Below are 56644 nucleotides of genomic sequence, written 5' to 3'. Positions count from 1 at the left end.
CAGCGCGCGTTCGCGCCAGATCGTCGCGCGCTGCGCACGCGCCATCGCGAGCTGGCTACCGGCCACTGCCAGCATCACGGTGGCGAGCAGCGCGATGGCCAGCGTCGCCTCGATCAACGACGTCCCGCGCATGGCATTGCGCATGGCGGTCACGCAGCGTCGCAACGGCCGGCGACCATCCGCGCGCGACCGCCTGCCGCAATCCGCACGCAACGCGATGCGCGCGCGTCGTCGGCGCCCGATACGCTGCGCCGCGGACGCACCTCGAAACGCCGGATTCCGCCGACCGCCTGACCGACCGGCGGCGCAAACGCGAGCTCATGCGCGGCGCCCGCGACGGCCACTTCGGCATCGCGCGGGTAGCGTCGCAGCACACGCGACTGCCCGTCGACATGCCCACTGACGATCCAGTCGCACGACCACTCGGCCAGATCGCATCGCTCTTCGGCACGCAGACAGGCGCCGTCGCGCCCGGCACGGCACAGCGTGACGCGCGCGCCGAGACGCGTTGCCTCGGCACGCGCAAACGACAGCGCACCGAGCAGCGCGCGCGAGCGGGCATCCACGCGTTCGCGCATGCGCCACTGGTCGAACGCGGGCACCGCATAGAGCGCGAGCCCCGCTGCCAGCGACATGGCGACCATCAGCTCGACGAGCGTGAATCCGCCCGGCCGTTGCACCAAATTCTTCAGGGGTTGAGCGCCCGGTTTCATCGCAATCGTCCTCCGCAACAGTGATGCGACGACTGTAGCGGCGCGTGCGGATGCGCGCCATTGGCCGAACGGCCGACTGGCGACATGCGATCGCAACCGACACAATCGGCGCGAATCGAACCAATGGAGCAGACGATGAACGAACGTAGCGCGTCAGCGCTTACGCGGGGTCTTGGCGGGAGAGGCGCGACGGAACTCTTCGATCACGTCGGCAAATTCGGAAACGTCCTCGAACTGGCGATACACCGATGCGAAGCGCACATACGCGATCGTATCGAGGCCGCGCAACTCGTTCATCACGAGTTCGCCCAGCTTCTCGCTACGCACTTCGCGCTCGCCAGTCGCGAGCAGTTGATACTCGATGCGGGCAACCGCCGCGTCGATCGCGTCGGCGGCAACCGGCCGCTTGCGCAGCGCGAGTTGCATGCTGGCGACGATCTTGCGACGGTCGAATTCCGTGCGGCTGCCGTCCTTCTTCACGACGAACGGCAGGGACAACTCGACCCGCTCGTACGTCGTGAAACGCTTGTCGCAAGCCGAACAGCGACGGCGCCGCCGAATCGCGGCGCCATCTTCGGACACGCGCGAGTCCACCACCTGCGTGTCGTCATGCCGGCAGAACGGGCAGCGCATCGGCGATCAGCGATAGACCGGGAAACGCTTGGTCAGCTCGGCGACCTGCGCGCGCACGCGCTCGATCGTCGCTGCGTCTTCCGGGTTCTCCAGCACGTCGGCGATCAGGTTGCCGACCTGCTCGGCTTCCGCCGGCCCGAAACCGCGCGTCGTCATTGCCGGCGAACCCAGCCGCACGCCGCTCGTCACGAACGGCTTTTCCGGGTCGTTCGGGATCGCGTTCTTGTTCACGGTGATGTGCGCCGCGCCGAGCGCCGCTTCCGCTGCCTTGCCCGTGATGTTCTTCGCGCGCAGGTCGACCAGCATCACGTGGCTTTCCGTGCGGCCCGACACGATCCGCAGCCCGCGCTTCACCAGCGTTTCGGCCAGCACGCGTGCATTCTCGACGACCTTCTGCTGATATTCCTTGAACTCCGGCGACAGTGCTTCCTTGAACGCCACGGCCTTCGCCGCGATCACGTGCATCAGCGGGCCGCCCTGGATCCCCGGGAAGATCGCCGAGTTGATCGGCTTCTCGTACTCGGCCTTCATCAGGATCACGCCGCCGCGCGGGCCGCGCAGGCTCTTGTGCGTCGTCGTCGTCACGAAGTCCGCGTGCGGCACCGGGTTCGGATACACGCCCGCCGCGATCAGACCGGCGTAGTGCGCCATGTCGACCATCAGGTACGCGCCCACCGACTTCGCGATCTTCGCCAGACGCTCGAAGTCGATCTTCAGCGCAAACGCCGACGCGCCCGCGACGATCAGCTTCGGCTTGTGTTCCTGCGCGAGCTGCTCGGCCGCTTCGTAGTCGATGTCTTCGTTTTCGTTCAGGCCGTAGCTCACCACGTTGAACCACTTGCCCGACATGTTCACCGGCGAGCCGTGCGTCAGGTGGCCGCCATGCGCGAGGCTCATGCCCATGATCGTGTCGCCCGGCTTGAGCATCGCGAAGAACACGCCCTGGTTCGCCTGCGAGCCCGAGTTCGGCTGCACGTTCGCGGCTTCCGCGCCGAACAGTTGCTTCACACGGTCGATCGCCAGCTGCTCGACCACGTCGACGTACTCGCAGCCGCCGTAGTAGCGCTTGCCCGGATACCCTTCCGCGTACTTGTTCGTGAGCTGCGAGCCCTGTGCGGCCATCACGGCCGGGCTCGTGTAGTTTTCCGACGCGATCAGCTCGATGTGATCTTCCTGGCGGCGGTTTTCGTGCTCGATCGCTGCAAAGATTTCGGGATCGACGTTCGCAATGGTGCTTTGGGCTCTGTCAAACATACGGTTTCCGTTAAGTGTGTACAGGTTGACCGGAGCGGCCGAGTACGGTGCGCTGCTGGCGAGACCAGCTCGACGTGGCGGAAGAATCCGTATGACGCGAGGCAGGACAGCCACCGGCGATGCACGCGACGGCGCACAACGGCTGCCCAGGCGAACGGCAAAAACGGCGCCCCGCGCTTCACGGTGGGATGCTCCACCTTGAACCCGAAGGGTTCTATCGCCAGTCACGCAGGGGTGATGAGCGCATTAGTGTATTGGATGCGTCATGAATAGGCAACCGCCCGGCAGCGGCCTCCAAACAATAAGGGCCGGACTCTACGCGCCCGTGCCGAAACGCTTCGCCGTCTTGCCGCGGTGCGGCATTCTCAGTAGGCTTGCGGGATTCCACCCGCTATTCCGTTACCGACCAGGAGCAGCAATGATCGTGTTCGTCACAGGTGCGTCCGCCGGCTTCGGCGCCGCCATCGCCCGCGCCTTCGTCAAGGGCGGCCATCGCGTCGTCGCCACCGCACGCCGCAAGGATCGCCTCGACGCGCTCGCGGCCGAACTCGGCGACGCGCTGCTGCCGCTCGAGCTCGACGTGCGCGACCGCGCAGCAGTCGAGGCCGTGCCGGCCGCCCTCCCCGCCGAATTCGCCGCGCTCGACGTGCTCGTCAACAACGCCGGCCTCGCGCTCGGCGTCGAGCCGGCCCAGAACGCGAGCCTCGACGAGTGGCAGACCATGATCGACACGAACTGCTCGGGCCTCGTGACCGTCACGCACGCATTGCTGCCCGGCATGATCGCGCGCGGTCGCGGCCATATCTTCAATCTGGGCTCGGTGGCCGGCACGTATCCGTATCCGGGCGGGAACGTATACGGCGCGACCAAGGCTTTCGTCAGACAATTCAGCCTGAACCTGCGTACCGACCTGATCGGCACGCCGTTGCGCGTCACCGACATCGAGCCGGGCCTGTGCGGCGGCACGGAATTCTCGAACGTCCGCTTCCGTGGCGACGATGCAAAGGCGGCGAACGTCTACCAGAACGTCCAGCCGCTCACGGCCGAGGACATCGCCGACACGATCTACTGGATCGCCACGCGTCCCGCGCACGTCAATATCAATACGATCGAAATGATGCCGGTCGCGCAAGCCCCGGCCGGCCTCACGATCCATCGCGGCTGACACGTCGCCCGCAGCCGCAGGCCCGGCTCCGGCCGGCCCGCGGTGTGCTACGACGCACTACATTCCGTTACGAATCGGTTACGAATCCGGTCTTTGCCTTCCGGTAGAATGCGCGCCATGACTCAGCCTACCCGCTCCCCGGAAGCGCCGTCCGGCTTTACCTGGCCGGTGCGCGTGTACTACGAGGATACCGATGCAGGCGGCATCGTCTTCTATGCCAACTACCTGAAGTTCTTCGAGCGCGCCCGCACCGAGTGGCTTCGCGCGTGCGGCGTCGACCAGCGTCGGCTCGCCGACGATACCGATGCGATCTTCATCGTACGCAGCACGTCGCTCGACTACCGCGCGCCGGCGCGACTCGACGACACGCTGACGATCACGAGCCGGCCCGGACGCATCGGTCGCGCATCGGTGGAATTCACGCAGGAAGCCTGGTGCGGCGACACGCTGCTCGTGGCCGGGCAGATCCGCCTCGGCTGCGTCGACCGTCACGGTATCCGGCCGGCGGCCATCCCGCCGGCCGTGCTCGACGCGCTGCAACGCGGGCCCGTCATCGAGGCCGGGCAGACTGGTTTGTCAACGAAGCTCGCATGAGCGCCGTTTAGACACAGCCTATGAACTTGCCGTTCTGATTCGATACTAAGCAAGGTTCGGCGTCAGGCATGGCCGGCGCGCCGCGCCGCACGCACACCGGACGCCCTTGCCGGGCACTCCCGAAGGGACGTTACTCAAACCTCTATGAATACTGTTCAAGACCTGTCGATCATTTCCCTCGTCCTCAACGCGAGCGTGCTGGCCCAGGCCGTGATGGGGCTGCTGCTGCTGCTGTCGCTGATGTCGTGGACCTTCATCTTTCGCAAGTGGTTCGCGATCCGCCGCGCGCGCGCACAGACGGAACGCTTCGAGAAGGATTTCTGGTCGGGCGGCGACCTGCAGGCGCTGTATCAAAGCGCGGCCAACAACCGCCATACGATCGGTGCGCTCGAGCGGATCTTCGAATCCGGGATGCGCGAATTCCTGAAGGCGAAGGAAAAGCGCCTCAGCGATCCGGGCCTCGTGCTCGACGGTGCGCGCCGCGCGATGCGTGCGTCGTTCCAGCGTGAAATGGACGTGCTCGAAGCCAATCTCGCGTTCCTCGCGTCGGTCGGCTCGGTCAGCCCGTACATCGGCCTGTTCGGCACGGTCTGGGGGATCATGAACTCGTTCCGCGGCCTCGCGAACGTGCAGCAGGCCACGCTCGCGAACGTCGCGCCGGGCATCGCCGAAGCGCTCGTCGCCACCGCGATCGGCCTGTTCGCCGCGATTCCGGCGGTGGTCGCGTACAACCGCTACGCGCACGACATCGATCGCCTCGCGATCCGCTTCGAGACCTTCATCGAAGAGTTCTCGAACATCCTGCAGCGTCAGGCCCAGTAAGGAGCGCGCCATGGCAGGAAGCCCCATTCGATCCAGCATGCGCGGCGGCCGCTCGCGCCGCGCGATGGCCGACATCAACGTCGTGCCGTACATCGACGTGATGCTGGTGCTGCTCGTGATCTTCATGGTCACCGCACCGCTCGTCGCGCCGTCGATCATCAACCTGCCGACCGTCGGCAATGCCGCGCCGCAGGAGCAGACGCCGCCCGTCGTCGTCAACATCAAGGCCGACCGCACGATGAGCGTCAAGTACAAGGGCGACTCGGGCGCGACCCAGGAAGACACGATGACGAAGGCCGAACTCGACAGCTTCATCTCGGCCCGGCAGGCCGATCATCCTGACCAGCCGGTCGTGATCGCAGCCGACAAGACCGTGCAGTACGATGCCGTCATGACCGTGATGTCCGATCTGAAGGCGCGCGGCGTCAAGCGCGTCGGCCTCCTCGTCAAATCGCAATGAACCGGCAGCAATCCACGCGCAGGTCCGCCTACCCGCTCCAGCCTCCCCGGGAGCGCGGGACGTGGCGCGCGTTCGCGCTCGCCGCGCTGATGCACGTGCTGCTCGCGCTGTTCCTCTATCACGGCGTGCAGTGGCAGAACAGCACGCCGGCCGGCGCCGAGGCCGAGCTGTGGACCGAGGTGCCCGACGTCCCCGCGCCGCGGCCCGTCGTCACCCCCACGCCGCCCGCGAAGGTCGCGCCGCCCCCGCCGCCGGTGCGCGACGAGCAGGCCGACATCGCGCTGCAGCAGAAGAAGCGACAGCAGGAAGCGGCCGCGCGCGAAGCGCAGCTCGAACAGCAGCGCCGCGCGCAGCAACTGAAGGCCCAGGAGCAAGAGGAAGCCCGGCGCGCGCAGCTCGCCGCGCAACAGGCCGCCGCGCTCGCCGCCCAGAAAGCCGCGGAGCGCGACAAACAGAAGCAGGCCGACAAGCTCAAGCAACAGCAGCTCGCCGAGCAGCAGAAGCTCGAACAGCAGAAACTCCAGCAGCAAAAGCAGGCGCAGCTCGAAGCGCAGCAGGCGGCGAAGGCGAAGGCCGACGCAGCCGCGAAGGCCAAGGCGGAAGCCCAGGCCAAGGCGAAGGCCGAAGCCGCGGCGCGCGCGAAGGCCAATGCGGCGGCGAACGCGAAGCTCGACCGCGAGCGCAGCGCACGACTCGCGCAGTTGCAGGGGCTGTCCGGCGCCGGCGAAGGCGGCGGCGAAGGCCTCGCGAAAAGCGGCACCGGCACGGGCTCCGGCGGCAATGCCGCGACGCCCGGCTATGCCGACAAGGTGCGCCGTCGCGTCAAGCCGAACATCGTTTGGGGCGGCGAGCGGGCAGGCCTGACCACCGTCGTGAAGATTCGGTGCACGCCGTCCGGTGACGTATTGAGCGCATCGGTCTCCCGCTCGAGCGGGAATTCGGGGTGGGACCAAGCCGTGGTCAATGCGATCCACGCATCGGTCCCGTTGCCGCCCGATTCTAACGGCCGGACCCCGTCCGACATTACGATTACCTTCAAGGCGGCGGAGTGAAACGAAATGCGCTTACACTCCGAGCGTCGCTGTAGGACGGGAACGAATCGGGTATTTTTACTGTCTCTGCGGTTGCGCAGCGATCCAAGCCATACGGGAAGCAAGAAGCATGAGTTTGATGACAAAGCTAGGTTTCAGGGCACTCGTGGCCTCGTGTCTGATTACGGCGGGCAGCGCCGCTAACGCCCAGGTCAACGTGCTGATCACCGGCGTCGGGTCGACCCAGTTCCCCATTGCCACCGCGAATTTCACGAACGAGGCGAACCTGCCGCAGCAGGTCACGTCGATCGTGCGCGCCGACCTCGCCCGCAGCGGCAAATTCACCAACATCGACGCGGGCAGCACGCCCGTGCCCGAGACCGCATCGGTCGATCTCGGCGCATGGAAGGCCAAGGGCGCGAATGCGTTCGTCGCCGGCAGCGTGAACCGCGACGCCAACGGCCAGTACAAGGTCAACTTCATCCTGTACGACACCGTGAAGCAGCAAAGCCTCGGCGGCCTGTCGCTGACGGCCACCGACACCACGCTGCGCACGGCCGGCCACAAGATCGCCGACTACATCTACCAGAAGCTGCTCGGCGTGCGTGGCGTGTTCGCCACGCGCCTGTCGTACGTGATCAAGACCGGCAACCGCTACCAGCTGCAGATTTCGGATTCGGACGGCCAGAACGCGCGCATCGCGCTGTCGAGCACCGAACCGATCATCTCGCCGGCCTGGTCGCCGAGCGGCACGAAGGTCGCGTACGTGTCGTTCGAGCGCAAGAAGCCGATCGTCTACATCCACGACCTGCCGACCGGCCGCCGCTACATGGTCTCGGACCAGAAGGGCAACAACAGCGCACCGGCGTGGTCGCCGGACAGCAACACGCTCGCCGTGGCGCTGTCGCTGACGGGCAATACGCAAATCTATACGGTCAACGCGAACGGCGGCGGCCTGCGCCGTCTCACGCAGAGCAGCTCGATCGACACCGAACCGTTCTACTCGCCGGACGGCCGCTGGATCTACTTCACGAGCGACCGCGGCGGCGCGCCGCAAATCTACCGGATGCCCGCACAGGGTGAGAGCGCCGGCGCCGCGCAGCGCGTGACCTTCACCGGCAGCTACAACACGAGCCCGCGCGTGAGCCCGGACGGCAAGCTGCTCGCTTACATCTCCCGCACGGGTGGGGGCTTCAAGCTGTACGTTCAGGATCTGCAGACTGGCGCGGCGAACGCCATCACGAATACCAATCGCGACGAATCGCCGAGCTTCGCGGCAAACGGCCAGTACCTTCTGTACGCTACCCAGTCGGGTGGCCGCAACGTGCTGGCTGCAGTGCCCTCCGACGGCAGCGCGCCGCCGCAGATCCTGTCCGTCCAGGGCGGCTCCGTTCGCGAGCCGTCGTGGGGGCCCTTCATGCAATGACCACAAGGAGAGTAACCATGATGTCGAATAAAGCTCGTCTGGCCCTGGCCGTGATGATGATCAGCGCGCTCGCAGCGTGCAAGTCGGGCGTGAAGCTCGACGACAAGGCGAACAACGCGGGCGCAATCGGCACGCAGCCGAGCGCCGACAACGTCGCGCAAGTGAACGTCGATCCGCTGAACGACCCGAACAGCCCGCTCGCGAAGCGCAGCATCTACTTCGACTTCGACAGCTATTCGGTGAAGGACGAGTACCAGCCGCTGATGCAGCAGCACGCGCAGTACCTGAAGAGCCATCCGCAGCGTCACGTGCTGATCCAGGGCAACACCGACGAACGCGGCACGAGCGAGTACAACCTCGCGCTGGGCCAGAAGCGTGCGGAAGCCGTCCGCCGTGCGATGGCCCTGCTCGGCGTGAACGACTCGCAAATGGAAGCCGTGAGCCTCGGCAAGGAAAAGCCGCAGGCAACGGGTCACGACGAAGCATCGTGGGCGCAGAACCGTCGCGCCGATCTCGTCTACCAACAGTAAGTAACGGAAGAATCGCCGTATGACGCACCGTTCAACCTGGCTGCGCGTTGCCGCAGCATTCTGCGTCGCGGGCGCGGCGTGGTCCGCCGCGCCCGCGCACGCCGGCATGTTCGACGACAACGAAGCGCGCCGTGCCGTGCTCGATCTGCGCAGCAAGAGCGACAACCTGTCGAGCCAGTTGTCGGCCGCCCAGCGTACGATCCTCGATCAATCCGGCCGTATCGACCAGCTGAACCAGCAGGTCGCGACGCTGCGCGGCGAGAACGAGGATCTGACGAACCGGCTGACGACGCTCGAGCGGCAGCAGAAGGAGTACTACCAGGATCTCGACACGCGGCTCAAGAAGTTCGAGCCGCAGCAGGCGACGATCGATGGTGTCGAAGGCACGGTGCAGCCGGGTGAAACGGATGCGCTCAGCGCGGCGCAGCAGCAGTTCCGCAACGGCAACTTCAAGGCGGCGGCGGCTTCGTTCCGCGCGTTCATCGCGAAGTATCCGCAGAGCCCCTATCAGCCGACCGCGCAGTACTGGTACGGCAACGCGCAATACGCGCTGCGCGACTACCGCGGGTCGACCGCGACGTGGCAAGGGATCGTCAGCAAGTTCCCGCAACACCCGCGCGCGGCCGACGCCCTCGTGGCGATCGGCACGAACCAGCTCGAACAAGGCCAGAAGGCGGCCGCGAAGAAGACGTTCGAGCAGGTCGTGTCGCAGTACGCCGGGTCGAACGCAGCGCAGACGGCGCAGGGCAAGCTCGAAACCATCAAATAATTATCGTGACGGGTTGTTGACAGTCCTGCAACCCGTCGCTATAATCTTTTGCTCTTTAGGTCGTCGCCCAGGTTGTTGAAGCAACGAACCGACAGGTTTCAAGAACGTGGGGTGGTAACTCAGTTGGTTAGAGTATCTGACTTTTAATCAGAGAGTCGAGGGTTCGAGTCCCTCCCACCCTACCAACTATCTTCGATAGTGTAGAAAAGCCTCCCTCGCGGAGGCTTTTTTGCGTCTGTCGCTTTGTCGTTCGGGCTTGAATGCTCGGCGATGCTCGTCACGCACTCGGCCGCGCACGCCTGGGTCCCGCCGATCACCGCGCACTCACGTCCCGCAGTACCGCACCATACCCCGCATAGAGATTGCCGTCGGGCAGCAACCGCAACTGCGCGAGTTGCCGATGCACGACCGGCAGGTTATGGAACGGCATCCGCGTGAACAAATGATGTTCGATATGGAAATGAATGCCGTGCGGGCCGAACAGGAACGTCTGCCATGAACGCCGGACGATCGTGCGCGCGTTGCGGCTCTGATCGGCGCCAGCCGGCAGCCCCGCATGCTCGAAGATCGCGCGCACCTGCCCGGCGAACGGCAACAAGGTGATGGACGGCACGATCCACAACGCGACGTACAGCAGCGGATGTCCGACCAGCGCGAGCGCGCCGAACAGCGCGCCGTTGCCGGCCAACATCGACGCGATCTCCCACGCCGCATACGCACGCGATTTTTCCGCCTTCGGCAACGCGTGTGCGAACGCGCCGCGCGCGAGCTTCACGACGCTCGTCACGTAGCCGATCCCGCACGCGTACGCGAGCAGGCGGACGATCAACCGCCCGCGCGTCACCGGATAGTCGTGCACGCCGAACAGCAGCGCGACGGGGTCGTCCGCTTGCATCGGCGCGCGATGGTGCTTCAGATGGCCGGCCCGATACGTGCGCAGCGACAGCCATAGCGGACCGGCCGCGAGCAGTTGCCCGAGTACGTCATTGACGCGCCGGTTCCGTGCAAGCGACCCGTGCGCCCCTTCGTGCATCATGACCGCGAGCGCGAGCTGACTGCGCGCGATCACGATCGCCGCGCAGGCGTAGGCCAGCGGATGCGCAAACGCGACCGCGGCGGCAAACGCGGCGGCGATCATCAGCCAGTCACCCGCGAGCGCCATGCCGACACGCGCCGCGCTCACGCGAAACAGCCCCGGATCGGGCACGAACCGGGCGAGCCCGACGTTCGATCCGGCGTGGTGAACGTGCGTCTGCGTCATGCGAGCCTCCTGCGCAGCGAACGCCGCCCGACCCACAGCGCACTGACCGCCGCGAGCACGAACCCAGCCAGCACGTCGGCGACCGTATGCTGCTTGAGCGTCAGCGTCGACGCGCAGATCAGCAGCCCGATCGCCGCAGCGACGATCCGGCGCCGGTCCACCAGCATCCGGCACGCGAGACACGTCACCGCGACATGCAGGCTCGGGAAGCCGTTGGCCGCAAGATCGAGCTGCCACATGCGCGCAAGACGCCGACGCACGAACGCATTGCCGATCTCCGCGATGTCGGGCCGCGGCACGGCTTCCGGAAACATCAGGAAACAGGCCACGCCGAGCACGAACACGATCAGCACGGCCTCCCTGAACGCGGCGAACGCGGACGGCCGCGCGTACGCGGCGAGCGCAATCACGAACGGAAAGAACGCGACATAGACGAACCACGACCATGCGATGAACGGAATCCGCGCGTCGATCGTCGTGGTCAGCACGTAGCGCGGCGTGACGCTGCGCTCCAGCAGAAAGAAGATCGCGAGGCCCGCGATCAAGCCGAATGTCGCGGCCAGCATCTGCCGAACATCGGGCCGGCGATCGTCCTGAAACATTCGCGCTTTCATCGCGGCGTCGGTGCCTCGCATCGGGTGGTCGCGTCGGCCGCTCGAGCATGCGGACACAGCGCGAGGAGGTGCGACGTCCACGCGTCGACACGCGCACGCGCATGCTCGCGGCCCGCTCGCATCCCCGCCGGCGTACCGGGATCGCGCATCAGTTCGATCGACGCCTGCCCGACCTCGCGCCGGAATGCCGCCGCATCGCCCCGCCATGTGACCACGCGGTGCGCGAGCTGCAGCCGTGCCGCGCGCGCGGCGTTGCTTGCCTGTTCGGGCTGATCGGTCTGCACGAGCAGGATCGGGCGGCGATACACGCGCGCGATCGACAGCGCGGCCATGCCGGGCGCCGACACGATCAGCGACGCCTGCGCGGCGCGCGTCGGCCAGTCGGCATCGACGCCGGTCCAGCCGTCGTGTCCGGCGTAGCCCTCGCCCACGCGGTGGGCGGCGAGCCCCGCGTCGCGCATGCCGGCCGACAGCGCATCGGCGAGCGCGGCGTCGCGAAAGTGCGGGTTCAGATAAACGGCCGCGGCAACGCATTCGTGCGCCGGCCGTTCGGCGACGATCGGCACCGGCGTCGGCAGCCGGCGATGCCGGTGCAACTGCGCATCGTCGGCGAAGTCGTACGCGAAATCGTGCTCGATACGGGCCCGCGCCGCGTCGATCTGCCAGTCGACGATCCGCGCGAAAGCGCGCGCCAGCATGCGCGGCAGCCGCGCATCGAAATTCGCGGTCAACGCACGGCGCAGGCTGCCGCCATACACGTGGACGACGCGACGCCGCCAGCCCGGCACCGCCCCCATGAACAGCAACGCCGGATGAAACGAGTCGTTGACCACGAGATCCGCATCGCGAACGATCGCACGCAGCCGCACGATGTCGCGCAGCATGCGGGTCGGCCTGAACACGTAGTGCGCGACATTGCGATCGGTCGCGTCGCGCAGCATGTTCTGCCGCTCGTCGAACTGCACCGCGTAGTGCCGCGACAATACGTGCGCGTCGATGCCGAACGCGGCGAGAAACGCCTGGCCGGCGTCGGACGTCGTCAGCACGTCGACGTGCGCGCCGGCCGCGCGCAACGCATGCACGAGCAGTTGCGCGCGCATCAGATGGCCGCGCGCGTCGGCGGTCGCGAGATAGACGATGCGCGGCATCATGCGCGCGGACGAAGCGACTGGAGCCAGCCGGCCGCGACCATCGCCAGCGCGCCCGTCACGCCGAACCCGGCTTCGATCGCGCGGATCTCGTCCAGCAACGCGGCGAGCGACGCGGCCTCGGACGGCTCGACGAGACGGCGCAGCGTATCGGCGCAAAGCCGGACGTGGCGCGTCTCGTCGGCGAGCACGCGCGACAGCAACGGATACAGCGGATGCGCTTCGCCGATCGTCGCGCAGTGGCGCATGAGCACGCGCGTCGCCATCTGTTCCGCGCACAGGCCGGTCGCATACGCCGGCACGAGTACGCCTTGCGCGAAATGCGGTGCGTAGCGCTGCGCGAGACGACGCCATCGCATGATCTTGCGCCGGCTCAGCCAGTCGGGTTCGCGCGGGCCGGTCGACACGTCGACGCCGCGCCGGCGCAACGCATCGGCAAATGCGGCCGCGTGACGGCGCTCGTCCGCGAGATGCTGCCCGATGCGCGGCGCGAGCCAGTCCGGCGGCTGTCCGGCCCAGTCCTCGTGCAACGCGCACTCGGTCGCTTCTTCACCGATCAGGTACATGCGCAGCATCCAGCGCTCGCCATGCGTGCTGCGATGCAGTTGCCGGATCGCCGCACGCTTGATGCGATCGACGAGATACGCACGTATCCGCGCCGTACCGCGTGGCACGGGCGCATCGAGACAATCGAAGCGTTCGCCGTGTGTCGCCTGCGATGAAGTGGGCAGTGCCCGTGTCGTGATCATGCCGGCTCGCCCCGTGCCGATGAAGATTGCGTCGCGGCAGCCGCGGCGGCCGCCGGATCGCGACGCCAGCCGAGGATCAGGCCGACGAAGCTTTCCTGCATGAATGCATGCGCCGAGGCGGCCGCGCGCGCGAACGCTTCCTCCCGGCCATTCACGCGCAGATAGCCGGTGCCGTCGCGCGCGCCGAACTCGATCCGGTCGTTCTTCCGAAAGCCGCGTTCGCGCACGTCCTTCACGAGTGCGCTGCCGTCGAGGCCGAACAGGAACAGCTCGCGCTGCGCGACCCACACCGGAATGTGATTGCTCAGCGCATCGAAGCGGATCGACCACGTGCCGGACGCAAGGGCGCGATCGACGTCGGCATCGCGCGGCGCGTTCGACGTGAAGCTCGCACGCGCGACCGTCTTCGTCAGGCCGCCCACACCGAGCGCGATCGTGATGTCGTCCGCTAACGGCTGCTTCGGATCGGTCGCACTCACCTTCACGAGATGGCGCGCCAGCCGCGAGGCGAGCGACGGATGCGCGAACAGCGCAAGCGTTTCGTCCGGCGTAAGCACGTCGCGCTCGCGATCGTCCTCCTTCACGCGCACACGATATGGATCGATCCGCACATCGGTGAACTTGCCGTGCACGGGAGCGTGGACGTACACGTCGCGGTCCCATTTCCGGCCGTCGCGACGCAGCAGAACGTGCACGCTCAACGGCACGCGCCGCCCGTCGGCGTCGATGCCCGTGCCCTGCAGCAGCACGTCGCCGAGCACGTCCTTCGTGCGGCGGTTCGCATCGCTCGAGAAGACGATCGCATGCGCATCGGTATCGATGCTCGCGTGTGCGTCGGGCGCATCGAGCGCGACGCGATTGCAGTTCGACGCGGCCGCATTCGCGAACGGGCAGCCGCTTTGCGACGTGAAGTGATAAACCCCGCGCCCCGCATGATCGACCGGTGCGGCATCGGCGCCCACGCTGGCGGCAAACAGGGCGAGACAGGCAACGCGGGTGGCGAGTGAGGGCATGGTCGTCGTCGGAAGGGATCAGGATATCGAAGTGTCGTTGGCCGCGCCACGAGGCGCGGCGCCGTTTCAATGACGGTGATAGGACAGCACGTCGAGATCGCGCCGGGCCGATGCGCGTCCCGTGATCCCGAAACCGCGCGCGAGCGCGCCGAGCGTATCGACGGCCGACGCGGCGATCGTGACGCCGACGGCCGCGAGATAGCGACCGGCGCCCAATGGCGGCAACTGCTGGCGATCGAGCGCGCGCAGGCTGTAGCCGAGCCGCATCGCCATCACGCAGAACGGGCCGAGCGGGCCGCTGCGGCCAAGCCACTGCCATCGACGCGGCAGGTACGCGTTCACCAAATACGGCGTCAGCCCGACGCTGTCCTCGCCGCGCATCCAGCGCAACTTCAGCGATTCGCGATGCGTGTCCGGCAGCCGATGCTCGGTGTGCGCGGCCGGCGCGAATTCGACGGCCACGCCGGCCGCCTGCATCCGCAGCCCCATCACCTGGCAATGCGCGCGATAGACGCCGTCGAGCGGCTCGTAGCGGAACCGCGCGAACACGTCGCGCCGGAACGCGACGTTGTTCGCGTAGAAGTTGCGCGTCGCGCCGTCGCGCAGCGGGCTCGGGAAATACATGAAATCGATCGACGTCAGCGCGATGCCAAGCACGTTGGGCGCGTAGCTGGTCCGCCCCGCCACCGCGACGGGCGCGTCGCCCGCGTCGCGTGCGAACGGCGCGAGCAGGTGCTCGAGCCAGTCGTCTGCCGGCCGGCAATCGGCATCGCCGAATACGACGATGTCGCAGCGATCGGCATCGACGCGATCGAAGCCGTCGTTCTTCGCATCGTAGTAGCCGGTGCTTGCGCCGATCTCGACGAAGTCGATCGGGCGGCCGGCCAGCGCGGCGATTTCCGCGCACGCGTCGGCGGGCAGGCCGTCGTGCGTGATGATCCATTGCGCAAGGGCAGCCGGCGGCACGGTCTGCTTCGACAGCGCCGCCACGAGGCGTTTCAGGCTGTCGATGGCCTGCGCAAGGCCCGCGCCGCCGCGCAGGTTGTTGGTCTCCAGCACAAGCGCGGCCCGCGCGGCCACGGAACGGGCGGCCGCGCGCGTCCCCGCTGCGGTGTCGGTAAGGTTCGGCATCCGGAGTATCTCCATCGTCATGCGCGACGGCATGGACAAAACGAAAGGACGGCGGGCCCGCGGCACGCCGGCGAATGCGGGTGCCGCGGACATCGTCGCGCAGTGGGCGGCCTCGGCGGGCGCCCGCTGCGCGTGCCGTCACTCCTGGATCGACGGCGCGGAATCGGCGTCGGTATAGCGCGGCTTCGCGTTCTGCAAGTCGCGCGTGTTCTTCTGCACGGCCACCGAGCCGAACAGCGCGAGCACGAACGACATCGCGTAAAAGCCCTTTTCGCTCAATTGCAGCGTCGCGTTGAAGAGGCCGACGATCAGCAGCGCGATCGACAGCAGCAGCGCGATCCAGCTGAGGCCGTAGTAGATGCCGGTGACGGGGATGCCTTCCGCGCGGTCGCGCACGCTCTTCTGCAGCGAGATCGCCGCATAGAGGCCGAACACCAGCACGGTGAAGTAGTAACCCTTCTCGTTGAGCTGCATGCCGGCGTTCCAGAGCCCGATCAGGAAGGCCGCGAAACCGGCGATCAGCGCGGCCCACGACGCGGCCACGAACGCGAACGACGGTTGCTGGATGGTGGTCTGGTTCATTGCGTTGCCCTCTCTTTCTTGTTGTTCGAAATCGTTTTCGTTGAACGGCGTTTTGCGCATGGTAGCAGCTTTGACGCGCGTCACGACGGGCGAGCCGCGCATCCGCCGCGAGCGCGAGCCGCGGTTGACGCACTGCATCATGAGACGATTGCGCTGAAAATCGACACCCTGACGTATCCACACCCTCATCGAGAGCGATCAGAATAGCGTTGCATCGCCCGAGATCGCGGCGCCCGCCGCCCTCCTCACTCTTCTCGACAAGGACGCATCATGCTGAACTGGAACGAATACCGGAAGGAACTCTCGACGCGGATCGGCGACATCGCCAAGCTGTCGCCCGATACGCTGGCCGGCTACAACGCGCTGTCCGGCGCGGGCGCCAAGACCGGCCATCTCGACGCGAAAACGCGCGAGCTGATCGCGCTCGCGGTGGCCGTCACGACGCGCTGCGACGGCTGTATCGCCGTGCATACGGCCGAAGCGGCCAAGCATGGCGCGACCAAGGAGGAAGTGGCGGAAGCGCTCGGCGTCGCGATCGCGTTGAATGCGGGCGCGGCGCTCGTCTATTCGGCGCGCGTGATGGACGCGCTCGGCGACTGAGCCCCCGCGGTGCGGCACGACCGTCGTGCCGCACCGCATCGTCGCGTGGTGCTGCGTGGCGCCCGGCCGCTTGGCCGGGCGGTTGCACATCGCGCCCACGAGCCCGACATGTGTGACGAATGTCGGCGACTCGCGCGGACGCGTGAGCGTCGCGGAGTCGGCTACCATGCGCGAACGATACATCGTGAAGGAGCGCTCCATGTGCCGCTGGCTCGCTTATACGGGTAATCCGATCCATCTGGAAACCGTGCTGTTCCGCGCGAAGCATTCGCTGATCGACCAGAGCCTGCATGCTGAGCTGGGCGCGACGACCACCAACGGTGACGGCTTCGGCATCGGCTGGTACGGGCACCCCGACGAACTTCCGTTCCGCTATCGCTCCGTGCATCCCGCATGGAACGACCGCAACCTGCGCGAGGCCGCGCGTGCGATCCGCTCGCCGATGTTCGTCGCGCACATTCGCGCGGCGACCGACACGCCCGTGCAGGAAACCAACTGCCATCCGTTCCGCCACGGCCGCTGGCTGTTCGCGCACAACGGGCTGATCCGCGACTTCCACAAGCTGCGCCGCGACCTGACGATGAAGGTCGATCCTGCGCTGTTCCCGACGCTCGAAGGCTCGACCGACTCCGAACTGATGTTTCGCCTCGCGCTGACGTACGGTCTCGAGCAGGCGCCACTGCCGGCGCTCGAACGGATGGTCGGCGTGGTGGAGGAAACCGCCGCGCGGCATCGCGTCGCCGATCCGCTCAACATGACGATCTGCGCGACCGACGGCGAACGGATCGTCGCGGCGCGCTATTCGAGCGAACGGCAATCGCGCTCGCTGTTCCACAGCACGTCGTTCAAGCATCTGCACGAACTGTATCCGCATAACCCGCGCATCGCCGAAGCCGGCGACGATGCGTTCATGGTCGTGTCGGAGCCGCTCGTCGACCTGCGCGGCGCGTGGGAGGAAGTGCCGGAGGGAATGGCGATCGTCGCGCACGGCGCCGATGTGCAGCAGCGGCCATTCGGACCGCGGCACAGATGACGTGCCGCCTTCCTGACGCAATCCAGCGTATTCAGGTGGCGAATACTTCAGCGCGACAAGGCAATCGCGGCGATCCGGCTTTCAAGGAGGCCGGCGCTCGGCGCTGCCGACGCAATCGGAAGGGATGCCAAGCGTCGCCCGGCAAATAAGGTTGGAAAACATGCCCCCGGATAATTTCCCAATTCGATAATGAGTGACAGAGACGCATCGCAAAAGCAGCGCTGTACCGACTATCGCGATTTTTAGCCGAATAAAAGATTAATTCCCTTGTGACTTCATGCCGCCCCGGAACCCCCGGGCGATAAATCGACTCACGGTCAAGAACCCTGTCGACGACACACATTTATTTCGAATTATTACGCCGGACCGGCAATCATTACCGGACAGATGAGGGTCGCACACCGTCGCGCCGCCTGAAGGCGAACGCTTATTCCCGATCAAAATATTCAGGTTACAAATTTTTAAAGGCCCCGTTACAATTCGGCGACGAATGAATTCGCATCAATAAAGTACGACGCAGCTGCCGGCACATCGAATCCGAGATGACGCAAGATCTCCCAAATTCCCGCCCTGTCATGTCGACGGGCGATCAATCCGTGCTTTCCAGCATGAAGCAGGACCATGCCTTCGTGGTATGGCTCACTGGTGTGTCCGGTGCCGGTAAATCGACGCTCTCGAATCTTCTGAAGGAACAGCTCGATGCGCGCGGCCTTCGGACTTTTCTGCTGGACGGCGATCAACTTCGCGAAGGATTGAATCAGGATCTGGGGTTCAGCGACGCAGACCGCCACGAGAACATTCGCCGGACGGCCGAGGTCGCGCGCCTGATGGTAGCTGCCGGGCTCGTCGTCATCGTTGCGCTGATCTCGCCGTTTCGGGAGGCACGCGCCAAAGCGCGCGCACGTTTCCCGCAGGGCATGTTTTTCGAAGTCTTCGTCGACGTTGCGCTGGATGTGGCGGAAGCGCGCGACCCCAAAGGGCTCTACGCACGGGCAAGGCAAGGGACGCTTCGGCAGTTCACCGGCATCGAATCGACCTATGAAAAACCGGTATCGCCCGACGTGCATGTGCGCACGGGCGAAGCAGGTCCGCGGGAATGCGTGCACGCGATCATGCAGAAATTGCCGTTGAACAGCTGATGCACGTCGTCGAACGTCGCCGGCCGCCCGTCGTGAACCTCCATCACCGCGAGCACCGGGCCATCGTCGGCCACCGCGACGCGATCTGACCGAAAACCCGTCGCCCCCCTTCCCGCGCGGCGCGACGCACCGGCTGACGAACCCCGGCAAGATTCCGCCCGAACTGATCGAAGTCCAGTGGGGCACATACCCCGGCGAGCACGACGTCGTCCGCGTCGAGGACACCTACGGCCGCGCAGCGCGGTGAGCGACGCTATACCCGGCGCGCCACGACAGGCCGGACTTCAAACGGGCAGCACGCACCCACGTCGTGCCGGCTTTTCATTACGTCAACCAATGTCAGCCCGGTTGCCCGCCGCTCACAGGTCAGGTTATAAAAGCGCCTCCCATTCCGGTGCATGCGCCGCCCTTTTACCCTTGACTTCGGAGAACGCGTGATCGATCTCGCCACCGCCCAGCAATTCCTGATGACCCGCGGCCTCGACTTCGGCCTCAACCTCCTCGCCGCCATCGTGTTGTGGTTCGTCGGCCGCTGGGCGATCCGCATCGGTACCCGCCTGCTCGGCAAGGTCGTTCGCCGCAGCGGCAAGGTCGACCCGACGCTCACCGACTACCTGACGTCCGTCGTCGGCGTGCTGCTGACGATCCTGCTGATCCTCGCGATCCTGCAGATCTTCGGCGTACAGACGACCTCGTTCGCCGCACTGCTCGCCGGCCTCGGCCTCGCGATCGGCACCGCCTGGGGTGGTCTGCTCGCGCATTTCGCCGCCGGCGTGTTCATGCAGGTGCTGCGCCCGTTCAAGATCGGCGACGTGATCAGCGCGGGCGGCGTCACGGGCACCGTGAAGGAGCTCGGCCTGTTCGGCACGACGATCATCACCGCCGACAACATCGTGACGATCGTCGGCAACAACAAGATCTTCTCGGACAACATCGCGAACTACAGCGCGACGCCGCATCGCCGCGTCGACCTGACCGCGAAGATCGCGCATAGCGTGGACGCGGCCGATGCGATCAACCGTCTGAAGACGCAGATCCAGCTGGTGCCGAACGTGCTGAAAGTGCCGGCGCCGGACGTCGGCGTGCTGCAGTTCACGCCGGAAGGCCCGCTGCTGTTCGTGCGGCCGTCGACTCAGCCGGAGCACTACTGGCAGGTGTACTGCGACACCAATCGCGTGATCCTCGATACGTTCCGCGAAGCCGGCTATCCGACGCCCGAAACCCCGGTCTCTCAACGCAACGCGTGACGGAAGCGGCGGCCGAACCGCACGGACAAAAAAAGCGTGGCACTCTTGCCACGCTTTTTTATTGCGTCGAAACCCGTCGCGCCGCGTCAGCGCCCGCCCGCCTTCGGCGCCCCGTCCGAGCGCCGCCCGCGCACGAGCTTCCACACCGCGCCGAGCGCGACCGGCACGATCGCCGCGCCGATCCCGACCAGCACGATCACGTTCAGGTACTGGCGGATGAACGGGATGTTGCCGAAGAAATAGCCGAGCAGCACGAGCAGCAGCACCCACACCAGCGCGCCGATCACGTTGAACAACTGGAAGCGCGCGACGCTCATCGACGACGCCCCCGCGACGAACGGCGCGAACGTGCGCACGACCGGAATGAAGCGCGCGAGCACGATCGTCTTGCCGCCGTGCTTGTCGTAGAACGTGTGGGTCTTCTGCAGCGCGGCGCGATCGAGGAACCGCTCGAGCACCGGGATATGCGTATTGAACACCTTCGGGCCGACCCAGCGGCCGATCAGATAGTTCACGGTGTTGCCGGCAATCGCCGCGACGAGCAGCAGCACGATCAGCAGGCCGACGTTCATTTCGCCCGTCGCCGCGAACGCGCCGCCGATGAACAGCAGCGAATCGCCGGGCAGGAACGGGAATACGACGAGGCCCGTCTCGCAGAACACGATCAGGAACAGCACGAGATAGACCCATGCACCGTACTGCCGGATGAAATCGCCGAGGAAAGCGTCGATATGCAGGACAAGGTTGACGAAATGAAGCAGCGTATCCAAATGCGATTCCTCGAAGGCGATGGGGCCGGAACGGCCGGAACAGGCCAGACATGGCCGAGGCGGCCGCCAGCCAAGGCGGCGCGTGCAACGGGGTGATGATACCGAAACTACCTTAAGGCTCCGTGAAAAAACGTAACGGCCGGCCGCCCCGGCACGCGTTCGCGGCCTCGCTATAATTCGGCCATGTCCGATATCACCGAAACGGCCGCGGGCGCCGCACCCGCCCCCGCCGCGCGCCCGCTGCGCGCGATCCAGCCCCTGCCCGACCAGCTGATCAGCCAGATCGCCGCCGGCGAGGTCGTCGAACGCCCGGCGTCGGTCGTCAAGGAGCTGCTCGAGAACGCAATGGACGCCGGCGCGACGACGCTGCGCATCGTGCTGGAAGAAGGCGGCGTCAAGCGCATCTCGATCACCGACGACGGCTGCGGGATTCCGCCGGACGAACTGGCGCTCGCGCTGATGCGCCACGCGACCAGCAAGATCCGCTCGCTCGAGGAGCTCGAGGCGGTCGCGACGCTGGGTTTTCGCGGCGAAGCGCTCGCGTCGATCGCGTCGGTCGCCGAGATGTCGATCACGAGCCGGACGGCCGATGCCGCGCATGCGATGAAGATCGATGCGCAGACGGGCGTGCTGTCGCCCGCCGCCGGCTCGATCGGCACGACGATCGAGGTGCGCGAGCTGTACTTCAACACGCCCGCGCGGCGCAAATTCCTGAAGAGCGAGCAGACCGAATTCGGCCACTGCCTGGAAATGATCCGCCGCGCGGCGCTCGCGCGGCCGGATGTCGCGATCTCGGTGCTGCACAACGGCAAGGCCGTCGAGCACTGGAATGCGACCGAGCCCGCGCAGCGCGTCGCGAAGATTCTCGGCGACGGCTTCGCGACCGCGCACCTGCCGCTCGACGAGCAGGCCGGCCCGCTCGCCGTGTACGGCTGCGCCGGCTTGCCGACCGCGAGCCGCGGGCGCGCCGACCAGCAGTACTTCTTCGTGAACGGCCGCTTCGTGCGCGACAAGCTGCTGACGCACGCGGTGCGTGCGGCCTACGAGGACGTGCTGCACGGCGACCGCTACCCGTCGTACGTGCTGTTCCTCGACCTGCCGCCCGAAGCCGTCGACGTGAACGTGCATCCGTCGAAGATCGAAGTGCGGTTCCGCGATTCGCGCTCGATCCATCAGTACGTGTTCCACGCGGTGCAGCGGGCGCTCGCGCGCCATGCGGGCGCGTCGCCGGAAACCACGGCGGGCGGCCATGCCGCGCATCTCGAACCCGCGCCGCGCGGGCCGGCGTCGTTCCTCGATACGCCGCTCGGCCAAAGCCCGGGCCACGCGACAGGCGGCAGCGGCGGAGTCGCCGGTAGCGGCTTCTCGTCGCCGTCTTCGTCATCGTCATCCGGCAACACGTGGATGCGCCAGGCGCGGATGACGCAAGGCACGCTGCCCGTCGCGCAGCCGCTCGCGCTCTATGACGCGCTGTTCGGCCGCAAGGACAGCGGCGCGGGCACGCCCGCCGGCACGACGCTCATCGCCCGCGATGCGGCCGACGCGGCCGACGTGCCGGTCGCGCCGCTGTCGGGTGTCGCCGCGTCGCCGCTCGCCGCCGGCGCGCACGACGAGCAGCCGCTCGGCTTCGCGCTCGGCCAGATCCACGGGATCTACGTGTTGGCACAGAACGCATACGGCCTCGTGATCGTCGACATGCACGCGGCGCACGAGCGGATCCTGTACGAGCAGTTCAAGAACGCGCTCGCCGACCGCACGGTCGCCGTGCAGTCGCTGCTGCTGCCGATCTCGATGACGGCCACGCCGGTCGAGATCGGCACGGTCGAGGAAGAGCGCGACACGCTCGAATCGCTCGGCTTCGACCTCGCGGTGCTGTCGCCGACGACGCTCGCCATCCGCGCGGTGCCGGCGCTGCTGAAGGATGCCGACCTGCAGTCGCTCGCGCGCGCCGTGCTCGCCGACCTGCATGCATTCGGCGGCTCGCGCGTGCTCACCGAGCGCCAGCACGAACTGCTCGGCACGCTCGCGTGCCATCACGCGGTGCGCGCGAACCGGCGCCTGACGCTCGACGAGATGAACGCGCTGCTGCGCCAGATGGAGGCGACCGAGCGCGCGGACCAGTGCAATCACGGCCGGCCGACCTGGTATCAGCTCACGCTGAACGATCTCGACCGTCTCTTCATGCGCGGGCAATGAGCGCTTCTTCGCAGCCCGCTCAGACGACGATCGCCTGCCTGCTCGGCCCCACCGCTTCGGGGAAGACCGCCGCGGCGCTGGCGCTCGCCGCGCGCCGCCCGATCGAGATCGTCAGCGTCGATTCGGCGCTCGTCTACCGCGACATGGATATCGGTACCGCGAAACCGTCGCGCGACGAGCGCGCGAGCGTGCCGCATCACCTGATCGACATCATCGACCCGGCCGACGCGTATTCGGCCGCGGAATTCCGTGCGGACACGCTGCGGCTGATCGGCGAGATCGTCGCGCGCGGCCGCACGCCGCTGCTCGCGGGCGGCACGATGCTGTACTACAAGGCGCTGACGCAAGGGCTCAACGACCTGCCGGGCGCCGACCCGGAGGTCCGCGCGGCACTCGACGCCGACGCCGCGCGCGACGGCTGGCCCGCGCTGCACGCGCGGCTCGCGCAGGTCGATCCCGACACGGCCGCGCGGCTTGCGCCGAACGATTCGCAGCGGATCCAGCGTGCGCTCGAAATCTTCATGCTGAGCGGGCAACCGATGTCGGCGCTGCTCGCCGCGCCGCGCCGTACGGACGATGCGGCCGCCGCGTACCGCTTCGTGCCGGTCGCACTCGAGCCGTCGGACCGCGCGGTGCTGCACGCGCGGATCGCGCAGCGCTTCGACGCGATGCTCGACGCGGGCTTCATCGACGAAGTCGAACGGCTGCGCCGCCGCGACGATCTCCATCCCGACCTGCCGTCGATGCGTTGCGTCGGCTACCGGCAGGCGTGGGAATTCCTCGACGGCGCCACCGACTACCGGACGATGCGCGACAAGGGCATCTTCGCGACACGCCAGCTGTGCAAGCGCCAGATCACGTGGCTGCGCGCGATGCCGGAGCGGATCATCGTCGATTGCATCGCGCCGGATTCGACGGCCCGCGCGCTCGACGCCCTCGAACGCGTGCTCGACGGCCGCATGCCCGGCTGACGCGTCAGCCGGCCCGACGCACCGCCAGGCGCGCGCGGGCGCCGTCGACGATCCACGCGATACCGCGCTCGAACGCTTCGTCGTCGCTGCGTTCGCGCAGCGCGGCCCAGCCTTTCGCGAGCAACGGGTACTCTGCCGCGTCCGGCAGCGGCGCATCGGCACCTGCACCCGGCCCCGCCTGCTCTTCCAGCACCCATCCGACCACGAAGCGGCTGATCGCGACCATCACGTCGACCGCCTCGTCCGGCGTGAACCCCGCGTCGCCGAGCAGCGCGACCTTGCGTTCGATCGAGCTGAAATGCAGCGCGCGCGGCCGCGTGCCGGCATGCAGGCGCGCGCCGTCGCGATAGGCCAGCAGCGCGCGGCGAAAACTGCGTGCATTCTCCGCGAGCCACGCATCCCACACGTCGTCCGGCTGCGGCAGCGACGCGCCGTGACGCTCCAGCATGATCGCTTCGGCCATCGCGTCGAGCAGCTCGGCCTTGTTCCTGAAATGCCAGTACAACGTTGGCGACTGCACGCCGAGCCGTTCGGCGAGCCGCCGCGTCGACAGCCCGTCGATCCCCACCTCGTCCAGCAATTCGAGCGCCGCGCGCAATACGGTGTCGCGCGTCAATCGCGCGCCTGTGTCCTTCATCTCTATCACCGATAGGGAAACTGTGGAATACTTCGCACTCTATCATCGATAGAGTGACACCCTTGAATCCGTCCCTGATTGCCATCCTGGCCACGGTCCTGCTCGACGCGATCGGCGTCGGGATCGTGATGCCGATCCTGCCCGGGCTGCTGCGCTCGCTCGCCGCGTCGGGCAGCACCGACACCCGCTACGGAATCCTGCTCGCGCTGTACGCGTGCGCGCAGTTCCTGTGCGCACCGCTGCTCGGCGCGCTGAGCGACCGTTTCGGCCGCCGCCCGGTACTGCTCGCATCGCTCGCGGGCGCGGCGCTCGACTATCTGCTGATGGCGCTCGCGCCGACGCTCGCATGGCTTTACGTCGGCCGGCTGATCGCGGGCATCACCGGTGCGAACGTCGCGGTCGCGACCGCGTACGTGACCGACGTGACGGCCGAACCCGACCGCGCACGACGCTTCGGCCAGCTCGGCGCGATGATGGGCATCGGCTTCATCGCCGGCCCGCTGATCGGCGGGCTGCTCGGCGCGCTGCACCTGCGTGCGCCGTTCGTCGCGGCCGCGTTGCTCAACGCGCTGAATCTCGTGCTCGTGTGGCGCGTGCTGCCGGAATCGCGGCCGCGCCCGGCCCGGGAAGGCCGGACGGTCGGCGCGCTCAACCCGTTCGCAAGCCTGCGCCGGCTGAGCGGCGCGCCCGCGCTCGCGCCGCTGGTCGGCATCTACGTGATCGTGGCACTCGTGTCGCAGGCGCCCGCGACGCTGTGGATCCTGTACGGCCAGGAACATTTCGGCTGGTCGACGCCGGTCGCGGGGCTGTCGCTCGCCGGTTACGGCGCGTGCCACGCGCTCGCGCAGGCATTCGCGATCGGGCCGCTGATCGCGCGGCTCGGCGAGCGGCGCGCGCTCGCGCTCGGCCTCGCGGGCGACGCGCTCGGGCTTGCGGTCATCGCGTTCGCGACCGCCCCATGGGTGCCGTTCGCGCTGCTGCCGTTGTTCGCGGCCGGCGGCATGACGCTGCCGGCGTTGCAGGCGATGCTCGCGCGGCAGGTCGACGATACGCGCCAGGGCGAACTGCAAGGGACGCTGGCGAGCGTGGCGAACCTGATCGGCATCGCAGGGCCGCTGGTCGTCACCGCGACCTACGCGGCGACGCGCGCGACCTGGCCGGGCCTCGTGTGGGCCGCGGCCGCGCTGCTGTACCTGTTCGTGCCGCCGTTGCTGGCCGGCGCGCGCCCGGCGAACGCACCGCGCGCATCCGCGTAAGCGTCGCCGCGCGCCGGCCCGCCACGCAGCGCCCGAAAAAAAAAGCCGCCCGGATCGACTCCGGGCGGCTTTTCCTGCTGCATCTGCTTTGTGGTGCGTCAGACCACGACCGTCTGCGCCTCGCCTTCGCGGGTCGCACGCACGGTGCCGATCTTCCACACCTGTTCGCCGGCGGCGGTCAGGTCGGCGATCGCTGCATCGGCATCGGCCGCCGAGACGATCACGGCCATCCCGATCCCGCAATTGAACACGCGATGCATTTCCGCGTCGGCGACGCCGCCGTGCTCCTGCAGCCACTTGAACAGCGGCGGCAGCGGCCATGCGTTCTGGTCGAGCTCGGCGGTGAGGCCTTCGCGCAGCACGCGCGGGATGTTCTCGACGAGGCCGCCCCCGGTGATGTGCGCCATGCCCTTCACCGACAGCTTCTGCATCAGCGCGAGCAGCGGCTTCACGTAGATGCGCGTCGGCGCCATCAGCGCGTCGGCCAGCGAGCGGCCATGGAAATCGGCCGATAGATCCGGGTTCGCGCGCTCGATGATCTTGCGCACCAGCGAAAAGCCGTTCGAGTGGATGCCGCTCGATGCGAGGCCCAGCACGACGTCGCCTTCGGCGATCGTGCTGCCGTCGATGATCTTGCTCTTCTCGACCGCGCCGACCGCGAAGCCGGCCAGGTCGTATTCGCCGTCCGGGTACATGCCCGGCATTTCGGCCGTTTCGCCGCCGATCAGCGCGCAGCCCGACAGTTCGCAGCCCTGCGCGATGCCCTTGACGACGGTGGCGGCCGTGTCGACGTCGAGCTTGCCGCATGCGAAGTAGTCGAGGAAGAACAGCGGCTCGGCGCCCTGGACGAGGATGTCGTTCACGCTCATCGCGACGAGATCCTGGCCGACGGTGTCGTGTTTGTTCAGATGAAAGGCCAGCTTGAGCTTGGTGCCCACGCCGTCGGTGCCGGACACGAGCACGGGCTCCTTGTACTTCTTCGGCACTTCGAACAGCGCGCCGAACCCGCCGATGCCGCCGAGCACGCCGTCGCGCAGGGTTTTCTTCGCAAAAGGCTTGATCTTGTCGATGAGCGCGTCGCCGGCGTCGATGTCGACACCTGCGTCGCGATAGGACAGACCCTGAGCGTCGGGAGCGGATTTCGGAGGATTCATGGGGGAATGCGAGAAGGTCGGTAAAATGCGATTTTACCCGAAGCCGGCCCGTTGGCCGGAATTCCCAGCACCGAATCGTCAGGGATTGCATCTTGGTCAACACGTCCCCGTTTTCATCGCCGGGCGAAGCGCGCCGAAACCCGCGCCGCGCCGCCGTGCGTACGGTCGCGCGTGAAGCCAGCCCAGGCGCCTTCCCCCGCGCGTGCCCGGCGTACGGCACGCGTTTTTTCAACCGATCCGCATTGTGACTGCTGTGTCCCGTCAACTGACGCTCGATCTCGGCACGCCGCCGCCCGCCACGTTCGACAACTTCATCATGAGCGACGAGAACGACGAGCTCGTCACGCGCCTGCAGAAGCTCGATCTCGCGCTCGCGGCCGGCCCCGTGCCGGACCGGTCGTTCTACATCTGGGGCGAACCCGGCAGCGGCCGTACCCACTTGCTGCAGGCGCTCGTGAGCGACGCGTCGTACGGCTATGCACGCTACCTGACGCCGCAGAGCCCGCTCGGCGCGTTCACGTTCGACCCGCGCATCGGCATCTACGCGATCGACGATTGCGACCGGATGAGCGACACGCAGCAGGTCGCGCTGTTCAACCTGTTCAACGAAGTGCGCGCACACCCGTCGAGCGCGTTCGTCGCGGCGGGCCCGGCGGCGCCGCTCGCGCTCGACGTACGCGAGGATCTGCGCACGCGCCTCGGCTGGGGGCTCGTGTTCCACCTGACGCCGCCGTCCGACGCCGGCAAGATCGCGGTGCTCAAGCTCGCGGCGAAGGAGCGCGGGATCGCGCTCACCGACGACATCGCCGCCTACCTGCTGACCCATTTCCGCCGCGACATGCCGAGCCTGATGGCGTTGCTCGACGCGCTCGACCGCTTTTCGCTCGAGCAGAAACGCGCGGTCACGCTGCCGCTGCTGCGCCGGATGCTCGCGCGCCCGGGCGACGACATCACACCACCGGGCACGGGCCCGAACCGCTTCGAGTAAAATGCGCTTCCATGACTAATCTGGCACTCTTTGACCTCGATCACACGCTGATCCCGACCGATAGCGACCACGAATGGGGCCGCTTCATGGTGAAGCTCGGCATCGTCGACGCGGAAAGCTTCTCGCGTCAGAACGACCAGTTCTTCGCCGACTACAAGGCCGGCCGGCTCGACATCCACGCGTACCTCACGGCGATGCTCACGCCGCTCGCGAAGTATTCGCGCGCGCAGCTGGCCGAATGGCACGAGCAGTACATGCACGAGGTGATCCGGCCCGCGATGACGCCCGCCGCGCTCGAACTCGTGCGCCAGCACCTCGATGCGGGCGACCTGTGCTGCGTCGTGACGGCGACCAACGAATTCATCACGCGCCCGATCGCGACCGCGTTCGGCGTCGACACGCTGATCGCGTGCGAGGTCGAAACGACCGACGGGCATCCCGATTCGCCGTACACGGGCCGGCCGACCGGCACGCCGAGCTATCGCGAAGGCAAGATCGTGCGCACCGAAGCATGGCTCGCATCGCTCGGCAAGCACTGGGACGACTTCGAACACAGCTACTTCTACAGCGACTCGCACAACGACATCCCGCTGCTCGAGAAAGTCACCGACCCGATCGCGACCAACCCTGACGACACGCTGCGTGCGCATGCAAGCACCCGCGGCTGGCGTATCCTCGATCTCTTCTGAACGTCGTGATCAAAAAATTCATTCGAAAGCTGCTCGGCCAGGACGAAACCGAGCAAACGCCTTCCGCACCGGCCCGGGCCGACGAAGCGGCCCCTGCTGCCCCGCGCGCCCCGAAGGGCGCCCGCGGCGGCGGCACGAAAAAACCGCGCAGCAACCATGAGCCGACCGTCGTGCCGGCCAGCGTGCACGGCATCAATCCGGCGCTGATCTCGAAGAACGCGGTGCGCGTGACCGACACGCTGCAACAGGCAGGTTTTCGCGCGTTCATCGTCGGCGGCGCGGTGCGCGACCTGCTGCTCGGCATCGCGCCGAAGGACTTCGACGTCGCGACCGACGCGACGCCGACCGAGGTGCAGCGCCTGTTCCGCCGCGCGCGCCTGATCGGCCGCCGCTTCCAGATCGTCCACGTGCAGTTCGGCCAGGAACTGATCGAGGTGTCGACGTTCCGCGCGCTGGTCGACGCGCCGCCCGAGGCAGCCGCGGCAACAGCAGAGCCGCCGAGGCGCCTGAAGCGCGACGAACTCGATCGCCGCACGCACGCGGTCGACGCGAGCGGCCGCGTGCTGCGCGACAACGTGTGGGGCGAGCAGCACGAGGACGCCGCGCGCCGCGACTTCACGATCAACGCGATGTACTACGACCCGTCGACGCAGACGGTGCTCGACTATCACGACGGGATGGCCGACGTACGCGCCCGCCTGTTGCGGATGATCGGCGATCCGGCCACCCGCTTCCGCGAGGATCCGGTGCGGATGCTGCGCGTCGTGCGCTTCGCGGCGAAGCTCGATTTCGAGATCGAGCCGCATACGCGCGAGCCGATCCACGCGCTCGCCGACCTGATCAACAACGTGCCGGCCGCGCGCCTGTTCGACGAAATGCTGAAGCTGCTGCTGTCGGGCCACGCGCTCGCGTGCCTGCAGCGGCTGCGCAAGGAAGGGCTGCACCACGGGCTGCTGCCGCTGCTCGACGTCGTGCTCGAACAGCCGCAGGGCGAGAAGTTCATCACGCTCGCGCTGAACAACACCGACGCGCGCGTGCGCGCCGGCAAGCCGGTGTCACCGGGCTTCCTGTTCGCGACGCTGCTGTGGCACGACATGCGCCAACGCTTCGAGCAATACACGGCGGCGGGCGAAATTCCGGTGCCGGCGCTCCATCGCGCGATGGACGACGTGCTCGACATGCAGACCGAGAAACTCGCGATCCACAAGCGCTACTCGGCCGACATGCGCGAGATCTGGGGCCTGCAGTTGCGCCTGGAGAAACGCTCGGGCCGCAGCGCGATGCGGCTGCTGGAACACCAAAGGTTTAGAGCGGGGTATGATTTCCTCCTGTTACGCTGCGAATCCGGCGAGCTCGATACGGAAGTCGGACAGTGGTGGACGGATTTCATCGAAGGCGACGCGGCCGCTCGCGAGGCATTGCTCACGCAGGGCGGCTCGAAGGAAAAATCGCCCCGCAAGCGCCGCCGCCGCGGCGGTGCGCGAAACCGCAAGCCGGGTGAAGGCGCCGCCGAGCAGGCGCCGGATACCGCCGGCGATACCGCGAGCGGTTCCGACGACTGACGCGCGCGCCGGCGAACGACGTAGGAAGTGATGCCATGACGGTTGCATATATCGGACTGGGGGCGAATCTCGGCGATGCGCGCCAGACCCTGAAGGACGCGGTGGTGTGCCTCGCGCAGCAGCGCACCATCTCGATCCTCGGGAAATCGAGCCTGTATCGCACGGCGCCGTTCGAAGCGGGCGGCGACGACTACTACAACTGCGTCGTCAAGCTCGACACGACGCTGTCGGCCCGCGAGCTGCTCGCGCTCTGCCAGAAGATCGAACATCACTTCGGCCGCGAGCGCCCGTATCGCAATGCGCCGCGTACGCTCGACCTCGACATCCTGCTGTTCGGCGCCGATTCGATCGACGAACCCGACCTGATCGTCCCGCACCCGCGCCTCACCGACCGCGCCTTCGCGCTCGTGCCGCTCGTCGAGATCGAGCCGGCGCTCGACATCCCCGCGCGCGGCCGTGCCGACGCCTTTCTCGCCGCCGTCGCGGATCAGCGCGTCGAAAAGGTGCAAACCTGCCAGTGCCCGATGCAAAAGGCGCTTGCTGCCGGCGAAGACGCCGACAATACCCGCTGCCGATGAACGCCACTCCGCTGACCGTCACCGCGCCCGACCTGCGCGCCCCGCACCGCTATCTCGTGATCGAAGGCCCGATCGGCGTCGGCAAGACGACGCTCGCGCGCCTGCTCGGCGAGCGCTGGTCGATGCAGGCGCTGCTCGAGCGCCCGCAGGACAACCCGTTCCTCGAACGCTTCTATCGCGACACCGCGCGCTACGCGTTGCCGGTCCAGCTGTCGTTCGCGCTGCAGCGCGCCCAGCAGGCGCGCGAGCTGATCGGCGCGCTCGACACGGGCCGCCCCGTCATCGCCGATTTCATGCCGCAGAAGAACGACATCTTCGCGCGGCTGAACCTGCCGGAAGACGAGTGGCAGCTGTATCGCTCGGTCGCCACGCACGTCGACGTGCCGCAGGCGCCGCCGCCCGATCTCGTCGTCTACCTGCAGGCCAGCCCCGAGGTGCTGTTCTCGCGCATCCAGAAGCGCGGGACGCCGATGGAGCTGCAGATCAGCGACGCGTACCTGCGCTCGCTCGTCGACGCGTACAACGAATTCTTCTACCACTACGACCGCACGCCGGTGCTGACGGTCGCGGCCGAACACCTGAACCCGCTGGATTCCCCCGAAGATCTCGCCCTGCTGGTCGAACGCATCGAGACGATGCGCGGCCGCAAGGAATTCTTCGTCAAGGGCGAGACGACGCGCTGACGCGTCCCGCCTGTCGTTTCTCACCCACCGACCCGGATTTCCCATGACCTATCTCCAGGAATCGAGCCGGCCTGCCGTGACGGTCCCCAAGCTGCAGGCAATGCGCGACGCCGGCGAGAAGATCGCGATGCTCACGTGCTACGACGCGAGCTTTTCCGCGCTGCTCGATCGCGCCGGCACCGACGTGCTGCTGATCGGCGATTCGCTCGGCAACGTGTTGCAGGGCCACACGACCACGCTGCCCGTGTCGATCGACGACATCGCGTACCACACCGCCTGTGTCGCCCGGGCGCAGCCGCGCGCGCTCGTCGTCGCCGATCTGCCGTTCGGCACGTACGGGACGCCGGCCGACGCGTTCGCGAACGCGGTCAAGCTGATGCGCGCGGGCGCGCAGATGGTCAAGCTCGAAGGCGGCGAATGGCTCGCCGATACGATCCGCTTCCTCGTCGAACGCTCGGTGCCCGTCTGCGCGCACCTCGGCCTCACGCCGCAGTCGGTGCATGCGTTCGGCGGCTTCAAGGTGCAGGGCAAGACCGAAGCCGGCGCCGCGCAATTGCTGCGCGACGCGCGCGCGATCGAGGATGCCGGTGCGCAGCTCGTCGTGCTCGAAGCCGTGCCGACGCTCGTCGCGGCCGAGGTCACGCACATGCTGAAGATTCCGACAATCGGCATCGGCGCGGGCGTCGACTGCTCGGGGCAGGTGCTCGTGCTGCACGACATGCTCGGCGTGTTCCCCGGCAAGCGGCCGCGCTTCGTGAAGGATTTCATGCACGGGCAGCCGAACATTCAGGCGGCCGTCGAAGCGTACGTGAGCGCGGTGAAGGATCGGTCGTTTCCGGGCCCGGAACATTCGTTCTGATTCCCGGACGAGCGGGCGGCTCGATGCGAAGGCAAGCGTCGCCGCCTGCTCGACAACGCTCGTCGTTCGATTTGACCGCGCTGCATTTTCAAACACGTCCTATATCCGTGTGCCTTCGTTGCGGAGACCATTGCACTTCCATCGTTCCATGGAGGCGAAATGTCTCACGTATACGAACGCGCAGCCGAACTGGCCGGCGAACCGCTACAAGGTGACGGTGAGTGCGTTGCGCTCGTGAAGGTCCATACCAAAGTGGGCGCGACTTCGGGCTGGCGACCGGAAAAGACCGTAAAGGGCGATTCGACCATTCGTCCGGGCACGGTCATCGCAACCTTCGAGAACGAGCGTTATCCGAACAGATCGTACGGCAACCACGCAGCGTTCTATCTGGGTCAGGATTCGAAAGGCATCTACGTCGTCGAACAATGGCGCAGCCTGACCAAAGTCAAGAAACGGCACATCCGGTTCCAGGGCAAGGACAAAAACGGTCGCTATATCGATCCGAGCAACAACGCCGATGCGTTCTCGGTGGTGAGGTGACGATGGCGCCCGCCTATTTTTCAATCAATGCGGCGCTCGCCGCGGTGCTGACAACTACTTGCATCTCGTCGGCGTACGCGACTTCGGCGCCCGTCCAGTGTCCGGCCCGCCTGCCGGTTTCGCAGACGGTCAACGGCCCCGCGCCCGACGGCTGGCGCCCCTACGATTCGCAGAAGGCACATCCGCTGATCGGCGTGTCGTTCTGGTCCGGGCCGCCCGATCAACTCGCGATGCTCGCCCCATCGAGCGGCGTCAAACGGCGCGATACGCTCGTCAACACGTGGCCACTCGCCGCAGCCCAAACCGATTACTGGGTAAGTTGCGAGTATTTCGACACGGCCGCTATCGTTGCCCGTCCGCTCGGCACCGCCGCGCGAACCTGTACGGTCCGCTACGACGCGAAGCGGACGCCGCCGACGATGATCGACTGGGAGTGCAAACCATCTGCGCGCTGACTCGACGCACATGGAGGCAACTCATCGGTTGGCGACCATAACGCCCGATGCCTTTGCGCTCGTGACATGAGGATGCGCATGCGCCCTACACCGTATCGACTTCTCGCCATCGCAGCATTCGCGTACAGTTCGCTCGTCGCATTACCCGCGTCAGCTGCAACGGCAGAGTGCCCCGCACGCGTTGCCGTTACCCAGCAGCTCGATGGCCAGCCGCCCAATGGCTGGAAAAACTTCGACACGCAAGATACTTATCCGCTTGCCGCCGTCAGGTTCTGGTCAGGACCGCCGGACCGGATGACGTCGTTGGTGCCGAACCGCTCGCGTTCCGAGTCCAACAGCGATATTTATATCTGGTCGCTCGGCGAAAACAGTGAAGACTATTGGGTTTCGTGCGACTACGGCAATACGAGCGTCGTGATTGCACGGCCACTGGGCAAACAGGCACAGACCTGCGTCGCGCGCTACCGACGTGGGCACGCTATCGTACAAAGCTGGCAATGTACGCCGCAGAAGTAATCCGCGTTCAGGCCGGTGCGCAGCCGTGAAGCAAGCGCGCTGCCATCGGCCCGCGCAACGCATTGCAGATCATCAGCTCATCCGCGTTCAGCACATCGTCGAGCGTCAGCACGCGCTCTTTGGCGCCTACTGCCGGATCGTCGAGCAGCACACCGCGCAGCACGCCGGGCAGCACGCCGCACGACAGCGGTGGCGTCACCCACACACCATCCAGCTTCACGAACACGTTCGAGCGCCCGCCTTCCGTCACCTCGCCGCGCTCGTTGACGAACAGCATGTCGAACCCGCCTAGCGCCTCCGCCGCTTGCCACGCGCGGTCGTATTCGGTGCGGCGCGTGGTCTTGTGCAGCAGCAGTGGGTCGTCGGCCCGAGTCGGCGCGAAGCCGTGCGCGGAGGCCAACAGCACGCCGACCGGCCCTGCCGGCAGCGCCTTGAGCGGCGCCGCGGCGATCTCGATCGTGCCGTCCTTCGCGAGCGCGAGCTTCATCCGATACGCGCCGTCGCCGTCGAGCGCCGCGCAGCGCGCATCGATCTCGCGACGCAACGCGTCGGCGTCGAAGCGGAAGCCGAATGCATCGGCGCTGCGCTGCAGCCGCGCGAGATGGCGATCGAGATGCCGGATGCCGTCCGTCCGCGTGGCGGCCGTCGTTTCGAACAACTGGAAGCCGGGATCGGCGTCCGTCAGGAATCGCGCTTTCAATTCGCACTCCGCATATTCGTCGGCCGCGATGCTGTCGAGCACGATGCCCGCGCCGACGCCCATCGTGCCGCGTCGCCGGCCGGCTACCGCGATGGCGGTGCCCGTATCGTCCGTGTCGTTGCCGACGCCGTCCGCATCGACCGTCAGCGTCCGGATCGCCACCGACAGGCAGAAATCGCCGCAACCGTCCGCCGCACCGTGCAACGCCTCGCACGCGTCTTCCTTCGGTGCGTCGAGCCAGCCAATCGCACCGGTATACAACCCGCGCGGCGTCGACTCGATCGCGTCGATCAACTGCATCGTCTTGTACTTCGGCGCGCCCGTAATCGACCCGCAAGGAAACAGCGCGCGCAGCATCTGCGCGAACGTCGTGCCGTCGCGCCAGCCGGCCTCGACCGTCGACGTCATCTGCCACACAGATGCATACGGCTCGACCGAGAACAGCGCCGGCACCTTGACGGTGCCCGTGCGCGCGATCCGCGACACGTCGTTGCGCAGCAGGTCGACGATCATCACGTTTTCCGCGCGGTTCTTCGGGTCATTCGCGAGGAACGCGGCCGCTGCCGTGTCTTCACGTGGATCGGCCGAACGCGGCGCGGTGCCCTTCATCGGCCGCGCGCGCAGCACGTCGCCGTGCTTCTCGACGAACAGCTCCGGCGAGCACGATACGACCCATGCGCCGTCCGGCAGCGCGATCAGCGCGCCGTACCGCACGGGTTGGCGCGCGCGCAGCCGCCGGTACAGCGCGAGCGGCGTGCCGAACACGTCGAAATTCAGCCGGTACGTGTAGTTGACCTGATACGAATCGCCCGCGCGCAACGCGTCGTGCACCGCGGCGATCGCCGCGTCGAACGCATCGCGCGACACGCTCTTCGCGACGTGCGCGACACCCGCGATCGACGGCGTGCCGCCGCCGTCCTGCTGCACAAGCCATGCATCGACGTCGTCGCGCGACAGCCGCTCGCAGCGTGCATACAACAAAAAGCGCAGCGGGGCATGGCCCGGCTGCGCCCGTTGCAGGTTGCGTCCGAATTCGTAATCGCCGACGACGACCGCATGCAGCCCGTCGCGCAGATCCTGCGCAACCGCCGCATCGATGGCGTCGAGCTGCGCCGGGTCCGTGCACACGCGTTCGCGCACGAAGTCCGAATACAAACGACTCGACCGCGCGGACGCGGTCGAGTCGCAATCGTCCAAGAGCGCGAACGACGCGCTCTCGTTGCCTTCAGTCATGCCATTACTCGAAGAAGCTCTTCACACGGTCGAACCAGCTCTTGCTCTGCGGGCTGTGACGCGCGCCGCCCTCGGCCAGCGACTTCTCGAACTGCTTGAGCAGGTCGCGCTGGTGGTCGGTCAGCTTCACGGGCGTCTCGACCTGCACGTGTACGTACAGATCGCCCGCAATGCTCGAACGCAGCCCCTTGATCCCCTTGCCGCGCAGGCGGAACGTCTTGCCCGACTGCGTGCCTTCCGGCACCGGGAACGACGCACGGCCTGCCAGCGTCGGCACCTCGATCTCGCCGCCAAGTGCGGCGGTCGTGAACGGAATCGGCATCTGGCAGTGGAGATCGTCGCCGTCGCGCTCGAACACCGCATGCGGCTTGATGTGGATCTCGACGTACAGGTCGCCTGGCGGCCCGCCGTTGATGCCCGGCTCGCCGTTGCCGGCCGAGCGGATCCGCATCCCGTCGTCGATCCCGGCCGGAATCTTCACTTCGAGCGTCTTGGTTTCCTTCACCTTGCCCGACCCGTGGCAATGCGCGCACGGCTCGGGGATGTAGGTACCCGTGCCATGGCACTTCGGGCAGGTCTGCTGGATGCTGAAAAAGCCCTGCGACATGCGCACCGTGCCCTGGCCATGACAGGTCGGGCAGGTTTCCGGCTTCGTGCCGGGCTTCGCGCCCGAGCCGTGGCAGACTTCGCACGACACCCAGCTCGGCACGCGGATCTGCGTGTCGTAGCCGTGCGCGGCCTGCTCGAGCGTGATTTCCATGCTGTAGCGCAGGTCGGCGCCGCGGTACACCTGCGGGCCACCGCGGCCGCCGCGCGCGGCGCCGCCCGCGGCCTGGCCGAAGATGTCGCCGAAGATGTCGCCAAATGCATCCGCGAAGCCGCCGAAGCCTTGTGCACCCGCACCGCCCATGTTCGGATCGACGCCCGCGTGGCCGTACTGGTCGTACGCGGCCCGCTTCTGTCCATCCGACAGCATTTCATAGGCTTCCTTCGCCTCCTTGAAATGCTCTTCCGCATCCTTGCTGTCCGGATTGCGGTCAGGGTGATACTTCATCGCAAGCTTGCGATATGCCTTCTTGATTTCGTCGTCGCTCGCATTCTTCGCGACGCCCAGAACCTCGTAGTAATCCCGTTTCGCCATATCGATTCACTGTGCCGCCACGCATCGCGCACGCGGCGGCTCCTTTCGCCCGCAGTAAAGTCTCTCGACTCGTCTGGCGCTGCACCGTCCGCGGACGGCTCGCGCAGCACCCGCCAAAAAACAAATGTGCCCGGAGGGCCGCGAAGCCCGCCAGGCGTGGAGTCGATCCGGCCATCCGGAAGGAAAGACAGACCGCTGTTCAGCCGCGCCGCGCGCGTATCGCGCGCGGCGTGCGGTGCCATCGCAACCCGGCTTAGTCCTTCTTCACTTCCTTGAACTCGGCGTCGACGACGTCGTCGGCAGCCTGTTGCGCACCACCCGCATGGGCCGCGCCTTCCGTCGCACCGGCCGCGCCGGCCGCACCCGCCTGCTGGGCCTGCATGTCGGCGTACATCTTCTCGCCGAGCTTCTGCGAGACCTTGCCGAGTTCCTCGACCTTCGCGTCGATCGCCGCCTTGTCGGCCGACGTGTCCTTCAGCGCGTCCTCGAGCGACTTCAGCGCCGCTTCGATCGCTTCCTTCTCGCCCGCGTCCAGCTTGTCGCCGTACTCGGTCAGCGCCTTCTTCGTGCTGTGGACCAGCGCGTCGCCCTGGTTGCGCGAATCGGCCAGCTCGCGCAGCTTGTGGTCTTCCGCCGCGTTCGCTTCCGCATCCTTGATCATCTGGTCGATTTCAGCCTCGGACAGGCCCGAGTTCGCCTTGATCGTGATCTTGTTTTCCTTGCCGGTCGCCTTGTCCTTCGCGCCGACGTGCAGGATGCCGTTCGCGTCGATGTCGAAGGTCACTTCGATCTGCGGCACGCCGCGCGGTGCCGGCGGGATGCCTTCGAGGTTGAACTCGCCGAGCAGCTTGTTGCCCGCCGCCATTTCGCGTTCGCCCTGGAACACCTTGATCGTCACGGCCGACTGGTTGTCGTCCGCCGTCGAATACACCTGAGCGTGCTTCGTCGGAATCGTCGTGTTCTTGTTGATCATCTTCGTCATCACGCCGCCGAGCGTCTCGATACCGAGCGACAGCGGGGTCACGTCGAGCAGCAGCACGTCCTTGCGGTCGCCCGACAGCACCTGGCCCTGGATCGCCGCGCCGACCGCGACGGCTTCGTCCGGGTTCACGTCACGGCGCGGATCCTTGCCGAAGAACTCCTTCACCTTCTCCTGCACCTTCGGCATGCGGGTCTGGCCGCCGACCAGGATCACGTCGTCGATGTCCGACACCTTGACGCCTGCGTCCTTGATCGCGATGCGGCACGGCTCGATCGTGCGCTCGACGAGGTCTTCCACCAGCGCTTCCAGCTTCGCGCGGGTGATCTTCAGGTTCAAGTGCTTCGGGCCCGACGCGTCCGCCGTGATGTACGGCAGGTTGATTTCGGTCTGCTGGCCCGACGACAGCTCGATCTTCGCCTTTTCGGCGGCTTCCTTCAGGCGCTGCAGCGCGAGCACGTCCTTGGACAGGTCGACGCCCTGCTCCTTCTTGAACTCGCCGATGATGTAATCGATGATGCGCTGGTCGAAGTCTTCGCCGCCGAGGAACGTGTCGCCGTTGGTCGACAGCACTTCGAACTGCATTTCGCCGTCGACGTCCGCGATCTCGATGATCGACACGTCGAACGTGCCGCCGCCGAGGTCATACACGGCGATCTTGCGGTCGCCCTTCTCGACCTTGTCGAGACCGAACGCGAGCGCGGCTGCCGTCGGCTCGTTGATGATCCGCTTGACTTCGAGGCCCGCGATGCGGCCGGCGTCCTTGGTCGCCTGGCGCTGGCTGTCGTTGAAGTACGCCGGCACCGTGATCACGGCTTCCGTGACCGGCTCGCCGAGGTAGTCTTCGGCCGTCTTCTTCATCTTGCGCAGCACTTCGGCCGACACCTGCGGCGGCGCGAGCTTTTCGCCGTGCGCTTCGACCCATGCATCGCCGTTGTCGGCCTTGATGATCGAGTACGGCATCAGGCCGATGTCCTTCTGGACTTCCTTCTCTTCGAAGCGGCGGCCGATCAGGCGCTTCACCGCGAACAGCGTGTTCTTCGGGTTGGTCACCGACTGGCGCTTGGCCGGCGCGCCGACGAGCACTTCGTTATCGTCCATGTACGCGATGATCGACGGCGTCGTGCGCGTGCCTTCCGAGTTCTCGATGACCTTGACCTGGTTGCCTTCCATGATCGCGACGCACGAGTTCGTGGTGCCGAGGTCAATACCGATGATCTTTCCCATTTTTTCCTAATCTCCAGAAATGCTTGTTTGCTGCGCGAAACGCCGCGTTTTTGGGCGGTTTCGCACGCCAGAATTCAACTCTGTTCCCGAAATGCGTCCGCCCGATCCGTTTTCAAGACCCGACGAGCGATGCGGATATTAAATTTTTTCAATCGCCGCCGGCTAGCGGATCGCACCCGACGGATCGCCGCCCGACACGCTCTTCGCGCGTGCGGCCGCGACGGCTGCCTGGAACTGGACGAGGCCATGCCAGCCCGTCGCGCGGCCCAGCCGCTTGCCGCGATGGAAGAAGAACCACGTCGGCACGCCGTGCAACCCGAAGCGGCGCCCCAGCTCATGGTGTTCGTACACGTTGCAATGGAACCACTTCAGGTCCAGCGCGCGGATCGCGTCGGCCTGCGCGAGCATCGCCTTCTTCGCGATCTCGCAGTTGAAGCAGTCGACGCCCCAGAAGAACACCACGGCCAGCGCATCGCCCGCGCCGGCGATGGCCGCGTCGAACGTGCCGGCGTCGAGCGCCTGCATGTCGAACGCGTCGAACGCGGCCGGATCGACGCCGGCGGGCACCATCTCCGCGGCCTTACTTCGGCTGCGCGACGGTGACGAGCGCCGGGCGCAGCACGCGGTCGGCGATCATGTAGCCCTTTTGCAGCACCGTGACGACGGTGTTCGGCTCCTGCTCGGCCGGCACCATCGAAATGGCCTGGTGCTGGTGCGGATCGAACTTCTCGCCGACCGGGTTGATCGCGACGACGCGGCCTTTCTCGAGCGCGCTCGTCAGTTGGCGCAGCGTCAGCTCCACGCCTTCGCGCACCTTCGCGATGTCGCCGGAGGTATCGCCGACGGCCGCTTCCAGGCTGTCCAGCACGGGCAGCAGGTGTTCCGCGAAGCTCTCGATCGCGAACTTGTGCGCCTTCGACACGTCGTCCTGCGCGCGGCGGCGCACGTTCTCGGTCTCGGCCTTCGCTCGCAGGAAGCTTTCCTGGAGCTCGGCGACCTTGGCTTGAGCCTCCGCGAGCGCCGCGTCGGCAGCTTCGGCGGCGGGTGCGGCGCCTTGCGCCGCCTGATTCTCGCTGCCGATGTCTTCGGCCGATTGGGTAGCCGGATTCTCTTGCGTGTTTTCCATGTCGCTGAAAGTCGATTAGAGGTTGAAGCCAAATCGGCGACCGCGGGACGTATACCCGGCGGCACCGCACATTACTGGTGCAAATAAGGGCGAAAACTGCGGTTTCAAGAGGGTCATTCGCCGGCATTCGCCAATGCCGCGAAACAACCGAGCGTTTCCGGGTGCAGGCGTCGCATAGTCCGCCGGATCGGGCGAAACGGCCTGTAACAACGCTTACCCGGCAAGGACTAGCTCCGCACAGGCCGGCTGCACTACACTCCACTCAAGCGTCGGAAAGCGTGTTTACCCCTAGCTGACCGTCGCGTGACATCCACCTGGCGCCGTTTTCACCCTTGTTCTCGAGGGGAGTACCGTGAAACTGACCTTTGCGATATCGGTGGTCGCGCTGGTACTCATTGCCGGCACCACCACCATCTGCCTGTCGGGAGCCGTCACCGACCGCACGACCGAATACGGAAGCGCGCGGGCGACGTTCGACCAGATGTTCAGCTCCCACCAGAAAATCTGTCGATGATGCGCCGGTCGCGTTTCGTCGGCCGCCCGTGCAGCTCGGCCGCCGGCTCGCGATACGTGCGGCGCCGCTCCAGTTCGGCGAGCCGTGCGGCCCGCCCCGCCTCCGTTTCCGCGTAGAGCGTCTGCGCGACGCTCGCGGGCCCGCGCACGTCGCACATGCCCAGCACGGCAATGTGCCAGACGATGCCGTCGATCGCAATCTCGACCTCGTCACCCACCCGCACGTCCTTCGCCGGCTTCACCGCCGCGCCGCCGATCTTCACGTGTCCCTTGTCGACCGCATCGGTCGCGAGCGAGCGCGTCTTGAAGAACCGGGCCGCCCACAGCCATTTGTCGATGCGCAGCTTCGCACCCGGCTCCGTGGAAATCTTGTAGTTCATGCCGGCCTCCGCCAAGCCGCCCCAAGGGCGTAGCAGGGAATTCGCAGCGCAGCGCTCTGCGCCTGTGTAGCCGGCCGGCTTTGCAAAGCCGGCCGTGGGCGGCTGACCGCCCTCTCGGGGAGCAGCGAACGTGGGGATCGTTTCATCTCAGCTTACCGTTTCGGGCTGCGCGGCCTTGACGGGCCAGCCCTGCAAATTCTCCGCGACGATCTCGCCGAGCGCGCCGATCCACGCGGACGCGCCGTTCAGGCACGGAATCCGGTGGAAGGTCTTGCCGCCGCCGGCGAGGAATTCGTCGCGCACTTCCATGCCGATTTCCTCGATCGTCTCCAGGCAATCGGCCGTGAAGCCGGGACAGAACACGTCGGCCCGCCGCACGCCGGCCTCGCCGAATTCGCGCAGCGTCGGCGCGGTGTACGGCTGCAGCCATTCGGCCTTGCCGAAGCGCGACTGGAACGTGACGCGGCATTCGGTGCCCGACAGCCCGAGCGCGGCCATCAGCAACGCACCCGTCTGCTGGCACTGCTCGTGATACGGGTCGCCCAGATCGAGCGTGCGCTTCGGCACGCCGTGGAAACTCAGCACGAGTTTGTCGCCGGCCGCGAAATCGGGCCGACCGTGCTGCGCCCAGTACTGCCGAACCTGCTCGGCCAGCGCGTGGATATAGGCCGGATGGTCGGCGTAGTGCCGCACCGTGCGCACTTCCGGCTGATTGCGCATGCGCGCGAGCGCGGCGAATGCGGCATCGAACGCGGTGGCCGTGGTCGACGCCGAGTATTGCGGATACATCGGCATCAGCAGCACGCGCTCAACGCCCGCGCGCTTGAACTGCGCGAGCGCGTGCGCAACGTTCGGGCTGCCGTAGCGCATCGCGTAATCGACCATCACGTGATAGCCGTTCGACACGAGCAGGTGCCGGACGCTGTCGGTCTGGCGCTCGGTGTACACGCGCAGCGGCGAACCCTCGGGCATCCAGGCGGCCGCGTATTTCTTCGCGGACGCACGGCCGCGCAGCGGCAGGATCACCGTGCGCAGCAGCACCTGCCAGACGGCCTGCGGAATTTCGACGACCCGCGGATCCGACAGGAATTCGGCCAGGTAGCGCCGCACCGCGCGCGGCGTGGGTGCGTCGGGCGTGCCGAGATTGATCAGCAGCACACCGACGCGATGGGCGGCCGCGACGCTCGAAGGCGGCTCAAGATCGAAACGCATGGGCAAGAACGTGCTCGGGGCACGGGACCGGACGGCTCTCAATTATAGCGGGCCGTCCCGATCGAGTCGGCTGGCCATTCGGCCGACTGGCGGCGCACACGACGCCGCGGCACGATGGCGGGACGGCGTCGGCTGCCGCGGTTACTGCTGGCTCAGCGTGAGCGACAGCAGCCGCGCGGTGATGTCGACGATCGGAATCACGCGGTTGTACGCCATCCGGGTCGGGCCGATCACGCCAAGCGTGCCGACGATCTGCCCGTTCACCTCGTACGGCGCGGTCACGACGCTCATTTCCTCGATCGGCACGAGCGTCGATTCGCCGCCGATGAAGATCTGCACGCCCTGGGCGTGGCTCGACACGTCGAGCAACTGCAGGAGGCCCGTCTTTTGGTCGAATACGTCGAACAGCTTGCGCAGCCGCGCCATGTCGGACGAAAGATCCGCCACTTCGAGCAGGTTGCGCTCGCCGGAAATCAGCACGGTGTCCTCGGTGTCGGGCACTTCGGTGCTGGCCGTCACGGCCGCGTGCATCAGCGTCGTCATGTCGCCGCGCAGTTGGTCGATCTCGTCGCGCAGGCGGCGGCGCACCTCGTCGAACGACAGGCCGGCGAAATGCGCGTTGATGTAGTTGGACGCCTCGGTCAGCTGCGACGGCGAATAGTCGCGCGGCGTCGCGAGCATGCGGTTCTGCACGTCGCCCTCGGGCGTGACGATGATCAGCAGGATGCGCTTGTCGGACAGGCGCATGAACTCGATCTGCTTGAACACGTGGCTGCGGCGCGGCGTCAGCACGACGCCCGCGAACTGCGACAGGTTCGACAGCACGCTCGCGGCGGCGGCGACCACCCGCTGCTGCGGCTCGCCGGCCTGCAGCGTGTTCTGCACCTGGCGGGCGACGGCCTCGGCGTCGATCGGCGCCTCGACCGTCAGCATCGTATCGACGAACAGCCGGTAGCCGCGCGGCGTCGGCACGCGGCCAGCCGACGTGTGCGGGCTCGACACGAGGCCGAGCTCCTCCAGGTCGGACATCACGTTGCGGATCGTCGCCGGGCTCAGCTCGAGCCCGGAGTAACGGGACAACGTGCGCGATCCGACCGGCTGACCGTCGGCGATATACCGTTCGATCAGGGTTTTCAGGAGGGTTCGTGCGCGAGGATCTAGCATGGTGGAAAATTTTAGCGCAACCGCGCGAGCACGGCGAGTGGCGTCAACCACCGTTGCGCGGGCTGGCCCGATCCGGCCCCGTCGGCGTACAGCCGGTTCTTTTCGTCCACGAGCTATGGTGTAATGCCGGCATGAAAACCGGTAATCAGTTCAGTACTGTCGCGCTCGTCGGCCGGAGCAACACGCCCGGCATCGCCGAACCGCTCGCCACGCTGGCGGACAGCATCGCCAGGCTCGGCTTCGAGGTCGTCTTCGAAGGCGATACCGCGCGCGAAATCGGCATCGCCGGCTACCCGGCGCTCACGCCGGCCGAAATTGGGGCGCGAGCGGACGTGGCGATCGTGCTCGGCGGCGACGGCACGATGCTCGGCATCGGCCGCCAGCTTGCGCCATACCGGACCCCGCTGATCGGGATCAACCACGGTCGGCTCGGCTTCATCACCGACATCGCGGCATCCGACATGCACGCGCTCGTTCCCGTGCTGCTGGCCGGCAAGTTCGAGCGCGAGGAACGCTCGCTGCTCGAGGCGCGGATCATGCGCGACGGCGAACCGATCTACCACGCGCTCGCGTTCAACGACGTCGTCGTGAACCGCAGCGGCTTCTCCGGGATGGTCGAGCTGCGCGCATCGGTCGACGGCCGCTATATGTATAACCAGCGTTCGGACGGCCTGATCGTCGCGACGCCCACCGGCTCGACCGCGTATGCACTGTCGTCGGCCGGCCCGATCCTCCATCCGCAGCTGGCGGGCATCGTGCTCGTGCCGATCGCGCCGCACGCGCTGTCGAACCGGCCGATCGTGCTGCCCGACGATTCGAAGATCGCGATCCAGATCGTCGGCGGCCGCGACGTCAACGTGAACTTCGACATGCAGTCGTTCACGTCGCTGGAGCTGAACGATACGATCGAGGTGCGCCGCTCGAAGCACACGGTGCCGTTCCTGCACCCGATCGGCTACAGCTACTTCACGACGCTGCGCAAGAAGCTGCACTGGAACGAACACGCATCGAACGAAGACGACAAGGCGTCCTGACGCCGCTGCCCCCGACACCATGCTCCGCCACCTCTCGATCCGCGACTTCGTCATCGTCGCCGCGCTCGATCTCGAATTCGACAGCGGCTTTTCCGTCTTTTCCGGTGAAACCGGTGCCGGCAAATCGATCTTGATCGACGCGCTCGCCCTCGCGCTCGGCGAACGCGCCGACGCGAGCGTCGTGCGCACCGGCTGCAGCCGCGCCGACATCACGGCCGAATTCACGCCGCACGACCGCGTTGCGCGCTGGCTGGACGAACACGCATTCGACGCCGAGGACACCGTGATGCTGCGCCGCGTGATCGATGCGAACGGCCGCTCGCGGGCCTTCATCAACGGCACCAGCGCGACGCTCGCGCAACTGCGCGAACTCGGCGAGATGCTCGTCGACATCCACGGCCAGCACGCGCACCAGTTGCTGATGCGCCCCGACGCGCAGCGCGAGTTGTTCGACACGCATGCGGGGCTCGTCGCCGATGCCGCGAACGTCGCGCGCGCGTGGCGCGTGTGGCGCGATGCGACGCAGGCGATCGACGCCGCGAAGGCGCACGAGCGCGAATTGCAGCTCGAACGCGAAAAGCTCGCGTGGCAGCTCGCCGAACTGGACAAGCTCGCGCCGCAAGCCGGCGAATGGGACGAAGTCAGCAACGAACACAAGCGCCTGTCGCATTCGGCGAACCTGATCGAAGGCGTGCGCGGCGCGCTCAACGCGCTGTCCGAGTCCGACGATGCGATGCTCGCGCAGCTCGGCGCGATCGTGTCGAAGCTGCGCGGCCTGGCCGACTACGACACCGCGCTCGGCGATGCGCTCGCGTCGCTGGAGCCGGCCGAGATCCAGTTGCAGGAAGCCGTCTATTCGCTGTCGCACTATGCGCAGCGCGTCGATCTCGACCCGGAGCGGCTCGCGCAGGTCGAAACGCGCCTCGACGCGCTGCACTCGACCGCCCGCAAGTTCCGGCTGCCGCCCGACACGCTGCACGAAGAGCATGCGGCGCGCCGCGCGCAGCTCGCCGCGCTCGACGCGGCCGCCGATCTCGGTGCGCTCGAAGCCGCGCAGGCGAAGGCGCGGGAAGCCTATCTCGCCGACGCCAAACGCCTGTCGAAGGCGCGCGCGCAGGCCGCGAAGGCGCTCGGCACGGCCGTCACGGCCGGCATGCAGGAACTGTCGATGGCGGGCGGCAGCTTCGAAGTCGCGCTCGTGCCGCTCGCCGACGGCGGCCCGCACGGGCTCGAGCAGGTCGAATTCCGCGTGGCCGGCCACCCGGGCGTGCCGCTGCGGCCGCTCGCGAAAGTCGCGTCGGGCGGCGAACTCGCACGGATCAGCCTCGCGCTCGCGGTGATCGCCAGCGCGGCGAGCCCGACGCCGACGCTGATCTTCGACGAAGTCGATACGGGGATCGGCGGCGGCGTCGCCGAAGTGGTCGGCCGCCTGCTGCACCAGCTCGGGCGTGACCGCCAGGTGTTGTGCGTGACGCACCTGCCGCAAGTCGCCGCGCGCGGCGACCATCATTTCCAGGTCGCAAAGGGCGCCGACGAGCGCGGCGGCACGGTATCGTCGGTCGTCCCGCTCGACAAGGCGAGCCGCGTCGAGGAAGTCGCGCGGATGCTCGGCGGGCTCGAAATCACGGCCACCACGCGCAAGCACGCGAAGGAAATGCTGGCGGCCTGACACCGGCACCCAACGGCTGAATGCAAAAAGACCGGCGCACGCGCCGGTCTTTTGCGGGAAGCGGCCGACCGAGCGCGCTCGCCCTGCCCGTCGATTCGAACACTCGCCTCGAACACCCCCACTCAACCGCCCGTTTCAACCGCCCCAAACACGCGCTCCCACAGCGCCGTCACGGCCGCCCGCTCGTCGGCCACCACGGCCGGCTCGACGCGCGCCTTCTCCATCCCGTCGAGCCGCAGCTTGTGCTGCAGCTTCCGGTACGTGCGGTACGCCGCGCCGACGCGCTCGGCCTCGTCCTCGCCCATCAGCCCGAAACGCGCGACCTCGCGCAGCAGCGCGATGTTGCCGGTATTGCGGATCAGCTCGGCGTCGCTCGACGCATGCAGCAGCACCCAGTACTGGACGATGAACTCGATGTCGACCATCCCGCCGCGATCGTGCTTCAGGTCGAACAGCTCGGTGTGGTTCGGATGGCCGGCGAACACCTTGCCGCGCATGTCGACGATCTCCTTCGCGAGTACGGCCCCGTCGCGCGGCGTCGTCAGCACCTGCTGGCGGATCGCCTCGAAATCCGCGCCGATCTGCGCGTCGCCCGCGCTGTAGCGGGCGCGCGTCAGCGCCTGGTGCTCCCACACCCACGCGGTATTCGCCGCATCGCCCTCGCGCAGTTGATAGCGGCGGAACGCGTCGAGATCGGTGACGAGCAGCCCGGCCTCGCCGTTCGGCCGCAACCGCAGGTCGATGTCGAACAGCGCGCCCGCGCCGGTCGCGGTCGTGAGCCACGTGATCAGGCGCCGCGTGAAGGTCGTGTAGACGTCCGCCGCGCGCTCGTCCGGATCGTCGTACAGGAAGATCAGGTCGAGATCCGACGCATAGCCGAGCTCCTTGCCGCCCAGCTTGCCGTACGCGATCACCGCGAACTTCGGCACGTCGCGATGGCGCTTCGCGAGCTGCGACCAGACGACTTCGATCGTCACGTCGAGCACCGCGTCGGCCAGCTCGGACAGCCGGTCGCTCACGTGCTCGACCGACAGTTGCCCGGCCAGGTCGATCAGCAGGATCCGGAACACCTCCGCGTGCTGTGCATGGCGCAGCAAGTCCATCTGCTGCTCGGGGCCGTCGGCCGCCGCGAGCCGCGCGCGCAGCGCATCCTTGAACGCGGGCCAGTCGAACGGGCTCGCGATCGCCTCGTCGTCGAGCAGCTCGTCGAGCAGTTGCGGGTGGCGGATCAGGTAGCCGCCGCCCCAGCGCGTCGCGCCGAGCACCGACAGCACGCGATCGAGCGCGGCCGGATATTCGGTCAGCAGCGCGAGATAGACGCCGCGCCGGCTGACCGTCTCGAGCAGGTCGAACAGGCGCACGATCGTGTCGTCGCGGCGCGCGGCGTCGATCTTCGGCGCGGCGTCGAGCGCCCGCTGCGCGACGCTGTCGAAGCGCTGCCGGCTCTTTTCCGGCAGCCCGGTGTAGCGCGACGATTGCCAGATCGCGCGCAGCCGCGCGAGCACGGCGGCCGGATCGGCGAAGCCCAGGCCGTCGAGGCGCGCGACCAGCGCGTCGTCCTCGCCGTCGTCGGCCAGCGCGCCGCTCCAGATCCACGCGGCTGCCGTGTCGTCGCCGGCCGCGCAGGGGCCGCCGTTCGCCTTGTCGGCAAAAATCTGGTCGAACTGCGCTTCGACGAACGTGCGGTGGCCGTCCAGCACCGTCATCAGCGCCGCGTAGTCGGCAAAACCGAGCGACGCGGCCAGCGCCGCGCGCTCGTCGGGCTCGACCGGCATCGCGTGCGTCTGCGCGTCGTTGCGGTACTGCAGCCGGTGCTCGAGCGTGCGCAGGAAGTTGTACGCGTCGGTGAGCCGTTCGCGCACGTCGTCGCCGATCAGCCCACGCGCCTGCGCGTGGCGCAGCACCGCGAGCGTCGGCCTCACGCGGAATCCCGCATCCTGGCCGCCGCGGATCAACTGGAACACCTGCGCGCTGAACTCGATCTCGCGGATCCCGCCGCGCCCGAGCTTGATGTCGTCGGCCTTGTCGGGGCGCATCGACGCGCGCCGCGCGGCTTCGTGCCGGATCTGCTGGTGCAGCGAACGGATCGCGCCGATCACGCCGAAATCGAGATAGCGCCGGTACACGAACGGCTTGACGATCGATTCGAGCTGCGCCGCGAGCCGCTGCGCCGCGTCGCTGCCGCCTTCCGACACGAGCCGCCCCTTGATCCACGCATAGCGTTCCCACTCGCGCCCCTGCACGTAGAAATATTCCTCGAGCATGCCGATGCTGCAGACGAGCGGCCCCGAATCGCCGTTCGGACGCAGCCGCATGTCGACGCGAAACACGTAGCCGTCGGCCGTGACCTCGGACAGCACGCCGATCAGGCGCCGACCGAGCCGCGTGAAGTACTCCTGCGTGGACAGCGGCGAACGCGTGCCGCCAGTGGTCTCGCCGTCGTCCTCGTACACGAAGATCAGGTCGATGTCGGACGACACGTTCAGCTCGCGGCCGCCGAGCTTGCCCATCCCGACCACGCCGAGCACGACGCGCTGGCCGTCGGCGCCGCGCGGCTCGCCGTACTGCGCCTCGAGTTCGGCCGACAGCAGCGCGAGCGAGCGCTGCACGGCCACTTCGGCGAGATCGGTCATCGCGCCCGTGACCTCGGCGACGTCCGCCAGCCCGCGCAGGTCGCGCTCCGCGACCGCGCCGAACGCCTCGGCGCGCAACTGCCGCAGCGCGCGCTTCAGTTGCTCGTCGCCCGGCGCGGCGGCGCCGGCCGGCGTCGCGAGCAGCTCGGTGAGGCGCGCGTCGAGCTGCGCGCGGCCGAGCGGCGCGGCTGCCCACGCGGCGATCTGCTCGGCCAGCGCGGGGCGCGCGGCAGCCGCGCGGGCAAGGTATCGGGAATAGGACGTGCTGATCAGGGCGGAAGCGTCGGTCATCGAGAAGCAGGCCTGGCGAAAAGGCCGGCGGCAGCGGACCGGCGCGTACGCGCCCCGCTGCCGCCGGCCCCATGGACTCGGCACGGCGCCGCCGGACGCGCGTGCGCCCGTCGCGACACCGCGCGCCGGAAAGCCCGTGCCGCGCTGCCTCCAACGGCCGCCGGCACGAACCCGTGTGATACATTTCAACGTCAGTCTGCAAAACTACCATATCGCCGCCCGTCCGCCGCATGTCCGACCGTCAGGAATCCGCCGTAGCTGCGCCCGAAGCGGGACCTCCGAAGCACGATCATCCGGTCCTGCGTCGCGTGTTCAGGGTGACGCTGGCAGTCGGGATCGGCAGCTACTTCGTCGCGGCCGGCGCCTTCCTCGGGCTGCGCTACGTGCTGCTGCCCCGCATCGACGAATTCCGCCCGCGCATCGAACGCGCGGTGTCCGACAAGCTCCACGCGCAGCTTTCGATCGGCAAGCTTTCCCCGAACTGGTCCGGCATGCAGCCGGGCGTCGAACTCACGAACCTGACGATCCGCGGCCGCGACGGCAAGGTCGCGCTGTCGGTGCCGCACGCGACGGCCGCGCTGTCGTGGATGTCGCTGCTGCGGCTGTCGCCCGCGCTGTCGAGCCTGATCGTCGACCAGCCCGACCTCGTCGTCGCGCGGGCGGCCGACGGCTCGCTGAGCGTGGCGGGGGTCGGCGTTGCGACCACCCACGGCGGTAACGACACGTTCGGCACCTGGCTGCTGAAGCAGGAAGCGATCGTGCTGCGCGGCGGCACGCTGCGCTGGCGCGACGCGCAGCACGACGCGCCGGAGCTCGTGCTGGCGGGCATCCGGCTCGCGGTGCTGAACGACGGCCGCGTGCACAAGGCCGCGCTGCAGGCGCCCGCGAACGGCACGCTGCTGCTCGGCCCGCTCGATTTCCGCGCCCGCTTCAGGCACAAGCCGCTCGCGCCGATCGGCAAGCCGGCGAACTGGACGGGCGACGCGTACCTGTCGACCGGCCCCGTCGACCTGCAGACGCTCACGCGCTATCTCGACGTGCCGCTCACGATCCATGCGGGCCGGATCGACAACGCGATCTGGGCGACCTTCGGCGACGGCCACCTGCGCTCGGCGGGCGGCGACCTGCAAGGCGCCGACGTCGCGCTGCGCGTGCGCCCGACGCAGCCGCGGCTCGACGTGCCGACGGTCGGATTCGGCTGGGACATGGTGCTCGATGCGGGCCACGACTACACGCTGCACCTGACGCGCTTCAATGCGGAGCTCGGCCAGCCGCCGCTGCCGGACGGCACGCCGCTCGCCCGCTCGCTCGCGCTGTCGACGCTGACGGCGCGCTACCGCGTGCCGACCGCGAACCAGGGGCAACTGCTCAGCGTGGTCGGCGACCGCGTCGATCTCGGCATCCTCAGCGAATTCATCCGCGGGCTGCCGCTGCCGGCGCGCCTGCGCAACGAGCTGATCAAGATCGACCCGCGCGGGATGGTGTCGAACTATCACATCGAGGTCGAGCGCGCGAAACCCGCGCACGCCGATCTCGCCGACGAGGAGCGGCGCATGGGCGCCGCGCCGATCGTCCGCTACCGCTTTCTCGGCGATCTGCAAGGCATCAGCTTCGCCGCGCAGGAGCCGCCGCCCGGGCTCTCGCCGCGCGGTCACCCGCGCGCCGGCTGGCCGGGCGTCGAGAACCTGTGGGGCCGCGTCGATGCGAACGAGACGGGCGGCGCCGCGCATTTCGACACGGTCCACGCGGCCGTCACCGTGCCCGGCGAATTCGACGAGCCCCGCCTGACGTTCGACCGGCTGCGCGGCAATGCCAAATGGACGATCACGCCCGCGCCCGGCGACAAGCACGCGCGCGTCGACGTGTCGCTACCCGACCTGTTCGTGTCGAACCCCGATGCCGAAATCGCGGTGTCGGGCTCGTACACGAACCCCGGCCACGGTCGCGGGTCGCTCGACCTGCGCGCGGATTTCGCGCGCGCATCGGTCGCGCGCATTCCGCGCTACCTGCCGACGGGGATGTCCGAGCACCTGCGCGACTATCTCGGCCACGCCCTGCAGGACGGCAACGTGACCAAGGGCGCGTCGATCGTCGCGCGCGGCCCGCTCGAGAAATTCCCGTTCGAACACGAGCCGGACGCCGGCGTGTTCCACATCGTCGCGCCGTTCACCGGCGGCCGCTTCGAGCCGACGCCGTATCCGCCGCGCAAGCTCGCGAACGGTACGCCGAGCGTCTGGCCGGCGCTCGACGGGATCGACGGCGTGTTCGAGCTCGCGCAGAACAAGCTGCGCTTCGACATCGCGCGCGCGCGTTACAAGCGCGTCACGCTGACGAAGGTCGCGGGCCGCATCGACGATCTCGGCAATCCGTCGCACTCGCCGCTGATCATCGACGGCCATGCGCAGGGCCCGCTCGCCGACCTGATCGACTATGCGGACAACAGCTCGCTCGGCACGATGAGCAACCATGTCGGCCAGCGGATCGACGCGCAGGGGCCCGCGTCGCTCGCGCTCAAGATCACGATTCCGCAGCACGTCCCGCATCCGCACACGCACGTCGAAGGCGCGCTCGCGTTCGGCGGCAACACGCTGTCGACCAGCGGCGTGCCGCCGCTGTCGGCACTGCGCGGCAGCGTCCGCTTCACCGAGGCCGGCGCATCGCTGCACGACCTGTCGGCGCGCTTCCTGGGCGGCCCGGTGCGCGCGAACGGCACCTTCCGGTCGCACGGCCCGTACGCGGTGGACGTCGACGGCCGGCTCGCGCTCGACGCCGCGCGGGGCCTGAACCTGCACGGCGCGGCCGCCGCGCTGCTCGAACACGTGGTCGGCGACGCGCCGTACAAGATCGCGGTGCGCGGCGCGCCGGGCCGCCTGCCCGACGTCAGCGCGCAATCCGACCTGACGGGCGTCGCGCTGAACTTCCCGGCGCCGTTCGCGAAACCGGCCGGCACGCCGATGCCGTTCCGCTTCACGCTGCAGCCGGCGCCGCAGGCGGACGGCAAACGCCTCGAACACGCCGACCTGACGCTCGGCCCGGTGACGGCGACCTACCTGCTCGACGCGACGCGCGGCCAGCCGCTGCGCGCGGTACGCGGCGCGATGGGCATCCACCGGATGCCCGACATGCCGCAGGACGGCGTGAGCGCGGCCGTCGACGTCAACGAGCTGGACGCCGACGCATGGCTCGCCCTCGCCCACACGCTGAAGCCCGACACGCCGCGCGCGCCGGAACCGCAGGCGGCACCGCGCGTCGATTTCGCGAGCTTCGCGCCGAAGCGCTTCGCGTTCCATTTCGGCACGCTGAAGCTGCTCAAGCGCAACTGGGAAAACGTGATCGTCGGCGCGTCGCACGTCGACGACCTGTGGCAGGCGAACATCGCGTCGAACCAGGTTTCGGGCTACCTGTCGTGGGCGCCGGGCGGCGGTCACAACGGCGCGGGCGTGCTCAACGCGCGGCTCGCGAAGCTCGTCGTGCCGCAGAGCGCGCAGCACGACCTCGTCGGCCGCGCGATGAACCTGCCGACGCCGACCGACCGGCCGATGCCGTCGATCGACCTGATCGTCGACCAGGTCGTCGCGCGCGATCACGACATCGGCCGGCTCGTCGTCAACGCGCGCAACATCGACGAAGACGGCACGCCCGTGTGGCAGCTCGACAAGCTGGAACTGTCGAACCCGGCCGCGAAGCTCACGGCCACCGGGAACTGGCGCACGTCGCGCCGCGCACTCGCCCGCGGCGCCGATGAAACCGATGCGCCGCGCCGCACCGTGTTCGACTTCAAGCTCGACATCGACAACGCGGGCGCACTGCTCGACCGCGTCGGCCTGCCGCGCACGCTCGCGGACGGTCACGGCTCGGTCACGGGCAAGGTCGGCTGGCGCGGCGGCCCGACCGCGCTCGACTTTCCGTCGCTCGGCGGCCAGGTCGCGGTCGACCTCGAGCACGGGAAGATCCTGAAGGTCGACCCGGGCGCGGCCAAACTGCTCGGCGTGCTGAGCCTGCAGAGCCTCGCGCGCTTCCTGACGCTGAATTTCCGCGACGTGGTCGGCAAGGGGCTGCCGTTCGACAAGATCGCCGGGACCGGCCGGATTTCGAACGGAATCGCGCGCACCGATGACTTCTCGATGATGACGGGCCCCGCGAACGTCACCGTGCGCGGCGCGGTCGATCTCGGCACCGAGACGCAGGATCTGCATGCGCACGTCGCGCCGAAGATCAGCGCGGGCGCGGCCGCGATCGGGGCAGCCATCATCAACCCGCTGCTCGGCGTCGGCGTGCTGGCCGCGAACTACGCGCTGTCCGAGACGCTGTCGCACGCGTTCGCGCTCGACTACACGATCACCGGCTCGTGGGCGCACCCGCACATCGAGCGGGTGCGGGGCGATCAGGGTAAGATGAATCACGGTCCGGCCGATGCAGCGAGCCATTGAACGCGCATCGAACCGCAGGAGGCCGGACCGCACCCCATTTATGACGCAACCGATTCCGCGATGACCGACCACGCCCGTTCCGCCACGCCCTTCCAGGTCGCCGCGCTGCAGATGGTGAGCGCGCCGGACGTCACCCGCAATCTCGCCGAAGCGCGCCGCCTAATCGCGGAAGCCGCCGGCGAAGGCGCGCAGCTCGTGCTGCTGCCCGAATATTTCTGCTTCATGGGCCACCGCGACACCGACAAGCTCGCGCTTGCTGAACCGTACCGGGACGGCCCGATCCAGCAATTCCTCGCCGACGCCGCGCGCCGCCACGGCATCTGGGTGATCGGCGGCACGCTACCGCTGAAGTCGCCGGAACCCGACCGCGTGCTGAACACGACGCTCGTGTTCGATCCGTCCGGCAACGAGGCCGCGCGCTACGACAAGATCCACCTGTTCAACTTCGAGAAAGGCGACGAATCGTTCGACGAGGCGCGCACGATCCGCGCGGGCGATACGGTCGTCGCGTTCGATGCCCCGTTCGGGCAGGTCGGCCTGTCGGTCTGTTACGATCTCCGCTTTCCGGAGCTGTATCGCCGGATGGGCGACTGCGCGCTGATGGTCGTGCCGTCGGCGTTTACGTATACGACGGGCCGCGCGCACTGGGAAACGCTGCTGCGCGCGCGGGCCGTCGAGAACCAGTGCTACGTGCTTGCGGCCGCGCAGGGCGGCAAGCACGAGAACGGCCGGCGCACGTGGGGCCACAGCATGCTGATCGACCCGTGGGGCGAGATCGTCGCGGTGCGCGACGAGGGCGCGAGCGTCGTGCTCGGCACGCTCGATCCGCAACGCATCGCCGACGTACGCCAGAGCCTGCCCGCGTGGCGGCACCGCGTGCTGAGCTGAATCCGCCGCACCGCTTGAAACGCCGCGCGGCCCACCCATCTGCCCGGCAGCACCCGACAACTTTTTGAGAATCCCGATATCCGCATGAACATCATCGAACCCGGCATCCGCAACCTCGCGCTGGCGAAGGACATCCTGCTCACGCCGTACGGCCTCGACGAAAGCCTGCTCACGCGCACGATCGCCGACATCTTCACGCATCGCGTCGACTACGCGGACCTGTACTTCCAGGCGACCCGCAGCGAAGCGTGGAGCCTCGAGGAAGGCATCGTCAAATCGGGCAGCTTCAGCATCGACCAGGGCGTCGGCGTGCGCGCGGTCGCGGGCGACCGCACCGCGTTCGCGTACTCGGACGACCTGTCGCCCGAAGCGATCGCGCAAGCCGCCGCCGCGACCAAGGCGATCGCGGCGGCCGGCGGCGGCCGCCAGAAAATCAAGGCCGCCTCGTCGCTGACGGGCATCTCGGGCCGCGACTTGTACCTGCCGTCCGATCCGCTCGCGTCGCTCGACGCGACGGCCAAGGTCAAGCTGCTGGAACGCATCGAACAGATGGCGCGCGGCCGCGACCCGCGCGTCACGCAGGTGATGGCGGGCCTCGCCGGCGAATACGACGTCGTGCTGGTCGCGCGCAGCGACGGTGCGCTCGCGGCCGACATCCGCCCGCTCGTGCGCGTATCGGTCACGGTGATCGCCGAACAGAACGGCCGCCGCGAGATCGGCTCCGGCGGCGGCGGCGGCCGTTTCGACTACGGCTACTTCACCGACGAAGTCCTGTCGCGCTACGTCGACGACGCCGTGCACGCGGCCCTCGTGAACCTCGACGCGCGCCCGGCGCCCGCCGGCGCGATGACGGTGGTGCTCGGGCCGGGCTGGCCGGGCGTGCTGCTGCACGAGGCGATCGGCCACGGCCTCGAAGGCGACTTCAACCGCAAGGGTTCGTCCGCGTTCGCGGGCCGGATCGGCGAGCAGGTCGCCGCGAAGGGCGTGACGGTGGTCGACGACGGCACGCTGCCGAACCGCCGCGGCTCGCTGAACATCGACGACGAAGGCAACCCGACGCAGTGCACGACGCTGATCGAGGACGGCATCCTGAAGGGCTATATCCAGGACACGCTGAACGCACGCCTGATGAAGATGCCGGTCACGGGCAACGCGCGGCGCGAGTCGTACGCGGCGCTGCCGATGCCGCGCATGACCAACACGTACATGCTGAACGGCGACAAGGATCCGCAGGAAATCATCGCGTCGGTGAAGAACGGCCTGTACGCGGTGAACTTCGGCGGCGGCCAGGTCGACATCACGAACGGCAAGTTCGTGTTCTCGGCGTCCGAGGCGTACATGATCGAGAACGGCAAGGTCACCTACCCGGTGAAGGGCGCGACGCTGATCGGCAGCGGCCCGGAATCGCTGAAGTACGTGAGCATGATCGGCAACGACATGTCGCTCGACACGGGCGTCGGCGTATGCGGCAAGGAAGGCCAGAGCGTGCCGGTCGGCGTCGGCCAGCCGACCCTGCGGATCGACAAGATGACGGTCGGCGGTACGGCATAACCGCATCGTGGCGCAGACAATCCGCGTATTTTGACGAAAACGCGCGGATTGTCCGCATTTTTGAACGAACCCGGTTGCCAGCCGCGCAGGGACCGGGTATAAATTCCGAATCAACTTTTTTGACCAGCCGAATTTCCGTCATGTCCGCCAAGTTTTACTTTTACTTTTTTTGGTATCTCAGACCGCTGGCGGATCGAGAGGGTTGATGGCGCGTGAAGCGCAACCGAAATTCCCGAAAAAACCGCCGGCGAACCCGGCGGTTTTTTTTCGCCCTTCGCCAGCCGGTCGCCGCCGCAGCGGGTCCTGCGACCCCGACCGAACTACTGAATTGCCCGAATTGATGAATCTGCCGCACGCGCACTGACCGAACGGCGCCCCGGAAAACCAGGAGAAACAGCATGCCCCCGCACAATACCGACGACGTCCGCATTCGCGAACTCAAGGAACTGACGCCGCCCGCCCACCTGATCCGCGAATTCGCGTGCTCCGAAGCCGCGTCCGAGCTGATCTACCACTCGCGCCAGTCGATGCATCGCATCCTGCACGGGATGGACGACCGGCTGATCGTCGTGATCGGGCCGTGCTCGATCCACGATACGAAGGCGGCGATCGAATACGCGGGCCGGCTCGTGAAGGAACGCGAACGCTTCAAGGGCGAGCTGGAAATCGTGATGCGCGTGTACTTCGAGAAGCCGCGCACGACGG

At 67.5% G+C, this 56644-nt stretch carries 54 protein-coding genes, 1 tRNA gene, 1 pseudogene and 1 riboswitch (2 of these 57 running past the window's edge); of the genes and pseudogenes, 33 read left to right on the top strand and 23 right to left on the bottom strand.

Annotated elements, in window-relative coordinates:
- The 4 genes from CFB81_RS03635 to glyA all read right to left on the bottom strand — a co-directional run.
- Positions 1-144, bottom strand: the 5' portion of a protein-coding gene (locus tag CFB81_RS03635) for a hypothetical protein (protein ID WP_089434594.1). Its footprint begins 258 nt before the window's first position; only the first 144 of its 402 coding nucleotides appear in the window; the start codon lies at positions 142-144; its stop codon lies off the left edge, out of view.
- Between the two features lie 5 nt (positions 145-149).
- Complete coding sequence (locus CFB81_RS03630) at positions 150-713, bottom strand: GspH/FimT family pseudopilin (RefSeq protein WP_069616661.1); 564 nt, start codon at positions 711-713, stop codon at positions 150-152.
- Between the two features lie 153 nt (positions 714-866).
- Positions 867-1346: a transcriptional regulator NrdR gene (gene nrdR, locus CFB81_RS03625; protein WP_050011738.1), complete on the bottom strand. Its 480-nt coding sequence runs from the start codon at positions 1344-1346 to the stop codon at positions 867-869.
- Positions 1347-1352: 6 nt separating this feature from the next.
- Positions 1353-2600: a serine hydroxymethyltransferase gene (glyA, locus tag CFB81_RS03620; RefSeq protein ID WP_069616662.1), complete on the bottom strand. Its 1248-nt coding sequence runs from the start codon at positions 2598-2600 to the stop codon at positions 1353-1355.
- A gap of 137 nt (positions 2601-2737) precedes the next feature.
- Positions 2738-2838: riboswitch (ZMP/ZTP riboswitch) on the bottom strand.
- A gap of 180 nt (positions 2839-3018) precedes the next feature.
- Here glyA and CFB81_RS03610 point away from each other — a divergent pair.
- The 9 genes from CFB81_RS03610 (at position 3019) to CFB81_RS03570 (ending at position 9582) form a co-directional block, all read left to right on the top strand.
- Positions 3019-3765 (top strand): SDR family NAD(P)-dependent oxidoreductase, encoded by a 747-nt coding sequence (locus CFB81_RS03610; protein ID WP_069616663.1) that lies wholly within the window; start codon positions 3019-3021, stop codon positions 3763-3765.
- A gap of 108 nt (positions 3766-3873) precedes the next feature.
- On the top strand, positions 3874-4359 hold the full coding sequence (gene ybgC / locus CFB81_RS03605) for a tol-pal system-associated acyl-CoA thioesterase (protein WP_069616664.1): 486 nt from the start codon (positions 3874-3876) through the stop codon (positions 4357-4359).
- Between the two features lie 144 nt (positions 4360-4503).
- Complete coding sequence (tolQ, locus tag CFB81_RS03600) at positions 4504-5181, top strand: protein TolQ (protein WP_006476795.1); 678 nt, start codon at positions 4504-4506, stop codon at positions 5179-5181.
- Positions 5182-5191: 10 nt separating this feature from the next.
- Positions 5192-5641, top strand: a complete 450-nt coding sequence (tolR, locus tag CFB81_RS03595; protein ID WP_006484943.1) for a protein TolR — start codon at positions 5192-5194, stop codon at positions 5639-5641.
- Positions 5638-6693 (top strand): cell envelope integrity protein TolA, encoded by a 1056-nt coding sequence (gene tolA, locus CFB81_RS03590; protein WP_069616665.1) that lies wholly within the window; start codon positions 5638-5640, stop codon positions 6691-6693. The genes tolR and tolA overlap by 4 nt, the downstream gene beginning before the upstream one ends.
- A gap of 109 nt (positions 6694-6802) precedes the next feature.
- A complete protein-coding gene (gene tolB, locus CFB81_RS03585; RefSeq protein WP_059574261.1) occupies positions 6803-8098 on the top strand; it encodes a Tol-Pal system beta propeller repeat protein TolB in 1296 nt (431 codons plus the stop codon).
- A gap of 17 nt (positions 8099-8115) precedes the next feature.
- Positions 8116-8628: a peptidoglycan-associated lipoprotein Pal gene (gene pal, locus CFB81_RS03580; RefSeq protein ID WP_050011745.1), complete on the top strand. Its 513-nt coding sequence runs from the start codon at positions 8116-8118 to the stop codon at positions 8626-8628.
- A 19-nt stretch (positions 8629-8647) separates the two neighbouring features.
- On the top strand, positions 8648-9397 hold the full coding sequence (ybgF, locus tag CFB81_RS03575; RefSeq protein WP_006484965.1) for a tol-pal system protein YbgF: 750 nt from the start codon (positions 8648-8650) through the stop codon (positions 9395-9397).
- A 108-nt stretch (positions 9398-9505) separates the two neighbouring features.
- Positions 9506-9582: transfer RNA gene (locus CFB81_RS03570), tRNA-Lys, on the top strand.
- Between the two features lie 128 nt (positions 9583-9710).
- Here CFB81_RS03570 and CFB81_RS03565 read toward each other — a convergent pair.
- The 7 genes from CFB81_RS03565 to yiaA all read right to left on the bottom strand — a co-directional run bounded on the left by CFB81_RS03565 (position 9711) and on the right by yiaA (position 15895).
- On the bottom strand, positions 9711-10658 hold the full coding sequence (locus CFB81_RS03565; protein ID WP_089434593.1) for a fatty acid desaturase family protein: 948 nt from the start codon (positions 10656-10658) through the stop codon (positions 9711-9713).
- Entirely contained in the window at positions 10655-11260 is a 606-nt protein-coding gene (locus CFB81_RS03560) for a phosphatase PAP2 family protein (protein ID WP_256975920.1), read from the bottom strand. Before CFB81_RS03560 ends, CFB81_RS03565 begins: the two co-directional genes overlap by 4 nt.
- 8 nt (positions 11261-11268) lie before the next feature.
- Complete coding sequence (locus CFB81_RS03555) at positions 11269-12423, bottom strand: hypothetical protein (protein WP_089434592.1); 1155 nt, start codon at positions 12421-12423, stop codon at positions 11269-11271.
- Entirely contained in the window at positions 12420-13169 is a 750-nt protein-coding gene (locus CFB81_RS03550; RefSeq protein ID WP_089434591.1) for a hypothetical protein, read from the bottom strand. Before CFB81_RS03550 ends, CFB81_RS03555 begins: the two co-directional genes overlap by 4 nt.
- Positions 13166-14182, bottom strand: coding sequence for a hypothetical protein (locus tag CFB81_RS03545; protein WP_089434590.1), 1017 nt, complete (start codon positions 14180-14182; stop codon positions 13166-13168). Before CFB81_RS03545 ends, CFB81_RS03550 begins: the two co-directional genes overlap by 4 nt.
- A 66-nt stretch (positions 14183-14248) precedes the next feature.
- Positions 14249-15313: a glycosyltransferase family 2 protein gene (locus CFB81_RS03540; RefSeq protein WP_089435315.1), complete on the bottom strand. Its 1065-nt coding sequence runs from the start codon at positions 15311-15313 to the stop codon at positions 14249-14251.
- A gap of 138 nt (positions 15314-15451) precedes the next feature.
- A complete protein-coding gene (yiaA, locus tag CFB81_RS03535) occupies positions 15452-15895 on the bottom strand; it encodes an inner membrane protein YiaA (RefSeq protein ID WP_050011812.1) in 444 nt (147 codons plus the stop codon).
- 270 nt (positions 15896-16165) lie between these two features.
- Here yiaA and CFB81_RS03530 point away from each other — a divergent pair, with 270 nt between their 5' ends.
- From CFB81_RS03530 to CFB81_RS03510, 5 genes and pseudogenes are all read left to right on the top strand, one after another.
- A complete protein-coding gene (locus tag CFB81_RS03530; RefSeq protein ID WP_069616671.1) occupies positions 16166-16495 on the top strand; it encodes a carboxymuconolactone decarboxylase family protein in 330 nt (109 codons plus the stop codon).
- A gap of 199 nt (positions 16496-16694) precedes the next feature.
- Positions 16695-17528: a class II glutamine amidotransferase gene (locus CFB81_RS03525; protein WP_089435314.1), complete on the top strand. Its 834-nt coding sequence runs from the start codon at positions 16695-16697 to the stop codon at positions 17526-17528.
- Positions 17529-18103: 575 nt separating this feature from the next.
- A complete protein-coding gene (cysC, locus tag CFB81_RS03520) occupies positions 18104-18667 on the top strand; it encodes an adenylyl-sulfate kinase (protein WP_089434589.1) in 564 nt (187 codons plus the stop codon).
- Between the two features lie 85 nt (positions 18668-18752).
- Positions 18753-18914 (top strand): annotated as a pseudogene (locus CFB81_RS03515) (mannose-1-phosphate guanylyltransferase/mannose-6-phosphate isomerase); the annotation flags it as partial.
- Between the two features lie 187 nt (positions 18915-19101).
- Positions 19102-19914 (top strand): mechanosensitive ion channel family protein, encoded by an 813-nt coding sequence (locus CFB81_RS03510; RefSeq protein WP_069616674.1) that lies wholly within the window; start codon positions 19102-19104, stop codon positions 19912-19914.
- An 86-nt stretch (positions 19915-20000) separates the two neighbouring features.
- Here the strand turns inward: CFB81_RS03510 and CFB81_RS03505 are convergent, their stop codons facing one another.
- Positions 20001-20684 (bottom strand): DedA family protein, encoded by a 684-nt coding sequence (locus tag CFB81_RS03505; RefSeq protein ID WP_069616675.1) that lies wholly within the window; start codon positions 20682-20684, stop codon positions 20001-20003.
- 183 nt (positions 20685-20867) lie between these two features.
- On the opposite strand from CFB81_RS03505, the gene mutL reads away from it, so the two are divergent.
- A complete protein-coding gene (gene mutL / locus CFB81_RS03500) occupies positions 20868-22880 on the top strand; it encodes a DNA mismatch repair endonuclease MutL (RefSeq protein WP_089434588.1) in 2013 nt (670 codons plus the stop codon).
- Entirely contained in the window at positions 22877-23851 is a 975-nt protein-coding gene (gene miaA / locus CFB81_RS03495) for a tRNA (adenosine(37)-N6)-dimethylallyltransferase MiaA (protein ID WP_089434587.1), read from the top strand. The genes mutL and miaA overlap by 4 nt, the downstream gene beginning before the upstream one ends.
- Before the next feature lie 4 nt (positions 23852-23855).
- Here the strand turns inward: miaA and tetR are convergent, their stop codons facing one another.
- Positions 23856-24488 carry a tetracycline resistance transcriptional repressor TetR gene (gene tetR / locus CFB81_RS03490; RefSeq protein WP_089434586.1) on the bottom strand — a complete coding sequence of 211 codons (633 nt, stop codon included), beginning with the start codon at positions 24486-24488 and terminating at the stop codon, positions 23856-23858.
- A 62-nt stretch (positions 24489-24550) separates the two neighbouring features.
- Between tetR and tet the strand changes: the two genes are divergently transcribed.
- Positions 24551-25744 (top strand): Tet(A)/Tet(B)/Tet(C) family tetracycline efflux MFS transporter, encoded by a 1194-nt coding sequence (gene tet, locus CFB81_RS03485; RefSeq protein ID WP_089434585.1) that lies wholly within the window; start codon positions 24551-24553, stop codon positions 25742-25744.
- 98 nt (positions 25745-25842) lie between these two features.
- On the opposite strand, the gene purM is transcribed toward tet, so the two are convergent.
- The gene (purM, locus tag CFB81_RS03480) at positions 25843-26898 is read right to left on the bottom strand and encodes a phosphoribosylformylglycinamidine cyclo-ligase (protein WP_006484927.1); all 1056 of its coding nucleotides are present in this window, start codon (positions 26896-26898) and stop codon (positions 25843-25845) included.
- A gap of 253 nt (positions 26899-27151) precedes the next feature.
- Here purM and hda point away from each other — a divergent pair, with 253 nt between their 5' ends.
- The 9 genes from hda (at position 27152) to CFB81_RS35225 (ending at position 33768) form a co-directional block, all read left to right on the top strand.
- A complete protein-coding gene (gene hda, locus CFB81_RS03475; RefSeq protein WP_069616681.1) occupies positions 27152-27886 on the top strand; it encodes a DnaA regulatory inactivator Hda in 735 nt (244 codons plus the stop codon).
- Between the two features lie 11 nt (positions 27887-27897).
- Positions 27898-28575, top strand: coding sequence for an HAD family phosphatase (locus tag CFB81_RS03470; RefSeq protein ID WP_069616682.1), 678 nt, complete (start codon positions 27898-27900; stop codon positions 28573-28575).
- 5 nt (positions 28576-28580) lie between these two features.
- Positions 28581-30137: a polynucleotide adenylyltransferase PcnB gene (gene pcnB, locus CFB81_RS03465; protein WP_089434584.1), complete on the top strand. Its 1557-nt coding sequence runs from the start codon at positions 28581-28583 to the stop codon at positions 30135-30137.
- Positions 30138-30172: 35 nt separating this feature from the next.
- Positions 30173-30715 carry a 2-amino-4-hydroxy-6-hydroxymethyldihydropteridine diphosphokinase gene (gene folK / locus CFB81_RS03460; protein WP_089434583.1) on the top strand — a complete coding sequence of 181 codons (543 nt, stop codon included), beginning with the start codon at positions 30173-30175 and terminating at the stop codon, positions 30713-30715.
- Complete coding sequence (locus tag CFB81_RS03455) at positions 30712-31398, top strand: deoxynucleoside kinase (RefSeq protein WP_089434582.1); 687 nt, start codon at positions 30712-30714, stop codon at positions 31396-31398. Before folK ends, CFB81_RS03455 begins: the two co-directional genes overlap by 4 nt.
- A gap of 43 nt (positions 31399-31441) precedes the next feature.
- On the top strand, positions 31442-32257 hold the full coding sequence (gene panB / locus CFB81_RS03450) for a 3-methyl-2-oxobutanoate hydroxymethyltransferase (RefSeq protein WP_069616685.1): 816 nt from the start codon (positions 31442-31444) through the stop codon (positions 32255-32257).
- A 159-nt stretch (positions 32258-32416) separates the two neighbouring features.
- Entirely contained in the window at positions 32417-32797 is a 381-nt protein-coding gene (locus CFB81_RS03445) for a BPSL0067 family protein (RefSeq protein WP_089434581.1), read from the top strand.
- A gap of 44 nt (positions 32798-32841) precedes the next feature.
- Positions 32842-33252, top strand: coding sequence for an STY0301 family protein (locus CFB81_RS03440; protein ID WP_143328559.1), 411 nt, complete (start codon positions 32842-32844; stop codon positions 33250-33252).
- A gap of 78 nt (positions 33253-33330) precedes the next feature.
- On the top strand, positions 33331-33768 hold the full coding sequence (locus CFB81_RS35225) for an STY0301 family protein (protein WP_143328558.1): 438 nt from the start codon (positions 33331-33333) through the stop codon (positions 33766-33768).
- Positions 33769-33775: 7 nt separating this feature from the next.
- On the opposite strand, the gene CFB81_RS03435 is transcribed toward CFB81_RS35225, so the two are convergent.
- From CFB81_RS03435 to grpE, 5 genes are all read right to left on the bottom strand, one after another.
- On the bottom strand, positions 33776-35701 hold the full coding sequence (locus CFB81_RS03435; protein WP_089434579.1) for a chorismate-binding protein: 1926 nt from the start codon (positions 35699-35701) through the stop codon (positions 33776-33778).
- A gap of 4 nt (positions 35702-35705) precedes the next feature.
- Positions 35706-36842, bottom strand: a complete 1137-nt coding sequence (dnaJ, locus tag CFB81_RS03430) for a molecular chaperone DnaJ (protein ID WP_034206478.1) — start codon at positions 36840-36842, stop codon at positions 35706-35708.
- A 253-nt stretch (positions 36843-37095) separates the two neighbouring features.
- Positions 37096-39048, bottom strand: coding sequence for a molecular chaperone DnaK (dnaK, locus tag CFB81_RS03425; RefSeq protein ID WP_069616689.1), 1953 nt, complete (start codon positions 39046-39048; stop codon positions 37096-37098).
- 162 nt (positions 39049-39210) lie between these two features.
- Complete coding sequence (locus CFB81_RS03420) at positions 39211-39618, bottom strand: thioredoxin family protein (RefSeq protein ID WP_089434578.1); 408 nt, start codon at positions 39616-39618, stop codon at positions 39211-39213.
- 10 nt (positions 39619-39628) lie between these two features.
- The gene (gene grpE / locus CFB81_RS03415; RefSeq protein ID WP_069616691.1) at positions 39629-40174 is read right to left on the bottom strand and encodes a nucleotide exchange factor GrpE; all 546 of its coding nucleotides are present in this window, start codon (positions 40172-40174) and stop codon (positions 39629-39631) included.
- A gap of 352 nt (positions 40175-40526) precedes the next feature.
- On the opposite strand from grpE, the gene CFB81_RS36010 reads away from it, so the two are divergent.
- Positions 40527-40688: a hypothetical protein gene (locus CFB81_RS36010; RefSeq protein WP_006476841.1), complete on the top strand. Its 162-nt coding sequence runs from the start codon at positions 40527-40529 to the stop codon at positions 40686-40688.
- On the opposite strand, the gene CFB81_RS03405 is transcribed toward CFB81_RS36010, so the two are convergent.
- The 3 genes from CFB81_RS03405 to hrcA form a co-directional block, all read right to left on the bottom strand.
- Positions 40660-41067, bottom strand: coding sequence for an RNA-binding S4 domain-containing protein (locus CFB81_RS03405; RefSeq protein WP_069616692.1), 408 nt, complete (start codon positions 41065-41067; stop codon positions 40660-40662). The two genes, CFB81_RS36010 and CFB81_RS03405, sit on opposite strands and share 29 nt — an antisense overlap.
- Positions 41068-41214: 147 nt before the next feature.
- A complete protein-coding gene (hemH, locus tag CFB81_RS03400) occupies positions 41215-42279 on the bottom strand; it encodes a ferrochelatase (RefSeq protein ID WP_089434577.1) in 1065 nt (354 codons plus the stop codon).
- 141 nt (positions 42280-42420) lie between these two features.
- Positions 42421-43443 carry a heat-inducible transcriptional repressor HrcA gene (gene hrcA / locus CFB81_RS03395; protein WP_011544637.1) on the bottom strand — a complete coding sequence of 341 codons (1023 nt, stop codon included), beginning with the start codon at positions 43441-43443 and terminating at the stop codon, positions 42421-42423.
- Between the two features lie 131 nt (positions 43444-43574).
- Here hrcA and CFB81_RS03390 point away from each other — a divergent pair, with 131 nt between their 5' ends.
- Positions 43575-44477: an NAD kinase gene (locus CFB81_RS03390; RefSeq protein ID WP_050011770.1), complete on the top strand. Its 903-nt coding sequence runs from the start codon at positions 43575-43577 to the stop codon at positions 44475-44477.
- Positions 44478-44496: 19 nt separating this feature from the next.
- On the top strand, positions 44497-46146 hold the full coding sequence (gene recN, locus CFB81_RS03385) for a DNA repair protein RecN (protein WP_089434576.1): 1650 nt from the start codon (positions 44497-44499) through the stop codon (positions 46144-46146).
- A gap of 122 nt (positions 46147-46268) precedes the next feature.
- Here recN and glnE read toward each other — a convergent pair whose 3' ends face one another.
- The gene (glnE, locus tag CFB81_RS03380; RefSeq protein ID WP_089434575.1) at positions 46269-49070 is read right to left on the bottom strand and encodes a bifunctional [glutamate--ammonia ligase]-adenylyl-L-tyrosine phosphorylase/[glutamate--ammonia-ligase] adenylyltransferase; all 2802 of its coding nucleotides are present in this window, start codon (positions 49068-49070) and stop codon (positions 46269-46271) included.
- Positions 49071-49300: 230 nt separating this feature from the next.
- Here glnE and CFB81_RS03375 point away from each other — a divergent pair, with 230 nt between their 5' ends.
- The 4 genes from CFB81_RS03375 to aroG form a co-directional block, all read left to right on the top strand.
- Positions 49301-53500, top strand: a complete 4200-nt coding sequence (locus tag CFB81_RS03375) for a YhdP family protein (protein ID WP_069616696.1) — start codon at positions 49301-49303, stop codon at positions 53498-53500.
- A gap of 60 nt (positions 53501-53560) precedes the next feature.
- Positions 53561-54388, top strand: coding sequence for a carbon-nitrogen hydrolase family protein (locus CFB81_RS03370; protein WP_069616697.1), 828 nt, complete (start codon positions 53561-53563; stop codon positions 54386-54388).
- An 84-nt stretch (positions 54389-54472) separates the two neighbouring features.
- Entirely contained in the window at positions 54473-55939 is a 1467-nt protein-coding gene (tldD, locus tag CFB81_RS03365; RefSeq protein WP_069616698.1) for a metalloprotease TldD, read from the top strand.
- Positions 55940-56337: 398 nt separating this feature from the next.
- Positions 56338-56644, top strand: the 5' end (the start) of a protein-coding gene (gene aroG, locus CFB81_RS03360) for a 3-deoxy-7-phosphoheptulonate synthase AroG (protein WP_069616699.1). 767 nt of this gene lie beyond the right edge of the window; 307 of the gene's 1074 nt are visible here — the first part of the coding sequence; its start codon is at positions 56338-56340; its stop codon lies off the right edge, out of view.

This window comes from Burkholderia sp. AU28863 (assembly GCF_002223195.1).
Lineage (GTDB): Bacteria > Pseudomonadota > Gammaproteobacteria > Burkholderiales > Burkholderiaceae > Burkholderia > Burkholderia sola.
Note: the sequence above shows the minus strand (reverse complement) of the source record. Positions and strands in the feature narration are given on the sequence as shown.

Bases quoted from the DNA above. Each gene is read 5' to 3' on its own strand.
- CFB81_RS03630 (WP_069616661.1), bottom strand. From the start codon at position 713: ATGAAACCGGGCGCTCAACCCCTGAAGAATTTGGTGCAACGGCCGGGC.
- nrdR (WP_050011738.1), bottom strand. From the start codon at position 1,346: ATGCGCTGCCCGTTCTGCCGGCATGACGACACGCAGGTGGTGGACTCG.
- glyA (WP_069616662.1), bottom strand. From the start codon at position 2,600: ATGTTTGACAGAGCCCAAAGCACCATTGCGAACGTCGATCCCGAAATC.
- CFB81_RS03610 (WP_069616663.1), top strand. From the start codon at position 3,019: ATGATCGTGTTCGTCACAGGTGCGTCCGCCGGCTTCGGCGCCGCCATC.
- ybgC (WP_069616664.1), top strand. From the start codon at position 3,874: ATGCGCGCCATGACTCAGCCTACCCGCTCCCCGGAAGCGCCGTCCGGC.
- tolQ (WP_006476795.1), top strand. From the start codon at position 4,504: ATGAATACTGTTCAAGACCTGTCGATCATTTCCCTCGTCCTCAACGCG.
- tolR (WP_006484943.1), top strand. From the start codon at position 5,192: ATGGCAGGAAGCCCCATTCGATCCAGCATGCGCGGCGGCCGCTCGCGC.
- tolA (WP_069616665.1), top strand. From the start codon at position 5,638: ATGAACCGGCAGCAATCCACGCGCAGGTCCGCCTACCCGCTCCAGCCT.
- tolB (WP_059574261.1), top strand. From the start codon at position 6,803: ATGAGTTTGATGACAAAGCTAGGTTTCAGGGCACTCGTGGCCTCGTGT.
- pal (WP_050011745.1), top strand. From the start codon at position 8,116: ATGATGTCGAATAAAGCTCGTCTGGCCCTGGCCGTGATGATGATCAGC.
- ybgF (WP_006484965.1), top strand. From the start codon at position 8,648: ATGACGCACCGTTCAACCTGGCTGCGCGTTGCCGCAGCATTCTGCGTC.
- CFB81_RS03565 (WP_089434593.1), bottom strand. From the start codon at position 10,658: ATGACGCAGACGCACGTTCACCACGCCGGATCGAACGTCGGGCTCGCC.
- CFB81_RS03560 (WP_256975920.1), bottom strand. From the start codon at position 11,260: ATGTTTCAGGACGATCGCCGGCCCGATGTTCGGCAGATGCTGGCCGCG.
- CFB81_RS03555 (WP_089434592.1), bottom strand. From the start codon at position 12,423: ATGATGCCGCGCATCGTCTATCTCGCGACCGCCGACGCGCGCGGCCAT.
- CFB81_RS03550 (WP_089434591.1), bottom strand. From the start codon at position 13,169: ATGATCACGACACGGGCACTGCCCACTTCATCGCAGGCGACACACGGC.
- CFB81_RS03545 (WP_089434590.1), bottom strand. From the start codon at position 14,182: ATGCCCTCACTCGCCACCCGCGTTGCCTGTCTCGCCCTGTTTGCCGCC.
- CFB81_RS03540 (WP_089435315.1), bottom strand. From the start codon at position 15,313: ATGCCGAACCTTACCGACACCGCAGCGGGGACGCGCGCGGCCGCCCGT.
- yiaA (WP_050011812.1), bottom strand. From the start codon at position 15,895: ATGAACCAGACCACCATCCAGCAACCGTCGTTCGCGTTCGTGGCCGCG.
- CFB81_RS03530 (WP_069616671.1), top strand. From the start codon at position 16,166: ATGCTGAACTGGAACGAATACCGGAAGGAACTCTCGACGCGGATCGGC.
- CFB81_RS03525 (WP_089435314.1), top strand. From the start codon at position 16,695: ATGTGCCGCTGGCTCGCTTATACGGGTAATCCGATCCATCTGGAAACC.
- cysC (WP_089434589.1), top strand. From the start codon at position 18,104: ATGTCGACGGGCGATCAATCCGTGCTTTCCAGCATGAAGCAGGACCAT.
- mutL (WP_089434588.1), top strand. From the start codon at position 20,868: ATGTCCGATATCACCGAAACGGCCGCGGGCGCCGCACCCGCCCCCGCC.
- miaA (WP_089434587.1), top strand. From the start codon at position 22,877: ATGAGCGCTTCTTCGCAGCCCGCTCAGACGACGATCGCCTGCCTGCTC.
- tetR (WP_089434586.1), bottom strand. From the start codon at position 24,488: ATGAAGGACACAGGCGCGCGATTGACGCGCGACACCGTATTGCGCGCG.
- purM (WP_006484927.1), bottom strand. From the start codon at position 26,898: ATGAATCCTCCGAAATCCGCTCCCGACGCTCAGGGTCTGTCCTATCGC.
- CFB81_RS03470 (WP_069616682.1), top strand. From the start codon at position 27,898: ATGACTAATCTGGCACTCTTTGACCTCGATCACACGCTGATCCCGACC.
- folK (WP_089434583.1), top strand. From the start codon at position 30,173: ATGACGGTTGCATATATCGGACTGGGGGCGAATCTCGGCGATGCGCGC.
- CFB81_RS03455 (WP_089434582.1), top strand. From the start codon at position 30,712: ATGAACGCCACTCCGCTGACCGTCACCGCGCCCGACCTGCGCGCCCCG.
- panB (WP_069616685.1), top strand. From the start codon at position 31,442: ATGACCTATCTCCAGGAATCGAGCCGGCCTGCCGTGACGGTCCCCAAG.
- CFB81_RS03445 (WP_089434581.1), top strand. From the start codon at position 32,417: ATGTCTCACGTATACGAACGCGCAGCCGAACTGGCCGGCGAACCGCTA.
- CFB81_RS35225 (WP_143328558.1), top strand. From the start codon at position 33,331: ATGCGCCCTACACCGTATCGACTTCTCGCCATCGCAGCATTCGCGTAC.
- CFB81_RS03435 (WP_089434579.1), bottom strand. From the start codon at position 35,701: ATGACTGAAGGCAACGAGAGCGCGTCGTTCGCGCTCTTGGACGATTGC.
- dnaJ (WP_034206478.1), bottom strand. From the start codon at position 36,842: ATGGCGAAACGGGATTACTACGAGGTTCTGGGCGTCGCGAAGAATGCG.
- dnaK (WP_069616689.1), bottom strand. From the start codon at position 39,048: ATGGGAAAGATCATCGGTATTGACCTCGGCACCACGAACTCGTGCGTC.
- CFB81_RS03420 (WP_089434578.1), bottom strand. From the start codon at position 39,618: ATGGTGCCCGCCGGCGTCGATCCGGCCGCGTTCGACGCGTTCGACATG.
- grpE (WP_069616691.1), bottom strand. From the start codon at position 40,174: ATGGAAAACACGCAAGAGAATCCGGCTACCCAATCGGCCGAAGACATC.
- CFB81_RS03405 (WP_069616692.1), bottom strand. From the start codon at position 41,067: ATGAACTACAAGATTTCCACGGAGCCGGGTGCGAAGCTGCGCATCGAC.
- hemH (WP_089434577.1), bottom strand. From the start codon at position 42,279: ATGCGTTTCGATCTTGAGCCGCCTTCGAGCGTCGCGGCCGCCCATCGC.
- hrcA (WP_011544637.1), bottom strand. From the start codon at position 43,443: ATGCTAGATCCTCGCGCACGAACCCTCCTGAAAACCCTGATCGAACGG.
- CFB81_RS03390 (WP_050011770.1), top strand. From the start codon at position 43,575: ATGAAAACCGGTAATCAGTTCAGTACTGTCGCGCTCGTCGGCCGGAGC.
- recN (WP_089434576.1), top strand. From the start codon at position 44,497: ATGCTCCGCCACCTCTCGATCCGCGACTTCGTCATCGTCGCCGCGCTC.
- glnE (WP_089434575.1), bottom strand. From the start codon at position 49,070: ATGACCGACGCTTCCGCCCTGATCAGCACGTCCTATTCCCGATACCTT.
- CFB81_RS03375 (WP_069616696.1), top strand. From the start codon at position 49,301: ATGTCCGACCGTCAGGAATCCGCCGTAGCTGCGCCCGAAGCGGGACCT.
- CFB81_RS03370 (WP_069616697.1), top strand. From the start codon at position 53,561: ATGACCGACCACGCCCGTTCCGCCACGCCCTTCCAGGTCGCCGCGCTG.
- tldD (WP_069616698.1), top strand. From the start codon at position 54,473: ATGAACATCATCGAACCCGGCATCCGCAACCTCGCGCTGGCGAAGGAC.